This is a genomic window from Desulfuromonas sp. (assembly GCF_002868845.1).
In the GTDB taxonomy this organism is placed as follows: Bacteria; Desulfobacterota; Desulfuromonadia; order Desulfuromonadales; family BM501; genus BM501.
The window spans coordinates 57,672-115,342 of sequence record NZ_PKUB01000013.1 but is presented as its reverse complement, the minus strand read 5'-3'; the positions used below and the strand labels follow the sequence as shown (position 1 = coordinate 115,342).

Annotated in this window: 44 protein-coding genes and 2 pseudogenes (2 of these 46 cut by a window edge); 7 read left to right on the top strand and 39 right to left on the bottom strand. The window is 60.1% G+C overall.

The features are described 5' to 3' along the window. The 35 genes and pseudogenes from C0617_RS03430 to C0617_RS03260 form a co-directional block, all read right to left on the bottom strand. Positions 1-307, bottom strand: partial view of a PilN domain-containing protein gene (locus tag C0617_RS03430; RefSeq protein ID WP_291315619.1) — the 5' portion only. 257 nt of this gene lie to the left of the window's left edge; 307 of the gene's 564 nt are visible here — the first part of the coding sequence; its start codon is at positions 305-307; its stop codon lies beyond the left edge, outside the window. Further along, entirely contained in the window at positions 304-1,362 is a 1,059-nt protein-coding gene (gene pilM / locus C0617_RS03425) for a type IV pilus assembly protein PilM (protein ID WP_291315618.1), read from the bottom strand. The genes C0617_RS03430 and pilM overlap by 4 nt, the downstream gene beginning before the upstream one ends. Before the next feature lie 95 nt (positions 1,363-1,457). Further along, on the bottom strand, positions 1,458-1,664 hold the full coding sequence (locus C0617_RS03420) for a helix-turn-helix transcriptional regulator (RefSeq protein WP_291315617.1): 207 nt from the start codon (positions 1,662-1,664) through the stop codon (positions 1,458-1,460). A gap of 223 nt (positions 1,665-1,887) precedes the next feature. After that, positions 1,888-2,661 carry an A24 family peptidase gene (locus tag C0617_RS03415; protein ID WP_291315616.1) on the bottom strand — a complete coding sequence of 258 codons (774 nt, stop codon included), beginning with the start codon at positions 2,659-2,661 and terminating at the stop codon, positions 1,888-1,890. Positions 2,662-2,680: 19 nt separating this feature from the next. Then, positions 2,681-4,087 (bottom strand): undecaprenyl-phosphate galactose phosphotransferase WbaP, encoded by a 1,407-nt coding sequence (gene wbaP / locus C0617_RS03410; protein WP_291315615.1) that lies wholly within the window; start codon positions 4,085-4,087, stop codon positions 2,681-2,683. A gap of 12 nt (positions 4,088-4,099) precedes the next feature. After that, positions 4,100-5,098 carry a glycosyltransferase gene (locus C0617_RS03405; protein ID WP_291315614.1) on the bottom strand — a complete coding sequence of 333 codons (999 nt, stop codon included), beginning with the start codon at positions 5,096-5,098 and terminating at the stop codon, positions 4,100-4,102. A 15-nt stretch (positions 5,099-5,113) separates the two neighbouring features. After that, positions 5,114-6,382 carry a glycosyltransferase family 4 protein gene (locus C0617_RS03400; protein ID WP_291315613.1) on the bottom strand — a complete coding sequence of 423 codons (1,269 nt, stop codon included), beginning with the start codon at positions 6,380-6,382 and terminating at the stop codon, positions 5,114-5,116. A 30-nt stretch (positions 6,383-6,412) separates the two neighbouring features. Beyond that, complete coding sequence (locus tag C0617_RS03395; protein ID WP_291315612.1) at positions 6,413-7,462, bottom strand: glycosyltransferase; 1,050 nt, start codon at positions 7,460-7,462, stop codon at positions 6,413-6,415. After that, positions 7,459-8,613 (bottom strand): glycosyltransferase, encoded by a 1,155-nt coding sequence (locus C0617_RS03390; protein WP_291315635.1) that lies wholly within the window; start codon positions 8,611-8,613, stop codon positions 7,459-7,461. Before C0617_RS03390 ends, C0617_RS03395 begins: the two co-directional genes overlap by 4 nt. Positions 8,614-8,627: 14 nt before the next feature. Further along, entirely contained in the window at positions 8,628-8,981 is a 354-nt protein-coding gene (locus C0617_RS03385; protein ID WP_291315611.1) for a hypothetical protein, read from the bottom strand. Between the two features lie 42 nt (positions 8,982-9,023). Then, positions 9,024-9,329: a class I SAM-dependent methyltransferase gene (locus C0617_RS03380; RefSeq protein ID WP_291315610.1), complete on the bottom strand. Its 306-nt coding sequence runs from the start codon at positions 9,327-9,329 to the stop codon at positions 9,024-9,026. Further along, positions 9,319-10,044 carry a DUF268 domain-containing protein gene (locus C0617_RS03375; protein WP_291315609.1) on the bottom strand — a complete coding sequence of 242 codons (726 nt, stop codon included), beginning with the start codon at positions 10,042-10,044 and terminating at the stop codon, positions 9,319-9,321. The genes C0617_RS03380 and C0617_RS03375 overlap by 11 nt, the downstream gene beginning before the upstream one ends. Before the next feature lie 192 nt (positions 10,045-10,236). Next, a complete protein-coding gene (locus C0617_RS03370) occupies positions 10,237-11,538 on the bottom strand; it encodes an oligosaccharide flippase family protein (protein WP_291315608.1) in 1,302 nt (433 codons plus the stop codon). A 63-nt stretch (positions 11,539-11,601) separates the two neighbouring features. Continuing rightward, positions 11,602-12,447, bottom strand: a complete 846-nt coding sequence (locus C0617_RS03365; protein ID WP_291315607.1) for a hypothetical protein — start codon at positions 12,445-12,447, stop codon at positions 11,602-11,604. A gap of 164 nt (positions 12,448-12,611) precedes the next feature. Further along, positions 12,612-13,256, bottom strand: coding sequence for an ABC transporter permease subunit (locus C0617_RS03360; RefSeq protein ID WP_291315606.1), 645 nt, complete (start codon positions 13,254-13,256; stop codon positions 12,612-12,614). After that, on the bottom strand, positions 13,253-14,179 hold the full coding sequence (locus C0617_RS03355; RefSeq protein ID WP_291315605.1) for an ABC transporter ATP-binding protein: 927 nt from the start codon (positions 14,177-14,179) through the stop codon (positions 13,253-13,255). Before C0617_RS03355 ends, C0617_RS03360 begins: the two co-directional genes overlap by 4 nt. After that, on the bottom strand, positions 14,139-15,470 hold the full coding sequence (locus C0617_RS03350) for an O-antigen ligase family protein (protein WP_291315604.1): 1,332 nt from the start codon (positions 15,468-15,470) through the stop codon (positions 14,139-14,141). Before C0617_RS03350 ends, C0617_RS03355 begins: the two co-directional genes overlap by 41 nt. Positions 15,471-16,241: 771 nt before the next feature. After that, a partial coding sequence (locus tag C0617_RS03345) for a hypothetical protein (protein ID WP_291315603.1) occupies positions 16,242-16,478 on the bottom strand: 237 nt, incomplete at its 3' end. Between the two features lie 44 nt (positions 16,479-16,522). Next, positions 16,523-16,738, bottom strand: a complete 216-nt coding sequence (locus tag C0617_RS03340) for a prepilin-type N-terminal cleavage/methylation domain-containing protein (RefSeq protein WP_291315602.1) — start codon at positions 16,736-16,738, stop codon at positions 16,523-16,525. 329 nt (positions 16,739-17,067) lie between these two features. Then, on the bottom strand, positions 17,068-18,462 hold the full coding sequence (locus tag C0617_RS03335; protein WP_291315601.1) for a sigma-54 dependent transcriptional regulator: 1,395 nt from the start codon (positions 18,460-18,462) through the stop codon (positions 17,068-17,070). Between the two features lie 63 nt (positions 18,463-18,525). Further along, positions 18,526-20,163 carry an ATP-binding protein gene (locus C0617_RS03330; RefSeq protein ID WP_291315600.1) on the bottom strand — a complete coding sequence of 546 codons (1,638 nt, stop codon included), beginning with the start codon at positions 20,161-20,163 and terminating at the stop codon, positions 18,526-18,528. Between the two features lie 11 nt (positions 20,164-20,174). Beyond that, complete coding sequence (locus tag C0617_RS03325; protein ID WP_291315599.1) at positions 20,175-21,392, bottom strand: type II secretion system F family protein; 1,218 nt, start codon at positions 21,390-21,392, stop codon at positions 20,175-20,177. A gap of 75 nt (positions 21,393-21,467) precedes the next feature. Beyond that, positions 21,468-22,580: pseudogene (locus tag C0617_RS03320) on the bottom strand (type IV pilus twitching motility protein PilT). Between the two features lie 66 nt (positions 22,581-22,646). Next, complete coding sequence (pilB, locus tag C0617_RS03315) at positions 22,647-24,347, bottom strand: type IV-A pilus assembly ATPase PilB (RefSeq protein WP_291315598.1); 1,701 nt, start codon at positions 24,345-24,347, stop codon at positions 22,647-22,649. Between the two features lie 122 nt (positions 24,348-24,469). After that, complete coding sequence (locus C0617_RS03310; RefSeq protein ID WP_291315597.1) at positions 24,470-25,450, bottom strand: bifunctional riboflavin kinase/FAD synthetase; 981 nt, start codon at positions 25,448-25,450, stop codon at positions 24,470-24,472. 50 nt (positions 25,451-25,500) lie between these two features. Continuing rightward, positions 25,501-27,690, bottom strand: coding sequence for a ribonuclease R (rnr, locus tag C0617_RS03305; protein WP_291315596.1), 2,190 nt, complete (start codon positions 27,688-27,690; stop codon positions 25,501-25,503). Positions 27,691-27,802: 112 nt separating this feature from the next. Continuing rightward, positions 27,803-28,876 (bottom strand): ParM/StbA family protein, encoded by a 1,074-nt coding sequence (locus C0617_RS03300; RefSeq protein ID WP_291315595.1) that lies wholly within the window; start codon positions 28,874-28,876, stop codon positions 27,803-27,805. A 10-nt stretch (positions 28,877-28,886) separates the two neighbouring features. Then, a complete protein-coding gene (locus C0617_RS03295) occupies positions 28,887-30,236 on the bottom strand; it encodes a DUF1015 domain-containing protein (RefSeq protein ID WP_291315594.1) in 1,350 nt (449 codons plus the stop codon). 143 nt (positions 30,237-30,379) lie between these two features. Further along, on the bottom strand, positions 30,380-35,491 hold the full coding sequence (locus C0617_RS03290; RefSeq protein WP_291315593.1) for a putative Ig domain-containing protein: 5,112 nt from the start codon (positions 35,489-35,491) through the stop codon (positions 30,380-30,382). Between the two features lie 15 nt (positions 35,492-35,506). Then, a complete protein-coding gene (locus C0617_RS03285) occupies positions 35,507-36,052 on the bottom strand; it encodes a hypothetical protein (RefSeq protein WP_291315592.1) in 546 nt (181 codons plus the stop codon). Beyond that, complete coding sequence (locus C0617_RS03280) at positions 36,049-37,248, bottom strand: PilW family protein (RefSeq protein WP_291315591.1); 1,200 nt, start codon at positions 37,246-37,248, stop codon at positions 36,049-36,051. Before C0617_RS03280 ends, C0617_RS03285 begins: the two co-directional genes overlap by 4 nt. A gap of 12 nt (positions 37,249-37,260) precedes the next feature. Beyond that, complete coding sequence (locus C0617_RS03275) at positions 37,261-37,671, bottom strand: prepilin-type N-terminal cleavage/methylation domain-containing protein (RefSeq protein ID WP_291315590.1); 411 nt, start codon at positions 37,669-37,671, stop codon at positions 37,261-37,263. Between the two features lie 49 nt (positions 37,672-37,720). Next, complete coding sequence (locus C0617_RS03270) at positions 37,721-38,314, bottom strand: prepilin-type N-terminal cleavage/methylation domain-containing protein (protein WP_291315589.1); 594 nt, start codon at positions 38,312-38,314, stop codon at positions 37,721-37,723. A gap of 178 nt (positions 38,315-38,492) precedes the next feature. After that, positions 38,493-39,854, bottom strand: a complete 1,362-nt coding sequence (locus C0617_RS03265) for a sigma-54 dependent transcriptional regulator (RefSeq protein WP_291315588.1) — start codon at positions 39,852-39,854, stop codon at positions 38,493-38,495. Between the two features lie 8 nt (positions 39,855-39,862). Then, entirely contained in the window at positions 39,863-41,407 is a 1,545-nt protein-coding gene (locus C0617_RS03260) for a HAMP domain-containing sensor histidine kinase (RefSeq protein ID WP_291315587.1), read from the bottom strand. 348 nt (positions 41,408-41,755) lie between these two features. On the opposite strand from C0617_RS03260, the gene C0617_RS03255 reads away from it, so the two are divergent. Further along, on the top strand, positions 41,756-42,022 hold the full coding sequence (locus C0617_RS03255; protein WP_291315586.1) for a hypothetical protein: 267 nt from the start codon (positions 41,756-41,758) through the stop codon (positions 42,020-42,022). 188 nt (positions 42,023-42,210) lie between these two features. On the opposite strand, the gene C0617_RS03250 is transcribed toward C0617_RS03255, so the two are convergent. Genes C0617_RS03250 through C0617_RS03235 form a run of 4 tightly spaced genes read right to left on the bottom strand, consistent with a single transcriptional unit; the run spans position 42,211 to position 48,649 of the window. Next, positions 42,211-45,312: an efflux RND transporter permease subunit gene (locus C0617_RS03250; protein WP_291315585.1), complete on the bottom strand. Its 3,102-nt coding sequence runs from the start codon at positions 45,310-45,312 to the stop codon at positions 42,211-42,213. Between the two features lies 1 nt (position 45,313). Beyond that, positions 45,314-46,375 carry an efflux RND transporter periplasmic adaptor subunit gene (locus C0617_RS03245; RefSeq protein ID WP_291315584.1) on the bottom strand — a complete coding sequence of 354 codons (1,062 nt, stop codon included), beginning with the start codon at positions 46,373-46,375 and terminating at the stop codon, positions 45,314-45,316. Next, positions 46,368-47,930, bottom strand: a complete 1,563-nt coding sequence (locus C0617_RS03240; protein WP_291315583.1) for a TolC family protein — start codon at positions 47,928-47,930, stop codon at positions 46,368-46,370. Before C0617_RS03240 ends, C0617_RS03245 begins: the two co-directional genes overlap by 8 nt. A 50-nt stretch (positions 47,931-47,980) precedes the next feature. Continuing rightward, the gene (locus C0617_RS03235) at positions 47,981-48,649 is read right to left on the bottom strand and encodes a TetR/AcrR family transcriptional regulator (protein WP_291315582.1); all 669 of its coding nucleotides are present in this window, start codon (positions 48,647-48,649) and stop codon (positions 47,981-47,983) included. A gap of 173 nt (positions 48,650-48,822) precedes the next feature. Here C0617_RS03235 and C0617_RS03230 point away from each other — a divergent pair, with 173 nt between their 5' ends. From C0617_RS03230 to C0617_RS03205, 6 genes and pseudogenes are all read left to right on the top strand, one after another. Then, positions 48,823-49,371 carry an HD domain-containing protein gene (locus C0617_RS03230; protein ID WP_291315581.1) on the top strand — a complete coding sequence of 183 codons (549 nt, stop codon included), beginning with the start codon at positions 48,823-48,825 and terminating at the stop codon, positions 49,369-49,371. A gap of 88 nt (positions 49,372-49,459) precedes the next feature. After that, entirely contained in the window at positions 49,460-50,977 is a 1,518-nt protein-coding gene (locus tag C0617_RS03225) for a bifunctional DedA family/phosphatase PAP2 family protein (RefSeq protein ID WP_291315580.1), read from the top strand. 100 nt (positions 50,978-51,077) lie between these two features. Beyond that, entirely contained in the window at positions 51,078-52,103 is a 1,026-nt protein-coding gene (locus tag C0617_RS03220; protein WP_291315579.1) for an agmatine deiminase family protein, read from the top strand. Continuing rightward, a pseudogene (locus tag C0617_RS03215) lies at positions 52,100-52,981 on the top strand (carbon-nitrogen hydrolase). The gene C0617_RS03220 and the pseudogene C0617_RS03215 overlap by 4 nt, the downstream one beginning before the upstream one ends. Before the next feature lie 140 nt (positions 52,982-53,121). Beyond that, on the top strand, positions 53,122-53,568 hold the full coding sequence (locus C0617_RS03210) for a SprT-like domain-containing protein (protein WP_291315577.1): 447 nt from the start codon (positions 53,122-53,124) through the stop codon (positions 53,566-53,568). A gap of 190 nt (positions 53,569-53,758) precedes the next feature. Next, a protein-coding gene (locus C0617_RS03205; RefSeq protein WP_291315576.1) for a PKD domain-containing protein crosses the window boundary here: on the top strand, positions 53,759-57,671 show its 5' portion. 902 nt of this gene lie beyond the right edge of the window; 3,913 of the gene's 4,815 nt are visible here — the first part of the coding sequence; it begins with the start codon at positions 53,759-53,761; its stop codon lies off the right edge, out of view.

Genomic DNA, 57,671 nt, shown 5'->3' with positions numbered 1-57,671 from the left:
CCAGAAGGTGAACCGGGCCGGTCTTACCCTCCTTGAGCTTCTGCAGCACATCGAGCTTGCCCTGCAGTTCCGCCTGAAGCTTCTTGAACCGTCCGACCTCGCCGATGGTCTTTCGCAAACGCGAGATTTCCATCTCCTTGCGCGAAACCTCATCCTTCATATCCCCGACCTTGCCCAGCACGTTTACATAAGCCCCTGCGCATGCAGCGGCAGTCAAGACCACGCTAAGGGCGAGGACCACGAACTGCCCGCGAAAGCGGTCTTTTTTCTGGGAGGCCCTGACGGGCAGCAGATTGATCCGAATCACTTGTCCCCCACCTTCCTCATGGCCAGCCCGACCGCGACGGGAAAAAGAGGTCCGACAGCCCGGATATATTCGGGATCAAATTCTTTCTCGTTGACCTCCACCTGACGGAAAGGGTCGAGCAACTCGACAGGGAAACCGAGGCGCTTTTCAAGAACGTCCAGAACCTGCGGGGTCATGGACACCCCGCCTGCTATGTAGAGTTTTTGAAACTGTTCGTCCGAAGAGGTCGCGGCGAAGAAATCGAGGGAGCGCTGAACCTCCTGCGCAAGGTTCTCCGTGGCATCGGACAAAACGTCAGAGACCATGACCGGGTCGGCGTCCTCCACCTCTCCGCCCAGTTTGACGGTTTCCGCGTCCTCGTGGCTGAGGCCAAGCCGCTTCTGGATCTCTTCGTTTAACATGTTGCCGCCGACCTGGATGTCGCGGGTGAAGACCGCGACCCCGCCGCGCAGCACACTGACATTCATGGCACTGGCTCCCATGTTGATGAGAGCGACGACCCCTGTCTCCTGGACGCCGTAATTGGTCTCGAACGCGTTTTCGAGGGCAAAGCAGTAGATATCCATAACCTGGGGGTTCAGTCCGCATTCCCTGAAAACCGCCACATATTCGTTGACGAAATCCTTCTTCGCGGCCACGAGGATGACGTTCATCTGCGAAGGGTCGTTTTCATCGGGCCCCAGAATCTGAAAATCGAGGTTAACCTCGGAAATCTCAAAGGGGATGTACTGCTCGGCCTCCCACTGGATGGAGGATTCCATCTCCTCCTGGCTCATCATGGGCAGCTGAATTTTGCGAATAATAACCGAATGTCCGGAAATGGACGTGGCGACATTTTTTGTCTTGACCTTGTGGCTTTCCACCAGATTTCGGATGACATCGACCACGGAGCTGGAGTCCATGATGGCATTGTCCACGATGGCCTCGGGGGGCAAGGGCGCAATCCCCAGATCGACCAGGTGGTAACCGCCCTTGGCCTCGCGCAACTGCACCATCTTTACGGAACTCGATCCGATGTCGATGCCGACAATGTCTTTACTGGTCCGAAAAAGCATCAAACGATCCGTCCATAAGGGGAATGAACCCGAGACTGCGCTCGGCAGTCCTGAAACGCTGACTCTATCGTATGTCCGAGCAAAGAGCGTACCATCTAATCGTCGCCTCCGGGAAAAACCTTCTCCTTCTCCTCCAGAGGCAAGCCGAGAGCGAGAATAATCTTTCGCATGGTGGCCATACGGCAGGCGGCGCCGCGTTCGATGCGGTCCACGGTCAAGGGGGAAACCCCGGCCTTGCGAGCCAGTTCCGCCTTGCTCATAAGCAGGGCTTCACGTAATTGTTTAACACGATTCTGAGCCATCTATCCTGATCCCATATTGGTCACATTTATGGAAAATTAGGCCTAATTATATGGCAATTAAATAAAGTGTCAAGACCATAAAAGTGATCCCAGACGAGGTAAGGGGGTGTTTTTTAAGGACATTACCCCCCCAGCAACAAGATGGTGAGATCGGACAAACATCGCCCCACTACATATAGGGGCCCAAAGGTTTTAAAATTTTCTCAACCGAATGGGGATATTTTTAGAACAGAGAGAGGTACCAGCGGACGAGGGGAGGCCCCCAGAGCAGGAAAACAACGGCGCCCAGTGCCAAAAAAGGGCCGAAGGGGATAGCCAGCTTGCCATCGGACTTTTTGATCAGCATCAGCGGAACACCCACCAGGGAACCGACAAGGGAGCTGAGGAAGATGACGGGCAGGACCGCCTGCCAACCGAGAAAGGCGCCGAGCATGGCCAGGAGCTTGATGTCCCCTCCCCCCATGCCCTCCTTCTTGGCCAAAAACTCGTACCCGACGGCCACCAGGAAGAGGCTCCCCCCGCCAAGCAGTATTCCGAAAAGAGAGTCGCTCCACGAAATCCACGGGATGGCGAAAGAGCAGAGGAAGCCGACCCCGATCCCTGGCAGACTGATGACATCGGGAATGATCTGGTGGTCGAGGTCGATAAAGGTAATGGTCACCAGGGCGGCCGCCAGAACCCAGTAGACCGGGGTCGCCAGGTGGAAACCGAAGCGGTAGAGGACCAGGACGAAAAGGAGTCCCGTCAAAGCTTCCACCAAGGGGTATCTTGCAGAGATGGGAACCTGGCAGGAACCGCAGCGCCCTCGGAGCAGAAGGTAGCTGAGGATGGGTATGTTCTGGTACCAGCGAATCGGGGCCTGGCACCGGGGGCAGCGGGAACGGGGAGAGACGATCGACTCCCCGGCCGGAACCCGGTAGATGCAGACGTTCAAAAAGGACCCGACGACAGAACCCAGGACGAAAGCATAGACAAGGGGCAGATAATAGAAGATCAAACCGGCATTCCCTTCTTCATCAATACGCCCCTTCGCGCTTGAGTACGGCGGGAAGGGTCCGCAAAAGAATCATAAAATCGAGCCACAGTGACCAGTTGCGGACGTAAAAGGTGTCGAGCATCACCCGCTGCTGGTAGTCCACGTCATTGCGACCGCTCACCTGCCACAGGCCGGAAAGCCCCGGGCATACGGCCCGGTAGTATTGAAAGTATTCCCCGTATTTTTCGATCTCGTCCGCAACGATGGGCCGAGGACCGACCAGGCTCATCTGCCCCCCCAACACGTTCAGGACTTGAGGCAGCTCGTCAAGGCTCGTGCGCCGCAGAAAGTGCCCAACAGGGGTAACCCGCGGGTCGTTCTTGAGCTTGCGCTCGGCCTCCCATTCGGCACGGACTTCGGGGTGTTTTTGGAGATACTCGGCCAACCGCTCCTCGGCGTCGGCGACCATGGTGCGAAACTTCAAACACCCGAAGGAGGAACCGTCCCGGCCGATGCGGGCCTGCCGGAAGAGAACCGGCCCGGGCGAGGAAAACTTAACCGCCACGGCCAGCACCAGCAGCAGTGGCGCCCAGACCGGCAGGCTCACAAACAGGACCACGATCTCTGCGGCGCTTTTCAGATGCCGGTTTGAGCGCTTCATCAAATTGTTCTGAAATGAAAGGAGAAAGTAGCGCTCGACTTTTTCAACCTCCACGTTGAGCTTGTCGGCATCAAAAAGTTCGGGCAGGACGGACACCTTGGGCACCAGCGCTTCAGCTCGTCGAAGCAGGTCGAACTGTGTAAGGCGGGACTCCGCAGGGAGAGCGATAATGACCTCGTAAACAGACTGCCCCTCGAGAACCGCTTCCAGGGCATCCAAGCCACCGAGGTTTGCCCCGGTCCCGTTCGGGTCCTGTCCCTCACCGCAAAGAAACCCGGACAGGACATATCCGAGTTCCTGAAACTTCTGCATCTGGGCGGCAAGCTGGATTGCCTCTGGACCGCAACCGGCAAAAAGCACCGACCGAGGCCAGAAGGCGGTTTTTAACAACAGTATTTTAAACTTCAGGCGAATGGCGACCAAAAACCAGGGAGCCAAGACCCATGCAAGAAAGACCGCCGGTCGCGAAATGTCCGCACCTGCCTTGAGAAGGGTCATGACCGCGAGGAAAAGTACAAAGGCCACGGTCGCTCCGCGCAACAGATGCCGGAGCTCCTCCCATGCCGTGCGCCGGCGCGCATAAAGCCCCTCATAGGCGAAGACACCGATACTGATTGCGAACAGCCAGAAGTACTCGAGGCGCCAGGGTGCCTCGGTGGCAAACAAATCCGTAAACAGAGGCAGAATCGCTTGACGGAGAAATAAACCGGCGACAAGCGCAATTAAAAGGCCGCCCAAGTCGGCCGCCGCAAGACAGAGGAATGTCAGGAGTTGCTTTTTTAACATACCAACCGACTTTTACCAGAAGGTTGAAAACGAGGGCGATGTCCCGGCGACACCTTGCCATATTCCGAATAAAATGAGAAGCAACTGTTTCCAGTAGCCCTTGTTCATTGTTGATCGAAGCGTCAACCAGTCGGGGCCTTTTTCGTGGCGTCGGCCGAGGCGGTAGCCGAGTATTTTGGCTGCATTCCGCAAGAGGGAAAATGGTATCATCGCGGGATCCACGGCGGACAGGTGCTTGAGTTCTGACAACACGAAGCGCATCCCCTCCCCTTCGGCCTTCCCGAAATTTTCCAGAAGCCACTCTTCCTTGGCGTGAAAAACACCGATGTCGAAGCTTCTTCTAAACTCCTCCGCAAGCCGATAAGGATGGGAATGGTAAACTTGGGCCTCGGCGCAATAAGCGACGGTCCATCCGGCCATCAACATCCTGGCCGCCACGTACATGTCTTCACCGAAAATAACATTCGAGGGAAAGCCGCCGACCTCCGTCAGGGCACTGCGCCGATAGGCGGCGAAGGAATTCGAACAGAAGGCCGTCTTGAGACCGAGTTGCCCTGCATCCCGAAGGCTCCGAATTTGTGACTCCGCCCCATAATTGTACAGCCGGGAATGCGCTTCGATGGCCCCCGCTCCCCGGCGCGGCAGTTGCCGACCATAGGCGACGCCCACAGCGGGATTACGAAAACAGGCAAGCAGCTTTTCGAAGGACTCGGGATGGGCCGGGAGAGCGTCCTGTGTAAGAAAAACAATGATGTCAGCCCGTGGAACAAGTTCCAGGGCGTACTGCCGGGTCCCTCCGTGGTTGAAGTCGCCCCGCCCGATCTGGACGAGAGAGAATGGGCCCTTTCGGACCCGATCGCCAAAATCCCCGTCTGAAGAAGAATCGACAATGAGCACGTCCTCGGGGACCACGGTCTGTTCGCAGACAGCGCCCGCGAAACCATCCCACACCGGGCCGGGGTTCAGGGTCGGGACAACCACCGCGAATTTGCCGATTTTTTTCTGCGCCAAGGGCGAACTCCTCGTCTATCCCCGTCCGAACCACCCCCCGGGCGCAGAAACACCCCGGTGGCAGATTTGCTCGTAAATCTCTTGCAGACCGTCCAGATGCTTTTCCAGGGTCGGAGGGTTCGCCCAGTAGCGTGCGTAGGCGGCGGCCCCGAGATCCGCGGCGAACTCAGGGGACTCGCTTATCAGCCTGATTTTATCGGCCAGGTCTTCGCCGTCCCCGCTCTTGAAAACGAGCCCCGTCTCCCCGTCTTCAACCAACTCCATCGCGGCCGAACGATCGGGAACGATCGCCGGGATCCCCAGGGCAGCCGCCTCGAGGAGCGCAAGGGGCTGAACCTCGTAAAGAAGGGAGGGAAATACCAGGGCTCTCGCCCTGCGCAGGTTCTGCGCGACCCTGTCCGCTCCGACCCAACCGGTGATTTCCAGGGAGGGGTGCTTTGCCTCGATCTCATTGCGGCAGGGTCCTTCACCGACAAGGACTCCCTCCAGGCCGAGGGCATCGACCGCTGCAGCAAACAGCCCGCACCCTTTCTCTTTCGCCAAACGCCCGACCATGACCAGGGCTCTGTTTCGTTCGACAGCCACCCTCTCCTGCCGTACAACGTCGATCGGATTGCAAAGGGAGAAAATCGTGCTATTTTCCGGCAAGTAGGGACGTAGTATGGCTTTGCTGAATTCGGAGATCGCGAGTAAGTTCTGAGTTCGCCGGGGCAGCAGACCGGCCCTGTTTTGCACCACCTGCCGCGCTGCCCTCCACAGCTTGTGCGAATACGACCTGGAATCGCAGTTTTCAACGAGACACCTGACAGACAGGGGGGGGCAATCGCAGCTTTGGCCGCGCTGATAGTTATAGAAGCCACCGTTGGGGCAGGCGGAGAAGTAATCGTGAAGGGTGAGCAGGACCTGGAAACCATTCCGTATCGCCCTACGGACCACGCTCGAGGACAACGCCTTGGTCCAGGAATGGACGTGGATGACGGTCTTTTCTCTGTCGCAACCCCGTAAAACCTCGTCAAGGGCCCTGGCCGCGGAGAGATTCCACAGCCCGCGCAGAAAAGCCCGGCCACGGTTCGGATCGTTCAAAATATCCGGTTGCTCCAGGCAATGGACTTCAAGCCCTTCGGGCAGGGTCTCGGCGGAAGGAAGGGCAACGGGTCCGACCGCACTGAAGAGTATGACCCGATGCCCCCTCCGGGCAAGCCCCACCGCACTCTGCAGGGCGACCTTGGCGGCCCCTCCGTTCACGTGAGCCGCATCATTGAGAATAACGACAACCGGTTTCATCGCCTTCCGCCCCCGGTTCTTTGTCGCCTCTCAGCCGCGGGCATAAAAGCGTCCCTTTCTCACCAGGTAGCCCGCAAGGTATCCCGGCCCAAGTCCGGCCAACCTGAGAAATTCAGGGAATACCGCCCCCCGGAGCAATCCCTTCCCACGCCGCATGCCACTCAGCCAGAAACCGAGCCACCTCTCAAGCAGGATCTCCGTGAAGGCCTTCTGCGGGAAGACCGCAAGCTCCAAGTTTTTCCCCTGCAGCTTGCCGAGCCACAAAAGTACCCTCTCCGGGGCATTTCCCTCAGGATCTTCGATCAGTGCCTGCCCCATTTCGGAGAGGGGCCTACTCAGGAGCCTGTGCAACCGAAGTTCATCGGCCGATGGCACGATCCCGAGAGCCTCAAACATCGGCATGCGCACCGCCTCCACCCTCTTTTGCTGCTCCTTGCAGAACCGCGCGGAAATCTGTCCGCCATGCACCCTGTAGCGCAGCAGGACCTTGCCGACGTTGGCCATGTCAAAACATCCCAGGGCTCTCGCCCATAATTCATAGTCTTCGACGTGGACGAACCGGGAGTCGTACCGGAGTTTGTGTCTCTGGAGGAGTTCCCTGTTGAACATGACCGTGGGGTGACCGATTACAGACTTGAAGAGCATCCCGGCCCGGATGTCTTCCGGCTCGGTCGGTGTCCTGGTCACCCTTCCCCCGCCATCTCCGAACGAGCGATACCAGGTTCCGCAGACCCCCACCCGAGGGTGTGCCTCCAGGAAAGCCACCTGGGCGGCAAGTCTCTCGGGAAGACTAATGTCATCGCAGTCCATTCGGGCGACATAATCGCCCCTGGCAAACCTCAGTCCATCATTGAGGACATTGACCAACCCTGAGTTGTTTTTGTTTTTCCGCAACCTGATGCGGGAGTCTTTAAAGGATTCAACAACTTCGTTGCTAGCATCACTCGAACCATCATCAATGATCAAAAACTCAAAGTCTTCAAAAGTTTGCTGAAGGATGCTCTTTATCGAATCATGCAGGAACCTCTCTCCGTTATAAACGGGCATCAAAACAGTGACCTTTGGGCACAGGGTGCTCATTTAAGTCCCATTTCGAAAAAGACTTTTTCGAATCTTTTTTTCCAGGTATGTTCCCTCAGGCACCGCTCGTATCCAGCTAATCTGATTTTTTCGCGTTCAGAATCATTGCGCAGGTAATATTTTATTTTTTCCGTTAAATCATCAAGGCATGAATAACAGACTATTTCTTTTCCGACTTCGAAAAATTGTTCTAATTCTTCCATGTACTCAACGACATAGAATCCCCCACTCATTGGCACTTCAAAATCTCTCAGCCTCACCTGTAAAATCCTACTACCTGTGCTTTGGGGGTCACCGCAGGCAGATAAACCAAGATTTATTTTTGACCGGCTAAAGATCTTAACCAGTTCTTGATCTGAAAGAATGCCACCAACAACATTTTGTGGTATTTGCCTTATAACGGCCTTTTGCTGATGTTTCCTTTGAAATTTATTCAGAAGTCCTTTCCAATTCTTCGCCACCAAAACCTTACTTCCCAAATTGAAAAATCTGGAGAAAAAATCTTGTGACTCAGCAATTGAATCTCGCCCCCACCCGGGCCCCCACACCCTGACATCAAGGCCCTTTTGTAGCAAATGATGAACGTAGGAAGGTCGCTCACCATACGCTTGACCGACAAAAGTGACATCGAAGTCCCTGGTCAGTTCAAAGGGTTTGTAAATGTTAGGATTGGCAGCTTCTTGACAATATATGGGGTTTGCGCCCATTTTTTTATAATCTTCGATTCGGAATTTTTCTGGGACCAAGCACCAGTCATAATGGGGGGAAATCTCCTTTACGAGGTGAATTTGGTACGATCCGTTACAAAACCAGTTGACGGTTTTAATTCCCATGGACCTAATTTCATCTATGACTTCCGGCCAAATACAGGCGTCATAGAAATAACTGAAGAAAAGGTCTAAAGGCTTTTTGGCATGTTCGATTTTAATTTGCTTAAGAAGTTCTTCGGAAACTTTACCACGATTTTTTTTGATAAATGATGAGTGTCTCGGGTCAGAGGTGTTGATTCTCTGAAAAGTTTCTCTAAAGTCGAAATCGAACTCAACGACGTCATGACCTAGGTCGACGAGAGAAAGAAAAAGATTATCGCGCCAAAGATTCGAATGGAATGCGATGTTAGGAGATGTATCTGCTGCATAGAAAATTCGCATCACCTTTGCCAGCCTTATTGTTTAATCGCCCGGACAAAACAACCGAAGTGCAAGGCTTCCTTAGAGCCTTTGTCTTTTCTAGAAAATCTTTCAAGCATTTTCAAAACCATAAAAAGTAGACCTTTTTCCCATATCCTCGGTTCGGTGCCAGCAAAGCGCTTGGCAAAAACGGGAATCCTTCGAACCTCTTGTGCCAAATACTCAAAATAGTTCCCATTTTCTTCCAAATCGAGAATTTGAAAACCCAATTCATTCAAATGGGTTTCAAAAAAGTACCGACTGAACCCATTGGCATAATAATAGGGTGCAAAATGGGTGAGACTGCAAAAGGGGGCGGTTACAATAAGCTGCCCGCCACGGCGGAGCAAACGAGCCAACTCATGGAGAGCAAGGACGGGATTTGAAAGATGTTAAAGCACCTCAATACACATAATGGCATCAAAGGAGGAATCTGGCCTTGGGATCGAGGTAATGTCACTCACGATGTCAATACGGGATTGATCCCACCCTCCCACCTGCAACCCGGATCCATTTCCATTTCCGTCATATTTGGCAAAGTCCTGAGACACGTAGTTAAGGTGTGAGCAAAAGCGTTTATATTGAAGTTCTCCCGCACCGGCATCGAGTATTCGAGAACCCGCCGGGATCTGCTGAAGAGCCAATTCTAGCCATTTCTCTCTATTTGCCAGGTTGTGTGTTCCAATTTCAGGTATCATGTTTTTTCCGGAACCAAAAACAACCGCACCCATATTTTTGGGAAGCCACCAACTTCTGTGACGGTTGAATTACAAGGCCTCCATCTGAGGGATTTTCAGGGATAAGGGCAAATTCTAAAAGGTCGAACCCGGAAAAAAGACTTTCAATCTGCTCAGGGGAATATATCCTGTGGGCATTAAACATAATCCTAGGGACTCCAACAGGTACTACAAACAACAAATCCCCGTCCGCCGCAACGACCCTTTTCAGTTCAGCAACCGCCTTCAGATCACCTTCTGGGTCGAGCGGATCCCCATAACGCCCCAACCCAACATGTTCAACGACATGCATGCATGACAAAGACTGTATACTGCTTGTTTCAAAGGGAAGCGACAGCAGATCGGCCGATTTGGAACAAAAATTGGTCAAATTCAGATCGACAGGACGATAATCAAAAAACCGAACAGGAATAAATGAAGAAACCAGGGTGGAAAAATGCAAAGACGATGAAATGTCAATGTGAAACTGGGGTTTGGTACGGGCAAGAACTCGAGCAGCCCATGCCGGATGATAAACATAGTGCCTGTCGAAAGGTGTTTCCTCCGACTTATCTTTAAAGCATGGATATAGGTCACGCCAGTTAAAAATAAACCTATCTTCGTAGTTCCTTAAAAGACGTTTAAACCTAAAAAGATCAATCAGAAAAGATCCTAAATTTAACTTATCAAAAAACAACAAAAACTCCTTTCCAAACACATAAAGTAAAGTAAATATAAAAGTTGGCTTTTTTGTATACCCTGAGATTGAATTTAAAGTCATAGAAACCAATAACTATTCGTGTATTTTTAAATCATTTAATCATATTACTTTGCCATGGCCTCAAGTTTAGCCGGAGAAGCGTATGTTTATCGAATTATTTTGCGAACTTCAAACTGCCACTTTAAAGCCAATGTTTTTATTTACCAGCAAAACAGAAACTAAATAAACGATCGAAGATAAACACAACCCCCAAGACACCCCTGTCAATCCATAAAACATGGCACCGAAAAAAGAAAAACCGAAGAAGGAAATTGCATGCCAAAGCTTAGGATAAAAATAGACGATCGGCCTTTTCGAACAAAGTCCGCGCAGACAAAACAATTGGCCAAGGTTAAAAAGAGCCAAACCCAGAGATACTATCCATAATATTTGATGATAAGTTGAAAATTGAACATTTGTCAAAAAAGTAACCAATGGCTCACTAAATAAAAATAAAATAAGTATAAAGATGGTAGCAAAAAAGATGTAAACACCGACGGTACAAAGCAAAAGCTTTGAGCCTATTTCTTTCTTATTATCACCTACCATAGATCCTGTCTTTTCAAAAATAATAGGAACCATCATTTGATTGAGCATGGCCATCAACACCAAAATGGGTGCATTAGCTAATGAATATAAAGCAGAATAGACTCCAACCTCACTGGCCCCCAAGAACCCTTGTAGAATCCATCGGTCTGAATACAGACCTATCACATTAAATACAGCGAAATAGGTGAATGGCAAGGCATATTTAACTAGTTCGTTGAACATTTTTCTTTCAGAAAGTTCATTCGGAGGCTTAGCATACCATTGTTTCAAAATCGTAGTGTCTTTTAAGGCAAAAAACCTCTGGGAAAGTGTAATAAGAGTCATCCCAACAAGGTATCCAGTCAGTGCGAAATAACCAGTATTGCCAAGCAGAAACAGAAGACCGATGGCTAATAGAAAGCGCAACCAGACTTCTGCCCCCTGATGCAAAGCAACTAATTTCCGTTGCCTGGTAGCATTTTGTAACGATGAAAAGGAAAGTTCCACTCCTCGCACCACTCCAAAGAGTGACGAGACCAGAAACAATAACGCCCATTCTCTTCCGATCAGAAAATACACGAGCAGGCTGACCAATGCTGTAAAGCAGAGAACTATTAAAAAAAGCATTCTGTGCGTCTTTTTTAAAACGAAAAAATATAAATTAAGCTCTTCCCTTTCTTTACAAATCGAAAAATATCTAATGACAACATTACCGATAGGCCCATAAACAAACATGTTAAAAAACCCGGCAATGGTCATTCCCAAAGCCAACTTCCCATAGCCGACGGGTCCCATGATGTTGGTAAGCGTTTTAATACTGGCAAAACCTCCAGTAAAAATAAGAACCTGGCCCACAACTACCCAAAACAGCTCCCGTGTGACCAGATATTTTTTGTCAGTCATATTCCGAAAACATGTCGTGAGAAGGGAAGTGCATAAATAATAAAAACTTCAAAAAGCGAGAAATCAGTGCTTAACAAACTTACTCGTGCTAAAGACCCTGCCGGAGTCCATAATGACCCACCGCCCCCCATAGGGGTCTTCGGGAAGGTCCTTTATGTATCCCAAAACTATCAACTCTTCGATATCCACAGGCATCCGTCCCTTCTCCTCCCGAAACGTCTCCACGATTTTCTCCAGAAATGCGGACCGCTCAAGGACGAGCAGCCTTTTCTCCAGCCTCATCTTTACCTGCCGGTCATCCGTCTGAGCGAGAATCCCCTTGAGAAAAACCGCGGCGTCCTGCGACCTCCCCCCATAATATCCGATGCGTGAGGCGAGGTCGGGCAGAAAGGAGAGGCTGTCGGGCAGCCGTCCCGCCTCGAGGAGATATTCGGCCCCCTTCTCGTTGTCGCCGAGAAAGTAGAAGTGGTTGAACCCGAGGTAAAAAGGCATCTGCCAATCCCAAGTGCGGTACTTGCGACCCTTTTCCAGCAACCGGTTGGCCTCCTCGACCTTTTCCGACTCCCAGGTCAGCAACCCTTCTCCCAAAAGGTATGGATCAAGAAAATAGGGATCGAGGTCTGTGACCGCATCGAGGCTGCCGACGATAAATCGCCAATCCTCGTCACTCAGGGGCTGTTCGGCGATCACCCTCTCCCCGAAGAAGGTAATGGTTTTGAGGAGGAAAAAATCGGAGATCAGGCCTTTGTGCTCAAGAGCCAAAACCCGGCTGAACTTGGAAGGGATCACATACCCCGCGACAGCCGATCGGCGCACCTCTGCTCGCATCTCCCAGAGTTGTTTCTGAAACAAAAAGTAGCCAGAAAGAAGACAGACCAAGAGGAGCGGGACGACCCAACGCCTGGCCATCAGTTGAACTCCCGCCGCCGGAAGATGAGGGAAGCCGCCGCCAGAACGATGGCGATATATACCGCTCCGTAGCCCAAGGAAGTCCAGAAGCGGCCCGCCCCGACCGTCAGAGCGTGGGCAGCCTCTATTTGAAAATCGAAGGCCGCGAGGTTGGGAAAGACATGCTAGACGCCCTCGATGAAGACTCTAAGGGCTGGGGAAACCCCCTCTTCTCCGAGGCTTGATTGCAGGTAAAAGACCACTTCCTCGATGGTCTGTCCGACAATGTATGAGCAGATTGAAAAGACGAAGGTCACGAAAGAGCTTGTGGTAATGGCACTGAAAAAAACGACCAAGGCGCTGAGCAGGGCCAATTTGACATAGACGAAAAATGCCGCGAGGAAAAATGCCGCCCAGGAAAAGTGCTCGAAATAGTCCGGGTAAAGGAACCGCAGGCCAAAGACGGTCATGCTGGAGAAGGCGAGCAGGACAAGGAGGCAGACCCCGACAAAAAGGAGGATGCCCAGATATTTCCCCGAGATATATTCGACCCGGCTGATCGGCTTGGAGAGTACGAGATGAATGGTTTTCTTGTCGATATCCTTGGCCATCAGGTTGAGACCGACGAAAAAGACCAGCAAAAGCCCGGAAAAGGAAAGGGCGCTCAGGTTCATGTCAATGGTGACCTTTCCGATGTCACGCATTAAAAAGCCTGCCACAGCCACATTGAGCCCCAGGATGAAAAGGGCGAAGAGGACGATGCCGTAAACCGAACGGTTGCGAACCCCCTCTTTGTAAGTAATCAGGGCCAGCGCCCAGACCCGGCTCATGATTGCACCTCCGCTACGGCCTGCAAAAAGACGTTCTCGAGGGAAACCCGCTGGCTGAGCGTTCCGGAGACGGTCACGCCGGCCGCAGAAAGGCCACTGGTCACGGCCTCAAGGTCGCCGGGAGAAAGGGAGAGGATGGGGCCGGCCCCGTCTTCACGCAGCTCCCCGGGAAACCGCCGTATCGCTTCCCTCTCCCGGGCCCCGAGGGGGCCGAGTGCAAGATGGACCGGCAACTCATCCTTCTCCTCGAAATCCTCCCGGGACAGCTCTCTGACCAGGTGCCCCCCGACCAAAATCCCAATACGGTCGCAGAGACGCTCTACGTCGCTGAGGATATGGGAGCAGAAAAAGACGGTCTTCCCCTGCCCCTTCAACTCCAGCACAAGATCAAGGACCATTTTGCGCCCGATCGGGTCGAGCCCTGACATCGGCTCGTCGAGAATGACCACCGCCGGGTCGTGCAGCAAGGCAAAACAGATTCCGGCCCGCTGCAGCATCCCCTTGGAGAAGGTTCGCAATTGCCGGTCGGCGGCATCGGTCATGGCCAGTTTTTCCAACAATTCGGCAATGCGCCGGTCACGCTTTGCCGGGTCCATGCCCGAGGTGGACGCACAGAATCGAAGCAGTTCGCGCAGGGTCAGGTGGTCGTACAGGTAAGGATTCTCGGGGAGATAGCCGACTTCCCGCTGGATATCGGCTTGAGAAAGGCCGGTCCCGCGAAACAGGATGTCCCCGGAATCGGGTCGAATAAGGCCGAGCATGAGGCGGATGGTGGTGCTTTTCCCCGCACCGTTGGGCCCGATCAGGCCATAAACTTCCCCCGGACGCACCTCGAGCGTAAGGTCCCTTACGGCCAGAACCTTTTTTTTGAACAACCCGGGGTTATAGGTCTTGAATACTCCCCTGAACGCTATCTCCGGCATCGGGCAACTCCCAGCTCGGCGGCCCCTCGGGGAAAAAAGAGTCTAAGGGGCGGCCAGTTTCCCTGGCGACATGCAACACGTTTAGATAATGCAAAAGTTTCCAGGACGGTTCATAAACAGGATTCAGGTCCAGCGACGCCTCAACCGCACTGCGGGCCTGCTCCTCATCCATCAGCACAATATGAGTCCTGGCCAGATTATACCACTGCCAACTGGCACCCTCCAGAAAAATTGCCTTTTTCAGGTAGGGCACCAGTCCAGCGGCCATGGCTTGATCTCGATTTTTTTCCGCGTAATTGACAAAGGGCGTCAACCCTTTATTGAGAACCGTGAACGCCACAGCCGGGTTCTCCGCAAGGGTCTTGAAATTCTCGAAGTTTTCCTCGATAAGTTCCTCATTCGCTATTCGGTCTTTCAAAAAACCGACCTGGCAGGACCAGAAGAAAGCCCATCCCCCGCCAACCAGCGCCGCTGAACAAAAAAGAGCCAAAAAGAGTCTCTGGACCCTCCCGGGCGTCCACTTAAAAGCGTTGTCCCTGGGCAGCAGGACGGCGAGAAGCGTCAGGCACAAAGCAACGTGGGGGGGAAACCGCAAGGGCCAGCTAAAGACCCCCTGGACAAAAAACGGCAGGACGGCCAGGGAGAGAAATACCTGCTCGCTTTTTTGGGAAAGAATCGAGGGTTTGAAAATCCGACTGAACAGCGTGTAGAGCAACAGGCAATAGAGCGTAAAGGAGACCGCTCCGCCTTCGGCGAGGATTTGCAGGTATTCGTTGTGGGCCCAGCGCGTGTAGAGCATGTCCTCGTATTCAAACTGGAGAAAGTCCCGAGCTTGAATTTGGTAAGCGGGGAGCATTGCCTTAAAATTGTCCGGGCCGACGCCGAAGAAAGGATGATCCAGGGCCATCAAAAGACTGGCCATCCAGGTATTAAACCGGCTCGCAATGCTCCACGCCCGCCCCGCCTGGTAAGAAGCCATCGCTTCGTGGTCAATAAGGCCCGCGACCAAAAACTTTGCCAGCACAAGGGCCGACAGGGCGACCACGGCAAGGGCCAGGCATTTGCGCCACCGCCCCCTTCCCCAAAGACGCTCGCCGAATTTCCACAGGGACCAGCCGAAGGCCAAAAGGACCGCCATCAAGGCGACCTGCCCCCCGCGGGAACCGGTCAGGAACAGATTCAGCCAGAGGAGAAAACCGGGGAAAAGAATCCCCGTCTTGACCCAGAGGGACTTGTCCTGCCTGATGTCATGAAAGTAGAGGTGGGAGAAGGCACAGAGTCCGACGAGCATGAGGAGGGCATGGAGGTTGGGCTGGCCGAAGGGACCGCTGATCCGTATCCCCCAGGTGCCGGGGAGCAGGTAGGGAACCAGCATCCCGCCGCGCGGCCCGTTGAAAACATAGTCGAAGAACTGCCCGAGCCCGAGAAGGGCGCAGAACAGGGCGATCCCAAGGAGTGTGCCGACCAGGACCCTGGTCGGCTCGGAATGTTCCCAAGCGAACTCTCTTGCTACAAGGAAGAAGAGAAAACCCGCCCCGAACCCCCCGACCCAGAGGAAGGCCGACCCGGTGTCCCTGCTCAATGCGGCCGAGACCGCCAGGGCGAGGAGGAGAGAAAGCCAGGGGATGCAGGCCCTGTCGAGATGAAAGGCCCTCCCCCTCAGCACCTGAACCAGAAAGGCGCCGAAGGAAAAGAAAAAAAAGAAAAAAGCCTTGGCCCCGGTATTCACGTCGGGGAGCCATGGAAAGACGAAAAATACGAGAGAGAAAAGGACTATGGGCAAGACGTTCGTCATGGTCAGACAAGGGCCAGCAAGGGCCATTCTCCTGAAAAAAAAGCCCCTCGAAAGGAGGGGCTTTTAGAACCTAGACCATCATTTTCTTATCTGCCGACCTCACCCCAGCTGGCGGAGGCGAAGGTGGCATCGCTGGCCGGGGTGGGGAACTTGTCTTTATTGAGGGAGGCCAGCGCCGTGCCGGCGGCGACCTCGGTGCTTCCGATGTAGAGCTTGGAGCTGTTGGAAGCGGTCGCGTAGTACTTGGTCCCCTTGATATTGTTGGTNCTCCCCGGTGTAGATCACCCGGACGCCAACGGAAAACTTCAGATCCTTGCCGAAGATCCCGGGACCTGCGGGAACCGAAGTGGTGTCGTCGTCGGCGATGATAACCTCATCGTCATCTACCCCTGTCGGGTCGATCCAGGTGTTGTTGGCGGTAATCGCGGTAGCGAAGGCAGGTCCCGCGGTGAAGCCGAGAAGAACCAAAGCCATCAGGATTTTTTTAAGCATTTTGCTTTTCATAAAAATCTCCTTTTCTATCTGTTCAAACGAAAGAACGTTGCCTGTTAGCCGTGGGGATAATGATAGTTCTCGGCGTAGTACGATTCGATGATGATGCGGCTGTTGCGCAGGTCGGTCTGGGACGCCGAGTTAAAGGCCTTCTGGCGGTAGGACGCGAACTGGGGGATGGCGATGGCCGCCAGGATGCCGATGATCGCCACGACGATCAGCAGCTCGATCAGGGTGAAACCCTTTTGGTTCTTGCGGAACTTTCCGAGCATGTCTTGTTCTCCTTTCCTGGATGAAAGATGGTGCCGATTCTCGAAACAAAAACCGGAACCGCTCTAAACAATTCCCCTCTTGGGGGGATACCTCCTTGGGGTTTGACTTTATAAGTTAGCAATGGGCGTGCCAAAAAACACCACACTCCCCACCAATCAAATTAAGTCGAATTTCCAAGGACTTTGGCGACAAGCAAAGATGAAGGATCTCCTTCGGCCAACTAATTCCTTCAGGGGCGAACAAATCGCGTCAGGCGAAGGTGACAAATAAGGGCACTGCGCAAAAGGAACCCCCGCCCCCTTCGGCTCCCGGGAAAAAGACCCGTGACTCACTCCTCCTCGCCGTCGGGGTCGATGCCGAACTTGCTCAGGCGGTAACGGATGGAGCGGAAGGAGATCCCGAGCAGCTCGGCGGCCTTCTTGCGCACCCCGCCGCTCCGGTCGAGGGCCTTGAGCAGGAGGTCCTTTTCGATCTTCCCGAGGTAGTCGTCGAGATCGAGCCCGGTCTCCGGCAGGGCGTCGAGACCCTCGGGGCAGGGCGCGCCCTGGCCGCGAAGGTTGGGAGGCAGGGCGCCCTCGGTCAGCTCCCCGGACTGGCCGAGGACGACGCAGCGCTCGATCACGTTGACCAGTTCCCGGATGTTGCCGGGCCAGCGGTAGTCGAGGATCCGGCGCATCGCCCCCTCGCTGACGGCGACGCTCTCCTGCCCGCTCAGATCGCGGTAAAAGTGCTCCAGGAGAAGGGGAATATCCTCGCGGCGCTCCCGCAGGGGCGGCAGGTGAAGGCGGATGACGTTGAGGCGATAGAAGAGGTCCTCGCGAAAATCGCCGTTGCCGACCTCGACCTCGAGGTCCTTGTTGGTCGCGGCGATCAGGCGCACGTCGGCCTTGATGGTCTTGGTCCCGCCGACCCGGCGGAATTCCCGCTCCTGCAGAACCCGCAGAAGCTTCACCTGCATCATCGCCGGCAGTTCGCCGATCTCGTCGAGAAAGAGGGTGCCGCCGGCGGCGACCTCGAAAAGGCCGGCCTTCTGCTGATGGGCCCCGGTGAAGGCCCCCTTTTCGTGGCCGAAGAGCTCGCTCTCGAGAAGGTTTTCCGGGATCGCCCCGCAGTTGATGGGGACGAAGGGGCCGTCGGCCCGGTCGCTGTTGTAGTGCACCGCCTTGGCGACCAGCTCCTTGCCGGTGCCGCTTTCGCCGGTGACAAGGATGTTGACCTTGCTTCCGGCGACTTTCTGGATCAGGTCGTAGAGATCCTGCATCGCCTTGCTCTTGCCGACCAGGTTGCCGAAAGAGTAGCGGCGGCCGAGCTCTTTTTTGAGCTCGCGGTTCTCCTGGCGCAGGGTCTTGCGCTCAAGGGCGTTCTTGACGATGAGGCGGATCTCTTCGTTTTTGAAGGGCTTGGTGATGTAGTCGTAGGCCCCCTCCTTCATCGCCTCCACGGCCTGCTCGGTGCTGCCGTGGGCGGTGATCATGATCATCGCGGTTTCGGGGGAGCGCTCCTGAATGTGCTTGAGCAGTCCGAAACCGTCCAGGCGGGGCATCTTGATGTCGCTGATGATCAGGTCGTAGGCCTGTTCCTTGAGCCGCGCCACGGCCTGAACCCCGTCGGCGACGGCGTCGGTGCGGTACCCTTCCCGGTGAAGCATGATGGTGAGGAACTCCCTCATGCTCTCTTCGTCGTCCACCACAAGAATATCGTTGTTGCAGGATTCAGTCGTCATCGCTTCACTTAAGCTTTCAGGTTTCAGGTTTCAGATGCCAGTCTACAGCGTTCGCCCGGTTTTTCAGCTTTCACCCCGAGGAATCTGGAGGGTGAACCGGGCCCCGCCGGCTGAGCCTTCGCTCAACTCGACGCTTCCCCCCATGGCCTCGATGACGGCATAGACGGTGGCGAGCCCCAGACCGGTCCCCCGGTCCTTGGTGGTGAAGAAAGGGTCGAAGATCTTCTCCCGGATCTCCGCGGGGATGCCGGGACCGGTGTCCTCGACATAGACCGCTCCGGCGTCGGGGTCGAGGCCCAGAAGGACCTTCCCCCGCCCGCCCATGGCCTCGGCGGCGTTGATGAGCAGGTTCAGAAGGGCCTGACGGAAGAGCCTGCGGTCTACCGGCATCCGCCCCCCGGGGGCGTACTCCCTGCTGAAATCGACGAAAGTGAACCGGGCGTCGGCATTGACCATCTCGACCAGATCGTCCAGAAGGGCGGAAACGTCCTCCTCGACAAGCTCCGGCGGGTTGGGGCGTGCGTAGACCAGGAAGTCTGTCAGCAGGTTACCGAGCCGGTCGGCCTCCCGTACCACAATCTCCATGAGCCGGCGGTTCTCCTCGCTGACGTTCCGGTCCTCCATCAGGAGCTGAACCGAACCGCTGATGGAGGCCAGGGGGTTGCGGATCTCGTGGGCCATCCCCGAGGCGAGCTGGCCGACGGCGGCGAGGCGGTCAGCCCTTTTGAGCTGACCCTCCATCGCCTTCAGGTGGGTCAGATCCTGGAAGGTGACGAGGAGCCCGAGGTTTTGCTCCTGCGGGTCCTTGACCATCGAGGCGGCGTAGCCCAGGGTGCGCAGCCCCCCGTGCTTGTCCTTCACCCTCACCTCGGCCCGGCTGACCGGTAACAGTCCGCCGTCGTAGACGCCCATCCCGGGGAAAAGCTCCCGGACCTTCCGGTCGTAGACCTCCTGCAGGGTGTAGCCGGTGATCCGGCTCGCCGCTGCGTTGAAGGAGCGGACGCGCCCCCGGGGGTTGACGATCATCAGGCCGCTGCCGATGCTGGCCAGGATGGTCCGGTTGAGTTCCTCCAGTTCCCCGAAGTCGACGGTGCGCCTCTCCAGGGCCTGCTCGCTCCGACGCAGCCGATCGACCAGCATCCCGGTCAGCAGTGCGGTAAAGAAGAAGCCCAGGACGTTGACGAAAACGGCGTAAAAGACGTCGCTTTCACTGACTTGTTGAGGAAAAGCCAGGCCCCCGAGCTGGGGGAGGTAGCCGTAGTATTGAAGGTCCAGAAGGCTGCCGTAGAGGATGGACGAAGCGGATGCGGCGAAAAAAACCTCCCGCCGGGTCATGAATATGCCGCCGCTGATAATAATAATGAGGTAGAGCAGGGAGAAGAGGCTGTCGATGCCGCCGGTGACGTAGATGAGGCCCGTAGCGAAGAGAAGGTCCCAGGCGATCTGGGCCTGGGTGAAGACCCTCAGGCCGCGCACCGCGCGCAACATGATGGCCGACATCAGGGCGTGCAGGCAGGAGAGTCCGGCAAGCAGGTAGAGATAAGGCAGGGCCGGGTGCGGCCGGTCAAGACCGCTGTGAAGCTGGTAGATGATGGTCCCGGTGAGAAACAGGATGATGAAGAGAACCCGGAAGAAAAGGTACCAGGTCAGCTGTCTGCGGGAAGCTCCACCCTCCCTTCGGTTTTCCGTCTCGCCTGCCACGGCCCGGCGTATCATCCCCCGACGGTGCCGGCCAGCTTGAAGATCGGCAGGTACATGGCAATGACCAGGCCGCCGACGGTCGTCCCGAGAAAGAGCATGAGCAGAGGTTCCATCATCGCCGTGAGGTTGCCCACGGCGTCGTCGACCTCGTCATCGTAGAAGTCGGCGATCTTGTTGAGCATGGTGTCGATGGCCCCTGACTGTTCGCCAACGGCGATCATCTGGCACACCATGGACGGAAAGACCCCCGACTTCTCCAGCGGTTCGGCGATGGTCTTGCCCTCGCTGATGCTCTGCTTGACGTTGTAGATGGCCTTTTCCACGGTCTTGTTGCCGGCCGTTTTGGCGACGATGCCGAGGCCGTCGAGGATCGGCACCCCGCTGGAAATCATCGTTCCGAGGGTCCGGGTGAACTTGGCCACGGCGACTTTGCGGATCAGGACGCCGAAGATCGGAAGCTTCAGAGCCATGTTGTCGATTTTCGCCCGCCCCTTCTCGGTGCGGTAAATCCGCTTGAAGGTGTAGATGAAGAGCATGATGCTGCCGATAATGACCAGGATGTAGTCCTGAACGAAGTTGCTAATGTTGATCACGACCTGGGTCGGCGCCGGCAGGCTGCCTCCGAAGTCGGCGAACATCTTCTCGAAGGCGGGGATGACGAATATCAGAATGACCGAGACCACGACGAGGGCGATGCCGACGATGGTGCCCGGGTAGGTCATGGCGCTCTTGACCTGCTTTCTCAGTTTGAGCGCCTTTTCGATGTAGGCGGCAAGGCGGTTGAGAATGGTGTCGAGGATGCCGCCGACCTCGCCGGCCGCAACGAGGTTGACGTAAAGCTCGTCGAAGGGCTTGGGGTGCTTCTTCAGGGCATCGGCGAAGGTGGAGCCCGACTCGACGCTCTCCTTGACGTCGATCAGGATGTCCTTGAAGGTCTTGTTGTCCTGCTGGCGGCCGAGGATATCGAGGCACTGGACGAGGGGCAGACCGGCGTCGATCATGGTGGCGAACTGCCGGGTGAAGACCACCAGGTCCTTGGTGGAGACCTTGGGCTTGAAGCCGGGGATCTTGATTTCAACGTCCAGCCCCTTGCCCCGCTCCTTGATCTTGGAGGGCATGATGCCCTGCCGGCGCAGGGTGGCGGTGACAACCGCCTCGTTCGGCGCCTCAACCTCCCCCTTCTGCACTTCCCCGGAGCGGGTCTTGCCTTCCCACGAATACTTGGCCATGGTCGATCTTCCCTTCCCTTTGCGTCAATCGGCCCGGAGCGTCGCCGGCGGCGGCGCCTTCCCCTCCCGGTCCGCCTATCTTCTCCCCGGCGCTGCGGTCAGCACCTGGCGCCGCAGGACCGCATCGGGGTTGGCGATCATCTGCTTCAGCTCGTCAATGTCCGAGGAGCGGACGATGGCGTCCTCCAGAGTGATCATTTTCTTGTGGTAGAGCATGAAGAGGCTCTGGTTCATGGTCTGCATGCCGTGCTTTTCCTGCCCCATCTGCATCTGCGAGTACATCTGGTGAACCTTGTCGTCCCTGATCAGGGCCCGGATTGCCGTGGTGGGCACCATGACCTCAAGGGCCAGGACCCGTCCGCGACCGTGAAGGCGGGGGATGAGGGACTGGGAGAGGACCCCTTCGAGAACGAAGGAGAGCTGGGTGCGCACCTGGGTCTGCTGATTGGTGGGAAAGACGTCGACGATGCGGTTGATGGTCTGAACGCAGTTGTTCGTGTGCAGGGTGGCAAAGCAGAGGTGGCCCGTCTCGGCGATGGTCAGGGCCGCCTCGATGGTCTCCAGGTCCCGCAGCTCCCCCAGCAGGACGACGTCGGGGTCCTGGCGCAGGATATATTTGAGGGCTTTCTTGAAAGACGCGGTGTCGGCCCCCACTTCGCGCTGGTTGATAAGGCATTTCTTGTGGGGATGAAGGTATTCGATGGGGTCTTCGATGGTGATGATGTGCTAGTGGCGCTCGCTGTTGATGGTGTCGATGATCGAGGCCAGGGTGGTCGACTTTCCGCTGCCGGTGGGGCCGGTGACCAGAACCAGTCCGCGGGGCTTGCGGGCGAGGTTCCTCACGGTCATGGGCAGACCGAGCTCTTCGAAGGAGCGGAAGGAAAAGGGAATCAGCCGGAAGGCACCCGCCACCGCCCCACGCTGCATGTAGATGTTGCCTCGAAAACGGGCCATCCCCTTGACGCCGAAGGAGATATCGAGCTCGTTCTCCTCCTCGAATTTGCGCTTCTGGGCATCGGTGAGGATGCTGTAACACAGCCTCTTGGTGTCCGTCGGGCTGAACGGGGGCAGTTTCAGGGGGACCATCTGCCCATCGATGCGCACCTGGGGAGGGCTGCCGCTGGTAATGTGAAGGTCCGAAGCCCCCTGGTCGACCATCGCCTTGAGAAAGTCCTGCATTCCGGTCATGAGTGTCTATCCCCGTATGATAATAAACCGCTGGTTTTCGGATCGTGAAGGGTCGGAGGCTCTTTGCTATTCGTCGGCAATCGTGCTGCGGAGGACCTCTTCGAAGGAGACGACCCCCTCTCGAAGTTTGGACAGCGCCGACTGGCGCATGGTCTTCACCCCGAGGCGCATCGACTCCCGCTTGATTTCGGCGGTGTTGGCCCCGGCCAGGACCATCTCCCGGAGTTCCTCGAACATCGGCATGACCTGGTAGATGCCGACCCGGCCCTTGTGCCCGGTATTGCTGCAGATCGAACACCCCTCCCCTTTGTAACAGACGAGCTCGTCGACCTCGTCGGCGGGAACGCCTGCGTCGATAAGGGCCTGCTGGGGAATCTCATCCACCACCTTGCACTCGGAGCAGACGCGGCGGGCGAGCCGCTGGGCGGTGATCAGGTTGACCGCCGAAGCGACCAGGAAGGGCTCGACCCCCATATTGAGAAGACGGTTTATGGTGCTGGGGGCGTCGTTGGTATGCAGTGTGGAGAGGACCATGTGCCCGGTCAGGGCCGCCTTGACCCCGATCTCGGCGGTTTCGAAGTCGCGAATCTCGCCGATCATGATAATGTCCGGGTCCTGGCGGAGAAAAGCCCGCAGGGCGGCGGCGAAATTGAGGCCGATCTCCTCGTGCATCTGGACCTGGTTGATGCCGGCGAAGTTGAACTCGACGGGGTCCTCGGCCGTGGAGATGTTCTCGGAGACCTTGTTCAGCTCGGACAGGGCCGAGTAGAGGGAGACCGTCTTGCCCGACCCGGTGGGGCCGGTAACCAGGACCATGCCGAAGGGCTTGTGAATCTCCTTCTGGAACCACTGCAGGGCCTGCTCCTCGTAGCCCAGCTTGGTCATGTCGAGCTGCAGGTTGCCCTTGTCCAGAAGCCGCAGGCAGACCTTCTCCCCGAAAAGGGTCGGCAGGCAGTTGACCCGGTAATCCATGTCCTTGCCGCCGGGCAGCTTGATCTTGATGCGCCCGTCCTGGGGCAGGCGCCTCTCGGCGATGTCCATCTCGGACATGATCTTGATGCGGGAAGTGATGGCGTTCTTGAACTTGAAGGGAGGCTGCATCACCTCGTAGAGCATCCCGTCGATGCGGTAGCGGACCCGGAACGACTTCTCGTAGGGCTCGATGTGAATGTCGGATGCGCCCTTCTTGATGGCGTCGGTGAGGATCAGGTTGACCAGCTTGACGACCGGGGCGTCCTCGCTCGCCTTGGCGAGTTCGAGAACATCGACGTCATCCCCTTCCTCGACCACTTCGAGGTCGACGTCCTCCAGGTCGTGCATGACATCGGCCAGGCTGGCGCTCTGGTCGTAGTACTTGTCGATGGTCTGCTTGATGCCCGTTTCCGGGGCGACCACCACTTCGACGTTGTACCCCGTCATGAACTTGATGTCGTCGATGGCGAAGATGTTGGAGGGGTCGCTCATTGCGACGATGAGGGTCGAGCCGGCCCTGTTGATGGGGACGACCTGGTATTTCTGGGTCACCTCGGCGGGAACGAGGCGGATAACGGTGGGGTCGATCTCGAATTCGGCAAGATTTATGGACGGGACGCCATACTGCCGGGAGAGAAAGGTGGCAAGCTCCTCCTCGTCGATGAATCCCAGCTTGATCAGGCTCGCACCGAGCCGTCCGCCGGTGGCCTTCTGCTCGGCAAGGGCCTTGGAGAGGTGCTCCTCCTTGATCAGGTTGTTGCGAACGAGCAGTTCTCCGAGTCGGTCGGCGGTCATATAAGGGGCACACTCCGGTTGCTGTTTATATTTATGCGAGGCATCTTATATAAAGGATCATTAAACTGTCAAGCAAGGCGCATCGGTCCTCATCCTCCGGCCATCCCGCCGTGCGGGTCGCTTCACAGGGGCGGGCTCTCCACTCCGCAGTCGAGATACTCCCGGAATTCCACGATGCGCGCCCGGGCCAGGATGTTTCGGGCCCGCCGCACATCCTCCCCGATCGCCGCGACAAGGTCCTCCGGGGACAGGAAGCGCCTCTCGTCCCGCAAACGCTCCATGAAATAGATCCGCAGCTTCTCCCCGTAGATCTCCGCCCCGAAATCGAAGATATGCACCTCGATCGACATCTCGCCCGCCCCGAAGGTGGGGTTGTAGCCGATGTTGACCACCCCGTCGAGGACCTGCGTCCCCCTCTTGAGCTTGACGGCGTAGACACCGGGACAGGGCAGAAGCTCCTTGTCCGTGCGCAGGTTGGCAGTGGGGAAACCGAGCCCTTTGCCACGCCTGGCCCCATGGACCACCTCCCCCTCCAGGGTGAAGTGACGCCCGAGCGGGCCGACGACCCCGGCGACGTCGCCGGCGGCGATGATCTCCCGAATGCGGGTGGAGCTTAGGGCCTCGCCGCTCCTGGCGATGGGCGCCAGGGCTTCCACGGCAAACCCGTGGCGCTTTCCGGCGCGGCGCAGAAAATCGACGTCCCCCTCCCGCCCACGGCCGAAGGCGTAATCGGAGCCGACGATGAGGTGCCGGACGCCGAGCTTGCGCAAAAGGACATCCTCGACGAACTGGTCTGCGGTCAGGGCCGCCACCTCGCGGGTAAAAGGAGCGCAGACCAGCACATCGATACAGGAGGCGCCGATAAGCCGCTCCTTCTCCTCAAGGGTGTTGATCAGGCGCGGCGCACGTTCCGGAGCAAGGACCTTGAGAGGGTGCGGAACGAAGGTGTACACCACCGAAGCCCCGCCCATGGCCCTGGCCCGATCGACCACGAGGCGGAAAATCTCCCGGTGCCCGAGATGAACGCCGTCGAAATTGCCGATGGTCACCACTGCATTCGGCAGGGGGGTGGTCAACTGGTCAAGGTCCCTGAAAACTCTCATGGCGACTCAATTGGTGTCGAAGAATGCGTTGTCCGCTATGGCGGGGCTCATTATACCCGCTTTACGGCCTTCTTTGGGCGGTTTTTCATCTTTTTTCTTCGCCTGAGCGGATCCCCTTCTTCTTCGAGGGAGAAATCGATCTGTCGACGCTCCAAGTCGACCCTGGCCACCTGCACCCGCACAGCGCCGCCGATCTGAAACACCCGCCGCCGGTGTTCCCCGATCAGGCGGTGCAGCTCTTCCTCGTAGTGGTAGAAGTCGTCACCCAGGCTCGAGACATGCAACAACCCTTCCACGAAAACGTCATCGAGTTCGACAAAACAGCCGAAGGGCGTGACCCCCGAGATATGGCCGTCGAAAACCTCCCCGACCCGGGTCGCCATGTGCTGGCATTTCTTCAGATCGACGATCTCCCTCTCCGCCTCCATGGCCCTGCGCTCCCGCTGCGAGGTGACCTCCCCGGTTCCCGGCAGGCTCCTCTGGAGCTGTGCCCGCCGTCCCGGCTTCATACCCCCTTGCTGAAGGACCGCGCGCAGGACCCGATGCACCACAAGGTCCGGATAACGGCGAATCGGTGACGTGAAGTGGCAGTAGAGCTCCGCCGCCAGGCCGAAATGCCCCACGTTGTCGGGATCGTAACGGGCCTGTTTCATGCTGCGCAGCAAAACCTGGTTGAGCATCCGTTCCTCGGGGCGGCCCTCCGCCTCGTGGAGGAGCTTCTGCAACTGCCGCGAGGCCACCCCCTCCCTGCCAAGGACCATGCCGTAATTAAAGTGAGCGGCGAACTCCTGAAAGGCCTGCATCTTTTCTAGGTCGGGCGCTTCGTGAATCCGGTACAACAGGGGCACTCCCCGACCGAAGAGGAAAGTGGCGACGGCTTCGTTGGCCGCCAGCATGAACTCCTCGACCATGCGGTGGGCGAGGTTCCGCTCAGAGCGGATAATGTCCTCGAGACGGCCGCGCAGGTCGAGAACCACCTCGGCCGCAGGAAGGTCGAAATCGAGACTGCCTCGCCGTCGCCGCATCTCCATCAGCCTCCACGCCAGATCCTTCATCACCAGCAGGTGGGGGTAAATCCCCGAATAGGCTTCGATGACCCGGGCCTCCTCCGCGACCACCATGTCCCGTACCTCGGTATAAGTCAGGCGGGCATCGCTGCGGATCAGCGAGGGGTAGAAACGGCTCTCCAGACGGTTCCCCTCCTCGTCGAAGACAATTTCGGCGGTCATGGCGAGGCGCTCCACCCCGGGGTTCAAAGAGCAGATGCCGTTGCTGAGCTTCTCGGGTAGCATGGGAATGCAGCGGCCGGGAAAGTAGACGCTCGTCCCGCGTTCAAGGGCCTCCCGGTCGATAGCGCTCCCCTCCGGGACATAATGCCCCACGTCGGCGATGGAGACCCAGAGCCGGATCCGCCCGCCCGTCTCACGGCGGACGGCCACAGCGTCGTCAAAATCCCGGGCGCTCTCCCCGTCGATGGTCACCGTCACGAGGTCGCGCAGGTCCTCCCGCCCCGAGTAGTCCGAAGGGCTCACCTGGCTCGGAACGCCGGGCAGTTCCCCTTCGACTTCGGAGGGAAAGGTGTGGGGGAGGCTGAATTTGTGGACGATCGTCAGGATCTCGACCGCAGGGTCACCGGCATCACCGAGCACCTCGACCACAGTCCCCTCGGGGTTGCGGTTTTTCCCGGGGAAGCTGTCGAGGCGAACCACCACCACCTGGCCCGGACGAGCCTCTCCCGTGGAGGCCGGGGGGATGAAAATGTCCCGATGCAGGCGGGGGTCGGCAGGGACGACGTATCCGAAGCGGTCGCCGCTCTCGAAACGACCCACCACCGTCTGGTGGGCTCTCTCCAGGACCCGGATGATGCGCCCCTCGGACTTGCCCTTAAGGCGGCCGGGCTCGACCCTTGCCACCACCCGGTCGCCGTGCATGGCCTCGCCGAGAAAGCGGCCCGGGATAAAGACGTCCCCCTCGCGGGTGTCGCCGGGGGAGACGAATCCGTAACCCTCGGGGTGGACCGAAAGCGGACCGGTCACCAGGTTGACCTTTCGGGGCAGGGAAAAGCGCCCCCCCTTCAGGCTGACCAGGACCCCTTCGCGGGCCAGCTCATCCAAAAGGCGAACGGCTTCCTGCCGCTCGCCGCGGGGCAGTTCGAGGTGGCCGAGGATTTCCCGGGCGGTGAGGGGCCGTCGGGCACCCTTTTCGAGGATTTTGAGAATATCGGCGGGCGAGATGGGCATCGGTCAGTACCTTTCCGAAAGAGAAGGCATGCACTGAAACGAGGGGATCGGACCTTCTGCATGAAAAAGCCCCCGTCGGCGGGAACCGGCGGGGGCTTCAAATCTGCCGGAATCACTTCTCCGGGGCGGTAGGGGCGACCCCGCGGGCCCAGAGATGCTTGCCGAATCGCCAGTAGCCCTTGACGTTGTTGAACCGGGCGTCGCCACCGGAGTCGAGGGTCAGGATGTGACCGTTGAGCAGCGGTTCGAGGTACTTGGCGAGGACCGCCCCTCCGCCGCCGGTAATCGCCATGGCATCCATGTCCCAATCGTCGACCCAGAGGCGGTCGACCTCGTTGGCGACCGCGGCGGCCAGCTGACCGAAGACCTGTTCGGTCAGGCTCTTGAGCTCGTACTCCTTGCCGCGGATCTTGATGGAGCCCCGGTCCACCGCATCGTAAAGCCGGTAGAGCTCCACGTTGACCCCGCTCTTTTCCCGGAGCTTGGCGGCGATGACGCTGAATGCCCGTGCGATGCCCGAGTCGGTGGTGCGGCTGCCCCGTTCCGAGTAGCGCATCTTGTCGGAAACGGTGTAGTCGGAGGTGCGGAAGCCGACATCGATAACCCCGATCTTCTCCTTGACCAGCCGCTTGTCGCCCAGGTCGCCCAGGTCGTTGAGCATAAGCTGAAACAGAGAGCCGATAGGCTGGGGAATGACCCGCACCTTGTTGACGCTGACGACCTTTTCCTGGCTCTTTCCGTCGGCGCCGGTAAGGACCACCTTGTGTTCGCCCTGCAGGATGCTGGCGAGCTCGTCCTTGTACTTGCGGTAGTAGCCGATGGGCAGGCCGGTCACCAGGTTGACCGGGACGAAGCCCCCTACCAGGCGGGCCGCCGCCGCCAGGGCCAGGTTCTTGGCGAAGGTGCTGATGAACTGGGCCTGGTCCAGGGTGAAAAACCGGACGTTGCTCTGCCGCTCGGCCAGCTCCCCGAGAAAATAGGCCTTGCCGTCTACCTCGACCTGCAGATGCTCCTCCGCGGCGGTTTCGGCGATCAGGGGTTCCTTGAACTGGATGTCGGTAGCCTCGCCGAGGACCGACTTGAAGATCAGGGTATCCCTGCCGTTGGTCGCCTTGGTGAAACCGAAACCGATATCGATCCCGAGAATTTCCACTTTTACCTCCATGAAGGGCCGGGGTTCTTCCACCCTTCCCTCGTTACCCCTCCACCGTCTCCGATGCAGCGATCTTGTTGATGACCAGCCCGGTGAGGAGCTTGGGGTAGAAGTAAGTCGATTTCTGCGGCATCTTCTCCCCGGCGTTGGCCACGTCGCGAACTTCGCTCATGCGGGTGGAATTCATGAGGAAGGCCAGCTGAAACTCGCCGCACTGAACAAGATCGAAGGGGTCGTCGAAATTCTTCACGTACTTGAGATTGACCTGCTTCTCCTGGGCCTCCGGCGTAATGTCGAGGAGCCCCTCCAGGATCAGCTTGTGGAGAATCGAGACGTCGAGGGTCCTCAGAACTTTCGGAGAGCTGGGGTCGAAGAAGCTATCCATCACCGCCTCGTCCTTCAGGGTAAGGAAATAGAGGGTCTCGTCCCCGGCGAAAAGGCCCATGACGTGCTTGTCCCGGCCCCTCTCCTTCAGTTCCTCACGGGCCTGCGCCCGCGCAGCGGGATCGGTGGAGTCGATCTGCCGGCGGTCGATGAGGAAGTGCTCCCCAAGGGCCTCCAGAAGGCTCTTCAGGTGAAAGGCCTCCAGGTTGAAAATCATCCTGTGGGTCGGGAAGATCAGCATCCCCTGGTCCTCCATGTTGGCGAAGTACATGAGGACGTAGTTAAAGAGCTCCTTGCCGGTGTAGCCGGGATGCTTCTCCCGCATCAGGTTGCGGAAGTTGAGGGCCGTCTCGTAGCGATGGTGGCCGTCTGCGATGAAGAGAGGCTTGCTGGAGAGGAGTTCCTGAGCCTTCTCGATGCTCGCCGGGTCGGTCACCCTCCAGAGCCGGTGCTTGACACCGTCGTCGTCAGAGACTTCGAGGGCCGGGCTCTGCTCCCGATCCTTGCGGGTCAGGGACTCCAGGGCGCAGCAGGGGTCGGAGTAGAGGGAGAAGATGGGGCTGAAATTGGCGCCACAGGCCTTGGTGAGGTTGAGTCGGTCGGTCTTGGGACCGCTCAACGTCTTCTCGTGGGGCTTGACCACCCCGGAGGAGAAATCCTCGATGCGGGTCAGGGCCATGAACCCCTTGCGTACGACGACGGTGCCGTCCTCGATGGGGTATTCCTGGTCATAGAGGTAGACGGAGGGCTCGGCGTCGCGCATCAAAGCACCGTCCTCCTGCCACTTTTCAAAGTCGGCGGCGGCGCGGGTGTAGCGGTTGTCGGCCTCGCCGTCCTCTTCGGAAGTCTTGCCGAGGATGAGGCGGACCACGTTGGCCGGGTGGCGGGCGTAAAGGTCATCCTGAAGTTCGGGCGAGATCACGTCGTAGGGGGGAGCCATCACCTTAGACAGGTCTTTAACGCTGTCCGGGTTGTAGCGCACCCCGCGAAACGGAACAATTTTAGCCATAGCTGAAAAACCCCCTCTTTTCCGTGAATTGAGGCACTCACTATACGAAAAGCGGCGGGGCGGGCGCAAGGGAAAAAGCCCCGCCAACCGTTTCGGTTGGCGGGGCAGCAAACAGCGTTCGATCCATCATGGAGTTGGCGGCCCTATTTCTTCAGCCAGTGGATCACATTGGAGATAACCGACAGTACGGGAGTGTTCTCCGCCTCGACAATGACCCCGGTGGCGATCTGGATCTTTTTCTTCAACTGCTCCTGGCCTTCCTTGGGTGGCGGGATAATGATCGCCTCCCCCGTGGGGGGGGCGCCGGGGCCAAGCAGAATGCCGCGATTCACCGTCACCGTCCCTTCGGTGGCACCGTTGGTCGTATCCGGGGCGCGGATCGCCACGCTCGGAGGTGCGACGCCGCTCGTGTAGCCGACGGCGTACAGGTACGAATTCCCCCCGTAGGAGCAGGGATCGGAACTCGGCTTGTAGGTCAGGAAGTCGACCAGACCGCCGACCGCCAGGGGACGGGTGATCATCCGCTCCCCGCCGGAAAGGGTCAACCGCCAGCCGGTGTCGGAGGCGGCCGCCTCGGTGCCGCTTACCGAGGTCACAAGGTCCTGCATCGAAAAATCGTTATCGGCCGAGTCGTAGAGGCACACACTTGTGGTTCCGGTGACCGTCCCCGTCGTGGTCACCGCCGACTGGTCGTCGAGATCCGTGGCGACCAGGGGGTAAGTAATCGTGGAAAGATCCTTCAGACCAAAGAAGATCTGGTCAGACGTGTCACTCTCGTCGAGGTCGCTGAAATACTTGCCGGAGCCGGCATAGACCCAGGTCGTTCCTACGGAGTCACGGGTGGCGTCGGGAGATGCCGTAAAGGGATAGGCATCTTCGAACAGCGACACGACGTTGGGGGCCCAGGCCGCTGTGAGGTCCTGGTCGGGGATGTCGATGGCGAAGAGCTTTCCTTTCCAGGTCCCAGAGCCGTCATCGTAGGACGTGCCGAAATAGATCTTCTCCGAAACGTAGTCCTTGTCTTTGTCGATGGCGAGGATGTCCCCGACGATGTGGTTGTCGTCGACGTCGGCGTTGCCGTCGTGGAGACTGATCTTCTTCGCCAGGGCCCCGGTTTTGAGGTCGAGCAGAAAGACGTAGCCGGTACCGGAGCGACCGATGTCCTGGGTGAGGTCGATGCGGCTTTTGGGTTGGTCCGTAGACCCCGAGCCGATAGCCAGGTACCAGTTTCCGTTCGTCGTCTTGCCGCCGGTTCGGATGATGGAGGGAAAGGTGGTGGCAAAGCCCATGTCGGCATGGGAAAACTCCCACATCGGCACCGGGGACTCCGGATCGGTGATGTCGATGGCGTAATAGGACGAGTACCCGGTTCCGGCCAGCGGGGGTGTGGGACTGCCCCCGTCGCAGGCGCCTCCGAAGCGCATGCCGCCGATCAGGACCGTCTTCCAGCTCCCCGCTTTACGGGCTTCGCCAGGGTCGTCGCAGGAAGCATCGACTGCGGTGTCGCAGCCGAGGCTGGCATCGACCAGGCGCACCGAGAGATCGTTGTAGTAGATGTGGCAACTGCCGTAATCGGGGTCGGCGAGGTACTGCAGGTAGGGCAAGGCATTGTAGGGGATATAGCCCCAGACCTCCTCCCCGAGTTTGTCGGTGGCTGTGGCCGCGGCGGTGACGCCATAGGCATTCTGGAACTTGGCCTTGACCCCCTCAGCCAGACCACTGTCGACCAGATAACCGACCCGGAACGCGTGGAGCATGCCGTCGTTGGCGCCGACGAAAGCGATGGAGGAGCGATGTTTGTAGGTATCGCTGGAGACATACTGATAGTAAGTGTTGTCGCCGTAGTCGATGTGGTAGGTGTTGGCCGGCGTTCCGGAGAGGACCTTGGGGGTCGAACTGATGACGTCGCCGAGTTTCCAGACGTTGCCGTTGGTGTCGCCGCCGCTCACCCCGATCCGCCGGTCACGGAAGGTGCCGTTGGGAGTCGCCCCGCAGGCGCTGTCCCCCGACACCCCGGTTTCCAGACATTCGCCCCGGATATAGCCGATGATCTCGTTGGCGGTGAAGGCGCCGGCGCCGGCATTCAGCGCATTGACCAGATCAGAGTCCATGCCCGTCGTGAATAGCGTGGGGGAAAAGGTCGTTGCCGTCGTCGCATCGGAACTGTCGACCCGGAGGAGCTTCTTCGAGGTGAAAATGGTGCGGTCCGAAGGGTCCGTAAGGGCGAGGGCCTCCCCCCCCTCCCAGTTGTAGCTGATGTCCGAGAAGGTGACAAGATCATAGTCGGAGCAGGTTCCCAGGTCCCCGCCGGTGCCGTCGGCGTCGGTTTCGAACAGGGCGGCCTTCGATTCGTTGACGCTTTCGTCGAAGAAGAAGCGCACGACCTTGTCGTTGTCAAGTTCCAGTTCGTGGTCGACGGTGGGGGAGTCCTCGCGCAGGTTGTCCTGGGGGTCGATCCACAGGTTCTGCGTGTACCCGACCCAGGAGACCTCCCTCTCCCCCTCCTGCTTGACCGGCAGAAAGTAGGCCTGGATCATGGAGCCGATTCCCCGCGACGAGGTGGTGAGAACGGAGACCGCCGTCCCCGAGGCGGCCTGGGCGAGGATGTCCTCCAGGGCCTGGATCAGTGCCGTCTCCAGGTCGGAACCGCTCGCCGCCTGGTAATACCCCCCCCCTCCCGCGAGGGCCGCCGCCTCGAGTTCCGTGTTGTTGCTGGTCCCCATGGTGTTGACGATAAAAGTGTGCACGTTCTGCGTCCCGGCGGAATCGGGGTCTCTCAGGTCGGTGGTGTAGCCGTAGCAGGCGTTCTGCTCCAGGGGATCGCTGGCAGTGCAGTCGGCGGTGGCGGAAAAGTCAGTGCCGCTTACGTCGGTGCCGGAGCTGATGACCAGCACGTAGTTCTTCCTGCAGGGCACCTCGTCGATGGGGTCGCTGTTGGTGCAGCCGCTGTACCCCAACCCGTAGGGGTTGTCGAACCCGTAGTAGTTGATGACCCCGTAGAGTCCGTCGGCCAGGGGAGACGAATCGGAGGGGGTGGCGTTCTGAATCGCCGTATAGAACGAGGACGCAGTCGTCACCGGGATGCAAGAATTGGCCTCGACGATCGTCGAGACGCCCTGGTTCTTGAACTTGGTCATCCCCCAGCGGGCCCTGGGGTTGTTCGCATCCCAGAATTTGTGAAAAATCCCTACCTTGCCGTCCCACACGCCGTTGCCGTTATCATCCTCAAACCTGACCTCTCCATCCGCAGGTTCAAACAAACCATCGCTATCGTCATCTATGAATTCACCCTGATCCCAGATGTCGTTGCCGTTTGAATCCTGGAAAACCTCTTCTTCCAGTACGACCTTGACGGTATAGGAAGCAGAGCGATTGGTGGCGCCGGGCGCTTTTTTCAGCGACGTGATGGAAAAGGTCACCGTGTCGACCCACCCCCCGCACCCCTCGACCGAAATATCGAAGTCGGCATAGGTGATGTCGTTGTTGTTGTCCGGAGTGCCGCTGAGCACACCGGTGGCAGAGAGGCTCATCCAGGACGGCAGGCTTCCTGAGGAGACCGACCAGGTGTATGGCTCGCACCCTCCAGTGGCCACGATCTGGTAGCTGTAGAAAACCCCCTTGTAGGCGGTCGGCAATGGGGATGTGGAAAAGATCTCCACATGGCCGAGGGCCGTAACGACTTCGATGGTGAAATCGGCCGTCGTGACATCTCCGACCGAGTCCTGCAACTGGACGGTGATCGGGTAACTCCCAGCCGCCCCGGCGGCGATCGTTCCGCTGAAGACCCCGGAGGAATTCATGCTCACCCCGGAGGGGAGGGATCCGGCGACGATCGACCAGGTATAGGCAGGGGAGCCGCCTTGTGCCGACAGGGTGGTGGCATAGGGCTCTCCCTCCTGCCCGCCGGGCAGAGAGTTGGTCGTGACTGTCAGCCCTTCGACGATGGAGAGCTCGAAATCCTGGGTCAGGCTGTCGCCGCTGCTGTCCGAGAGGGTCAGGGTCACCGTGGAGGTCCCCGCGACTGTCGGGGTCCCGGAGATGTAGTAGTTCGTCACCGACCCGACGGTGGCCGTGCCGATCGAAAGGCCCGCCGGAAGCCCGGCGGCCATCCAGCTCAAGGCCCCGATCCCTCCCTGCCCGTGGAGTTCGAGGGTGTAAGGGTTGTCGAGGTTTCCGTCGGGGAGGGGGCTGACATGGTTGATCTTCAGGTCTTCGGGGGAGATGACGACGTTGCCGCTGATGGTGCTGGTTCCGGTGCAGGACGTGGAGGTCACCGAGACCTCAAAAGGGAAGCTCCCCGCGGCCGTCGGTGTTCCCGTCCAGGTGGCGACGCCGTTGGTGAGTTTGTTGTTGTACTTGCTGTAGGTCGGGCTTCCGAGCCAAGCCGGCATGGTGGTGGTCGTCCAGGTCGCCGTCTTGTTCGCCGCGTTCTCAGGAAGGGTCAGGGTCAGGGAAAAGGGGGATCCGACAGTTCCATTAAGAGAGCCGACCGTGATGGAGGAACAGGCCCCCGCCCAGGCCGACGGAACCAACTCCAGATTGTCCCAGAAGTCCGAAGCCGAAGCAAAGGCCCCCTTGGCCCCGTCCGAGACGGCTTGGGCATAGTCGGAAAGGAGCAGCTCCAGGCTTCGGGGGGCGACTTCGCCCACGTCCCCGGGCAGGACGTCTGACGACTCCATGGCAATGGGGACCGGGGGGCTGTCCAAAAGCGAACACGCATTGGGCACCGTCTCGGTAATGGTCAGGTTGCCGTTGTTGACCTGAAAAACACAGCCCGAGGTCGTATCGCTCCGGTCCGGCCAACTGGCGCCGCTGATGCTGACCAGGGTGTGGGCGTTTCCCTGTTTGGAGGCGGAATTGCCACCGATCAGAACCTTCTGCAGCACGTCGAACCGGGACATCGTCGCCCAGTTCATCAGTTTGCCGCGGAAAGGGGCGGCCGCGGGGCAGGTTTCCGTCGCAAGGTAGGAGCGGCTGGGGCTCCCCGAGGTGTTGAGCAGTTCCTCGAACTTGTTGCTCGAGTAACTGTAGCAGCCCGTCGGATGGAAATAGCCGATGTAGTCCTTGCTGGAGTCGTAGTCTTCCGGGTACGCCGAATCCATCATGTCGTTGGAATTATCCATCAAAATCATGATGTTCGGCGCCACGGTGCGGGTCACATACGGGGGCGCGCTGCAGTAGCTGTCCATGGCGGCGTGGAGGACGCCCGGGGCCGCAAAGAACAGGGTCAGCAACAGGGTCAGCAGGTATCTCATGCCTCTAGCCTCCTTTTACCCGGCGAAGCGGTACAGGGCGGAGTTCTCTGCCCGGGTTCTGTTAGGACCGGTCACCGTGGCGCTGATCCGGAAGAATATGGCCGTGCTCGACAGCCCCCCCGCCGAGCGGGCGAATTCGAGCCGCCCGCCTGGCAGGGCCTTGCTGAAGAGCCGCTCGATGGTCACCATGGCGCTGAAATTGCCGCCGAGAACCGTCGAGCCGAGATTCATGGTGGTGGTGCATTCGCTGTTCTGGTTGAGGATCGCCGTATCGAGCTTGTAGCCCAGGTCGTTGCCGGCGCTATCGACGCAATTGACATCGGGCAACACATCGGCCACCGGCTCTCCCCAGAGGGTCAGGTTGACGGCGTCCTTCATCACGTTGATCGCCCCGTCGGCCGCCTCTTCGGCAGTGGCGTACCCCTTGCCCGCGGTAGAGAGTTGGGTCGACTGGCTGACGACGTAAAGCACCCCGGTAACCATGGCCATGATCGCGAAGCTCATCAGCAAGGCAAGGATCAGGGCGATGCCCCGCTGGTTTCCGAGACGGCCTGGGCTCATTTGAGGTTTCTGGGGGCGATGTTCAGGGTGAGTAGTTTCCACCGGTACCTCCTCTGTTCTGCGGTCAAAGCGACGTCCCGACCCGAGTCGATTGTGGCCTCCCCCACCCGCACGCTGGCCAGGGGGTAGGTATAGTCCGGGTCGGGGCTGCCGGACTGCACCAGGATATAGACCCGAACCTGCTTGAGGCGCTTGCGCAGGTTGTCCGCACTATAGCCGTTGGCGTGATCGGCGCCGCCGTCATCCCAGTCATCGATGGTGCCGTCCTCGTCTTTGTCCAGGCCGAAGGTGACCTGAAAATCCCGAACGCAGGCCAGAAGCGGACTCGGCGTGCTCAGGGGATCATCGTTGTCATCGGCCTTTCTGCTCTCGGCCCGCAGCAGGCTCCTGGTTCCGGGAGCGCACACCCCGGGGTCGTTGCTCCCGGCGTCATCCGGCAGGTAATACTTGACGACGTAATAGGGTTTCAGGTCAGCGTGGTCATCATCGTCGCTACTTCCCTGGCCATAGAGGCCATATACCAGGGTTCCGATCTCCGCCCCCGAAAAGGTCGTCCCCCCGTCAACCGTGGTGATGCGCTCGTCGACTGCCACGGCGGCGGGATCGGCGTAATTGTAATTGAATTTGAACAGCCACTTTCCCCCCTCGGTCAAAAGGGCCTTGGTATCGGGCTGCATCATTATCACCCGATCCCCCGCCTCGATGTTCTCCCGGGAGTCCGACCACTGGGCGAAGGTGGGGTCGACAGCATCCATGTAGGTCCAGCCCATAGACTGTCGGGAGTTGACCCCCAGGGCGGTTCCCATGAGGGTCAAAGAATCCGACCCGCCGAAACGGTCGCCCTCCGATCCCTTCACCGCTCGGGGGTTGAGAACGTCGCCGTCGCCGTCGGTGGCCCCGCCGTAGTCGTTGGCAAGGCCGTAGCCCGTGGAGCTGATATCCCTTTCGAGCAGGGTTTTAACGATGCCCAACTCGATATCGGCTCCGGCCACGTTGTACTCGCGGGTCGAATGCTTCATCTGCGTAATGAAGGCGCCGTAGGCCCCGCCCATAATCACGGAAAAGATCCCCACCGTGATGAGCATCTCGGTGAGGCTGAACCCCCTCTGGTCGTTACGGCAAGTCAGGATAGCCAAAAGCCTGCGGAAACCGTGCATCCCTCGCGGTGCGCTCCGCTGAATCGATTCAGCCTTCATCACGACCTTCCTCTAAAGAGCCCGGTGCTTGTAGATGGCGGACTTGTTTTCGATGGTTTTGTCCCCGAGTTGGGAAGAAACGGTGATTTCCACTTCCTTGAGGTCGTTGGTCTTGGCATTGACCTCCCAGGAAAGGGAGAAGGATTTTTCCGCTCCGCGCAATCGGACCAGGCGGGTCGCGGAGTGCGGGGTCGTCACCGTTCCGCTTTCTGTCGTGGTGGTGGTTTCGGTCAAGGAGGATGCCTCGAAATCTGCGGCGAAAAGATCTTCGGCCAATTCCTTGGTCAGGCGCACGGCTGCGTTTCGGACATCGTTGTCGAGGTTCGTCCGCATGACCGTGAGGGTCGCCGCGGTCAGCCCGAGAATGGAGACCGAAAGGATGAACAGGGCGATCATCATCTCCACCAGAGTGAACCCCTTCATCTCATGCGAGAAGGGTTTTCGACCCGAACCGTTTCCTTTTCCCCACAACTTATCTGGCATCGCACGCTCCATCTATCCAGACCCCCTCCCTGATCCTGACCGCACTGATCACCACGCAGCGAGGAGGTGAAACCTCGTGAAGCCGCAGTACGAAGGTGGCGTCCGTAGTCGACCAGTTCCGGTCCCGGGCCATACCGTTTCGGCCATAGAGCAGGACCTCACCCGTCGGATTGGCAGCCGCCCCCTTGGTCACCGTTGCCCCCTGGGGCAGATCCTTGACCCTCGGGCCGCTCTCTTCGGCAGCGCCCTCGTACTTGAAAAATTCTTTGGCACCCGTTTGATCGTCGTTGAACTCAAAGAGGGTGTATTGCGATGCTGAATCGAAGCGAATGCCAAAACCGTGATTGGCATGATCGGGGTCCGAAGGGTCGTCCGGAGTCGAACGGGTCACCGCGTTCTGTCGAACCCACTGCAAATCGGCGAGTAATTCGCGCGATGCCGCGGTGAGCCTGTACTTATCCAGAAACCCGCTGCCCAGATAGGCGATGCTCGCGAGAATTCCGGCGACCGCGATGCCGATCAGCAGCTCCATCAGGGTGAAACCCTTCTGGCTTTTCAAATTGGTCTGATGGGTGACCCCCATAAAATTCTCCAAAAATTATCTTCAAAAACCAGAAGTGCAAAATGCATTCCGACGCCAACACCAGCCTTAAGCTACTGGTTTTTTTGATTGTTTTTGCCAACAGGACGGCCTCGCCCCCCCGGAGGTGCGCAACTTTTGCATACCTGCCGCGCAGACATTTCACAGCTCCCGCGGCCGGTCAGTCCTGATCGACATCGTACTCCTTCAATTTGTAGAGCAGGGCCCGCAGGCTGATCTCCAGGCGTTTGGCGGCGTGGGTGCGGTTGCCTTCGGTGGCCAAAAGGGCCTTGCGGATATATTCCCGCTCCATCCGCTCGATGGCCTTTTTCAGGGAGAGGTCCTCCGGTAAATCCCGCTCCTGCCGGCGCACCTCCCAGGGCAGGTCGGAGAGCCCGATCTGCTCGTCCCGACAAAAGATCAGGGTTTTTTCCACGAAATTGCGCAGCTCCCGGATGTTCCCGGGCCAGGGGTACTGCCGCAGCATCTCCATGGCCTCGGCGGTAAGGGTCGGTACGGGGCGCACCTCCCGGGCGGCGAGCTGGCGGCAGAAGTGATCGACCAGCGGAGGGATGTCCTCGGGACGCTCGCGCAGAGGGGGAATGCGGATCTCGACCACGTTGAGACGGTAGAAGAGGTCGATGCGGAACCGCCCCTCGTTGCATTCCTCGGTCAGGTTGCGGCCGGTGGCGGCCAGCACCCGCACGTTCACCTCGCGCGGACGGGTGTCCCCGACGCGGCGCAGCTCCCTTTCCTGAAGAACCCGGAGCAGCTTGGGCTGAAGCTCCAGGGGCATCTCCCCGATCTCGTCCAGGAAGAGGGTCCCCCCTTCGGCCGCGCCGAACAATCCCTGTCTCTCCCGGTCCGCCCCGGTGAAGGCCCCCTTGACGTGGCCGAACAGCTCGCTCTCGAGCAGTCCGGAGCTGATCGCGCTGCAGTTGACGGCCACGAAGGGGCGTTCCTTGTCCAGGCCCAGGTCGTGCACGGCCCGGGCCACCACCTCCTTGCCGGTCCCGGTCTCGCCGGTGATCAGTACCGGGGATGAGGCGCCGGCGACTTTTCTCACCAGCTCCATGATCCCTTCCATGGCCGCACTGGCGAAGACCGGTGCTCCTCCGTCCTTGCCCCCGGAGAGTTCCCTTTTCAGCAGGGCGTTCTCCCGCTTCAGGCGCAAGCGCTCTTCGGCCTTGCGCAAAGTCAGGATGACCTCGTCGGTCTTGAAGGGCTTGGAAATGAAGTCGTAAGCCCCCCGCTTCATACACTCGATGGCGGTGTCGATCGAACCGTAGGCGCTCATCATGATCAGAGTCGCGGTGCAATGCCGCTTTCCGGCCTCCTCCAGAAAAGCGAGCCCGTCCATCCCCGGCATGCGGATGTCGCACAGGGCCACGTCAAAGGATTCCTTTTCCAGCTGGGAAAGGGCCTCCTCCCCGGTGGCCGCCTCGGCGACCAGGTACCCCTCCTTTTCCAGCACCATGCTGAGCATGTGGCGCATGGCGGACTCGTCGTCGATGACCAGAATCTTTTTCCCCGTTTCCTGCATAACCGGCTCTACCCCTCCCCCTGCGCTTTGGATATCGGAAAATGCACGGTAAAAACGCAGCCGCTGCCCGGCTCGGATTGCACTTCGATGCGGCCGCCGGCCTCGTCCAGGACCCTGTGACAGACGAAAAGGCCCAGCCCCCGCCCCCGCCCGGGCTCCTTGGTCGTGAAGAAGGGGTCGAAGATGTGGGCCATGGTCTCGCCGTCCATCCCCTCCCCCTCATCTCTCACCGAAATCCATGCTCCCTCCTTCACCACCCCGGCGGCGAGGCTAACAGCCCCTCCCGGGGGTGAAACGTCCCTGGCGTTGAGAAGCAGGTTGACGAAAACCTGGAGCAGCTTGTGGCGAGCCATGGTCACCGCGGGAAGCATCGCGGGGAGCTCCCCGTCGACGCTGAGCCCCTCGAAAGCCCCCTGATGCTGCAGAAGGTCCCTCGCCTCGACGAGTGCGGCCAGGGGGTCGAAGGATTCCTCGTCCCCCCCGCCGGGGGCGGCATAGTCGAGCAGGTCCTTCACCAGCCGGTCGATGCGCCGGGCTTCGCCCAGGCTCCGATCCGCGATCTCTCTTTCCCGGCCTTCGGGCAGTTCCCCTCTGAGCAGATCGAGGTAGCCGACGACGGCCCCCAGGGGGTTGCCGATCTCGTGAGCCATGCCGGCCGCCAGGTGCCCGACGGAGGCCATTTTCTCGGAACGGACCAGGTCCTCCTGGGTCCGCCTCAGATCCTCGTTGGTCCGCTGAAGCGAGGAGATGTACGCCTCTGTCTCCCTGCGGCTGTCTGCGAGGGCCCCGGTCATGGCGTTGAACGAGCCGGCCAGTTGGGCGATCTCCCGTGGGCCCTCCACCGGGAGGACCTCCGCCAGGTTTCCCGCGGCGACCCGGCGGGTGCCCTCCATGAGGCGTCCTATCGGCCGCACAACCGTCCGGCTCAGAAGATAGAAACCGAAACCCACCATGACCGTCCCGAAAAGGAGGGCGTAGGCGAGTACCAGGGTCCTCCCTCCGAATATCCTGGCCCGAACGTCCCCGAGGGAAAAGCGAACCTGCAGAGCTCCAGCGAAGGAGCCTTCGGCCAGGACCGGGGCGGTGGCCACGACGAAACCGTCCCCCCCGGTGACGGAAAAAATTCCCGTGGGCGGATAGTGAACCTGGATCTCGACCCGGCGCGACTCCCTGACCTGGGCGAGGTCAGCCAGGTCCAGGGAAAAGGCTCCCAGGCTTGCCGCGGAGGAGACGGGGGACAGGTTGCGGTCGACAGCCCCCCAGCCCAGGTTGGGAGGGAGGGAGCCCGCAAAGTCCTGCAGCCGCCGGGTGCGACCCCTCAGGTCGGCCTCTGCCGGCCCCCCATCGGCCATGGTCGCGGCGAGAGTCCTGGAAAAAACCTCCATGGTCGCGACTGCGTGACTGACCCGCTGATCGAGCAGGGCGCTTTCTGTGAGACGCAGAAAAAGAAACCCCGCAAACAGAAGCGCGGCTCCTGCAAGGAGAAGGATATGAAGCAGTATCTGGGCGCGAAGCCCGAAGGTGTTGGCCACCGGATCCCCCCAAAAACGCATGCGTTCCCCGATGCTGCCCAGGGCCATGACAGGCGGCCCAAAGATACCACAGGGTTACCATGACAACAACCTTAGCAGGTCCTAAATCTAAACTTTAAAGGGGAATTATCCGAAACGAATAGAAACAAGAGCCTGACGAGAAAAAGAGGGCCAAGAGTCAACAGAACGGCTTTTCAAAAGCCCGGGCTTCCCGGCTTCGTATTTGGGCCCTCTCTCTTTCGCAAAAATCGACAAGAAAGGCTCCCAACGACTTGACAATCCCCGTTTGCGTTGGAGAATAATTTTCTCTTTACAACATTTCGGGTTTCACGTATACACTGTTTTGACGAATCATTCGGGGGTTTATCTATGGAACGAAAATACCAGATCCCTGCCAAGAACGCCGATCACGTAGACGTTGGCCAATGGGTGGAAATATTGGAGGCTTACGGCAAGGCCGAAAGCCAGGACGCCATTCAGGTCAAGAGCATGCGGGTCGGCGGCAAGACCATGGTCTTTGCCGGGATCCATGACAAGGGCGGGTCGTCGAAGTCCCTTCGGCCCCACGAGGTAGAGGTCATCTTCGTGGTCCGGGGACGGGACCAGACCCAGTTCAACATCCGCTTCCGTTCCTGAAGCACCATCCATCGATCTGAACCAAAAGGCCGGGCGCATGCCCGGCCTTTTTCTATTCGAGACACGCTATCAGGCGAATCTCCGAGACAAAGAAACGGTCCGATGCTACGGGCGCTCTCCGCCGCCCAGGGACGAGCAACGGAGACCCAACGGAGGGCCCCGCACCGAGGCCAGGAAGCGTCGGCGGGCTAGGCGGACTTCTTGAGGCGCCGCCGCAGGGTGAACGTTTCGGAGAGGGAGTACAACACCGGCACAACGACCAGGGTCAGCAAGGTGGCAACGGCCAGCCCGAAGATAACGGCGATCGCCATCGGCCCCCACCATGCCGCCGACTCGCCCCCGATCTCCCAGCTGAAGGAGCGGAAATCGAAGCTGACTCCTACCGCCATCGGCAAGAGGCCGAGAATGGTCGTCACCGCTGTCAACAGCACCGGCCGGAACCGGACGGTCCCCGCCCGGACCAGGGCGTCGCGCAGTTCCATCCCCTGCCCCCGCAGCTGGTTGACGTAGTCGATGAGCACGATGGCGTTGTTGACCACCACCCCGGCGAGGGAGATGACCCCGATGCCGGTCATGATGATGCCGAAGGGGGTCGCCGTCAGCATCAGGCCGAGAAAGACCCCGGTCAGGGATAAAATCACCGAGGTCATGACGATCCCCGCCTGCCGGACCGAGTTGAACTGGGTGAGGAGCACCAGGGCGATCATGAAGACCGCGGCGACGAAGGCCTTGCTCAGAAAGGCGGTCGCCTTCTGCTGCTCCTCCTGCTCGCCGGAGAAGTCGATGCGGTAGCCGCCGGGGATATCGAGACCGGTCAGGCGCCGCTGCACCTCGGCGAGCACCTCGTTGCTGTTCCGGCCGTAGGTGTTCGCAGAGAGGGTCACCACCCGCTTCTGGTTGATGTGACGGATGGCCCCGAAACCGGAGCCGATCTCGAGGCGGGCGACGGTGGAGAGGGGGACCGGGTCGCCGCCAGCGGTGGGAACCAGCAGGTTCTCGATATCGCCGAAGCCCTGGCGCCGATCTTCGGGGAGACGGGCGACGATGTCGTACTCGTCCTTTCCTTCCCGGTAAACCCCGAGTTTGCTGCCGCTGATGGCGGCCTTCACCGTCTGCGAGATGTCTGCGGTGGAGAGGCCAAGGAGGGTCGCCTTCTCCCGGTCGACCTGCACCCTGATCTCCGGCTTGGCCTTGGAGAGGTCATCCTTGAGGTCGACCAGCCCGGGGACGTCGCGGATCAGCATCCTCGCCTGCTGTACGAGGGCATCGAGGACCTCGACTTTCTCCCCGCTGATCTCGATGTTGACCGGCGGCCCGGTCGGCGGCCCCTCCTTCTGCTTCTCGGCCTTTATGTCGGCCCCCGCGACGCCGGAAAGGGCCTCCCGGATCCGGGCCAGGACCAAGTTCGAATCCTCGTGGCGGTCGTGCCGGTCGACGAAGTCGAGGGAGACCTTGCTCTGGTGTGACTGGCCGGCGGTACCGCCGCCCATTTCCGAGGAACTGCCGACCCCGACCTCGGCGATGGCGTAGCGCACGTCCCCCTCCTGTGCGGCCGCCTCTTCGGCGATGCGGGCGAGGGCGTCGGAGGAATCGAGGCTCGTCCCCTCGGGGGCCTTGATCTCGACGAAGGCGCGGTTCGGCTCGGTGTCGGGGAAGAGTTCGACGCCGTGGCCGAGAGCCCCGTAGGCGGCGACGATCGCCACCAGCAGGGCCAATGCGCCGCCGACGATCAGGCCTCTGTGATCGAGGGAGAATTCGAGAAGGCCCCGGTAAAGGCGGATCGCGAGGGTGGAGCGCTCCCGACTCGTCCCCTTCGGCTCTTTGACCCGCATAAAGACCGCGCAGAGAACCGGGTTGATGACCAGGGCGACGAACAGGGACGCGGAGAGGGTCACGATAAGGGTCAGGGGAAGGTACTTCATGAACTCCCCCATGATCCCCGGCCAGAACATCATCGGAGAAAAAGCGCAGAGGGTCGTCAGGGTCGAGCTGATGACCGGCCAGCCGACTTCGGCCGCGGCCGTTCTGGCCGCGGCGATGCGGTCCATCCCCTCCTGCATGTGCCGGTAGATGTTCTCCACCACGACGATGGCGTTGTCGACCAGCATCCCCAGGGCGAGGATAAGGCTGAAGAGGACGACCATGTTGAGGGTGATCCCCATCGCCTGAAGCACACTGAAAGAGATGAGCATCGAGAAAGGGATCGCCAGGGCGACGAAGAGAGCATTGTTGAGCCCGAGAAAGAGAAAGAGGACGACAACCACCAGGATCAACCCGGTGAGGATGTTGTTCTCCAGATCCGAAACCATGCGCCGGATGTCCTTCGACTCGTTGAGAGTCACCGACAGTTCCACCCCTGGCGGCAGCAGGTCCCGGGCCCCCTCGAGCAGGCCGAAGACCTGGTCGGAGATGGCGATGATGTTTTCCCCCGTGCGTTTTTTGATCGCCAGGGTGACGCTCTGCTTGCCATTGAGGCGGGCGTAGCTGGTGTGGTCCTCGAAGGTGTCGCGCACGACGGCCACGTCCTTGAGGTAGATGGGGCGCTCGTCCCGGGTGACCAGGATCAGGTTGTCGACCTGGTCCGGGTCGGTGAATTCGCCGGGGATGCGCAGCAGGTACTTGCCCTCGCCGATGTCGATGCTGCCGCCGGGGATGTTGACGTTCTCGCGCCTGATAGTGGAGAGGATCTCGGCGAAGGAGAGGCGATAGGCGGCCATCCGGTCGGGATCGAACTCGACCCGGATCTCCCGCTCGCGGGCGCCGGTGAGGTCGACCTCGAGGACCCCGGGGATCTCCTCGACCCGGTCCTCGAGTTCTTCGGCGACCCTCTTCAGGACCGGCTCGCCGACATCCCCGGAGACCGCCACCATGAGGATAGGGAACTCCGAGAGGTTGATCTCGATGATCGAGGGGTCGTTCTCGAGGTCGTCAGGGAGGTCGCCCTTGGCCTGATCGACCTTGTCCCGCACTTTCTGCAGGGCGTCGTCGATATCCACGTCCGGGGTGAACTCGACGGTGATCATCGAGGAGCCCTCGGCGCTCACCGAGCGGATCTCCTCGACCCCCTTTAGCCCCTTCAGCTTGCGTTCGATGGGGAGCGTTATGAGGGTCTCGATGTCGGCCGGCGCCACTCCCTCGTGGGAGGTCACGACCAGCACGTTGGGGATGGTGATGTCGGGGGTCGATTCGCGCGGCAGAGTCGCGTAGCTGAAAATGCCGACCACAATGAACATCAGCATCAGCACGAAAACGGTGCGACGGTTATGGATGGCGGCGTTGGAGATCAGCATTTCAGTGCCCCTCGCTGACCGCCGCGCCGTCGGTCACCAGTTGCTGCCCCTTGACGATCAGCTTCTCCCCGGAAGCCAGGCCTTCCACGATCACGACACGGTCGCCGACCACCGGCCCCGCCACCACCACGCGACGCACGGCTCTCCCCTCTTCGGCGACGTAGACCACCTTGACGCCGTCCTGGTCCACCAGGGCATAAAGAGGAACCGCGATCACGCCTTTCAGTTCGCGGCGGACAAAAGCGGCCTTGACGATCATGCCAGGCCGGAGCGAGCCGGCGCTGTTGTCGATGGCGATCTTGGCCCGGTAGGTCCGGGTGACCGGGTCGGCCTTGTAGGCCAGGTGAATCACCTTTCCGGAGAGCCGGGGCGGCGCCCCCCGGCCGATCGAGGCCGCCTCCACCTCGACCCCGTCTCCGACCGCGAGGTCGGCGACATCCTTCTCCGGAACGTCCACCAGGACCTTGAGGCGATCGACCTGCACCACCACGGCGACCGGGTCCCCCACCCCGACGTACTCCCCCAGGTCGATGAGCAACTCGTCGAGGACACCATCGACGGGGCTCCTGAGGGAACTCTTCTCCAGGGCGACCCGGGAGACCCGAAGGTTGGCTTCGGCCACCTTCAGGGCCTGAACTGCGTCCTCGTACTCCTGCTGGCTGACGAGCTTCTTCTCCACCAGTCCCTGGCGCCGCTGCAGGTGCTGTTTCAGCCGATCGTATTCGGCCTGGTCGCGGGCCACCTTCGCCTCCAGGGTATCGAGGTCGAGGCGCAGGATCGACTGCCCCTGCTTCAGGCGGTCCCCCTCTTCCGGCCCTATCCAGCGAACAGAACCTGGGATTTCCGCTGCCAGGGTCAGATCTTCCCAGGCCTCGAGGGTCCCCGGCAGGGTGAAATTCTCTCGGTGGTCCGCCGCGGTGACGGTCGCTAAGGTCACGTTGGTCACCTTTTCCCGGGGCGTCCCTTCCCCGTTCGTTCCGCTCTCGGCATCCTTGCCGCATCCCGAAAGAGCGGCCAAAGCCAGGCAGCCCAGGACCAGAGCCCGGGTCATCGTCCTATTCATGAAATTGCTCCTTGTCGAAAGTTTTGACCGTCACCCCGAGACGCTCCAGGTTGTTCCCCATGGCCCGGTGCAGGCTTGCAAGCCCGCGGTTGACATCGGCCTGGGCGGTGATGTTGCGGATTCGGGCGTCGATCACGTCGTCCTGAAAGTCGAGAATGCGAAAGGTATCGGAGAGTCCCTCGACGAGCCGCTCCATCTCCTGCTTCAGGGTCAGGTCGGCAAGAGCCTCGAAGCGGCCTGCGACCCGGACCCGCTCCAAGCCCCGCTTGACGCGGATCAGAGCGTTGATGATCTCGGTCTCGACCGTCGTCTCCAAACCCTTGACGTCATAAACGGCCTGACGCTTTTCGAGTCTGGAGCGGTCGTGAAGGGCCTTGGCGGCCCGGTTTTCAAGGGGGTAAGAGAAACCGACCCCGGCAAACCAGCCGTACCCGTCGGCACCGGCCATGCCATCGAGGGAGTCGATGTAGTCCCGCCGTGAGGAGGTTCCTGCCCCGTCCTCCCCGGAGAGGCCATTGACGGCAAGGGTCGCCTGCAGGTCGAGCCGGGGAAGGGTCTGGTTGCGATCGAACTCGAGGCGGATCTGCCGGTTTTCCACCTCGAGCCGGCGGCTCGCCAGGTCGGGCCGGTCGTCGAGCGCCTGTTCGAGAGCCTGCTCCACTTGGGGAAAGGGCTGATCCGGTCCGGGCATCGGCTCGGTCCGGTAGAAATTCCGGCTCAGAGGGTACTCCTGCTTGATCCCGAGCAGGCCCTTGAGCCGGTTCCCGGCGGTTTCCACCTCCTGCCGCGCCAGAAGCACCAATTCGTCTCGCGCGGCGACGGCGGTCTCCGCTTCCTGGACTTCGGAGACGGGGATGATCCCGGCCTCGAGCTTCTCCCGGTTGCCCTCCAGCAGTTCCTGCGCCAGATCTCTGGACTCGATGCGGTAGCGGTAGGTCTCGATCGCCTGGGCGAGATCGAAGTACCCGGACTCGATCGCCTCTGCAACCCTCTGGGCCTGATCGAGATAGCCCAGGGTCGCATGCCGGCGCCGCGTGTCGGCGATGCGCAGGTCGGCGGTGTTGACCGACGATCCAAAATCCCGCAGCAGGGGCTGGGTCAGGTCGAGCAACAGGGCGGTTGCATACTCGGGACTGCGGCCGCTCTGGGCAAGATTGTCGCTGCTGCGCGCGGTCTGCAGGGACAGGCGCCCGTCAAGGCCGGTTCGGAAAACCTTGCTCAAACCGGCCTCAGCAGCGAGGCTTCTACCCTCCTGATCGATGAGGGGAACCCTTTCTGGCTGCCGGTTGCCCTGGGCGGAAACGGCGGCGTCGACGCTGACATCGAAGCGCGCCTCTGCTGCCGTGTGGTCGCGATCGGCGATGGCAGGGTTCAGCGCCCCGGCCCGCAGGTCGAAGTTCTGTTCCAGGCCGAGTTGGACAGCGGTCCGCAAGGGCATCACGGGCCACTCGTCGAGTCCCTCAATATAGTCTTTCGCCAGCGACGGCGGCGCCGTCAGAGGGGACAGGGCCAGAATCAGCCCCAGGACCTTTATCCAAACACTAAATCGTTTCATATTGATCAAATAATCCTCCAGTGGGACCGGACCAGGAAGGGGATTGCCCCTCAGACATCATCAAACCGCATCCTGATCTGATCGAGAATATCCTGCTCGGGACGGGTTTCTTTCCCCTGTGGCCCGAGGCCGTTGAGAGCCTGGATCAAAAGGGTCCGCATTCCGGCCTCGACTTCCCGGCGATCCTGAAGATATCCCGCGTACCAACCGGAAAGAGAGACCAGGTAGAGAGCATAAAAATGGCCGGTCGCCCAGAAGGTTTCACTGCCCTCTTTCAATTCCCCGCGCCCTTTGGCCCGTTCCAGGACCTCGCCGATCCCCTGCAGGTAACGGTCTTCCAGTTGCTTCGATTTCCCCGGGGAGGGCTCCTTGGGAAAGGCGATCTCCCGCGCCATCAGGCGGCCGAACTCGTGGTTTCGGGTGACGAAATCGAACTGGCTCATGAACAGCGTCATCAACTGCTCCAGGAGGGGAGCCTCCGGATCGAGAGTTTCAGCGAGGGTTTGGAAAGCGTATTCGACCTCTTCCTCGCAGTAGGCCAAAAATATATCGTCTTTCGCCTTGAAATAGCCGTAAATGGTCCCTTTTCCCACACCGGCCGCCCGGGCCAGCTCCTCCATGCTCGTCCCTTCGAACCCCTTTTCGGAAAAGAGCCGGAGGGCCGCCTCAAGGATGGCCTTGCGGGTTTCGCGTTTCTTTGCTGCTCGGATGCCGCTCATATGTCTCCCCAAAAAGTCGACTACGGTCGGATATTACGTTCCAGGAGGACCGGGGGTCAAGAATTATCGACCGCGGTCGACTTTTAAAACCGCTCCCGTTTCCACCGGCATCTCCCCGCCTGCGCTAAAAAAGACGTTTTCCCCCGCGCTCCGTTTGCCTATAATGGGTAGCCATGAACCCTCTCCAGCTGATCGCCAAATACCACCCTCCGGGGTCTGCGCGGTATCGCATCCTGGTCGACCACAGTACCCGGGTGGCCCGCAAGGCGGTGACCGTCGCCAAGCACATCGGCCTCGCCGATGCAGAGGTCCGCTTCGTCGAGGAAGCCGCCCTGCTCCACGATATCGGCATCCATTTCACCGATGCACCCGAGCTGGGATGCCGGGGCGACCTGCCGTACCTGGCCCACGGCTACATGGGCCGCGAACTCCTCGAAAGTGAGGGTCTGCCCCGTCACGCCCTCGTCTGCGACCGCCATATCGGAGTCGGACTCTCCCCCGAGGACATCTACCGGCAGGGCCTGCCCCTTCCGCACCGGGACCTGCGCCCGGTCTCCCGGGAAGAGCAGATCGTGGCTTATGCCGACCTCTTCTTTTCCAAGCACCCCGACCGCTCCCATCGCGAGCGATCCCCGGATCAGGTCCGCTCCTCCCTCGCTCGCTTCGGCCCCGACAAGGTGGCCGTCTTCGAGCTCTGGCACGCCGGCTTCCGCCCCGGTTAGTCGATCTTTTTTTGCTACAATTCACATGAGACGTCCCCCGCGCCGCCCCTTCGCCCCCGGCAGATGCGCATTCAGTCGCGAGGACTGCATGGACCCGTGGTTGCAACAGCTCACCGCCTGGCTCCCCTCCGGGGGACCCTACTACGTTCTAGTGGGCCTGATCTCCTTTTTCGAATCGCTGGCCGTGGCCGGGATCTTCGTCCCAGGCAGCGTTCTGGTCGTCTTCGCCGGGTTCCTCGCAGCCCACGGCAAGGGGGCGTACGCCCCCCTGGTAGCCGTTGCCGCCTTCGGGGCGATCATAGGAGACCTCCTCAGTTATTGGCTGGGGGCGCGTTTCGGGGGGGTGCTGCGAAACTGGCCGGTGATCCAGAAGCGCCAGGAAACCCTTCACAAAGCGGAAGTTTTTTTTCTTGAGCACGGCGGTAAAAGCGTCTTTCTCGGCCGTTTCGTCGGTTTTCTGCGCCCCTTCATCCCCTTCGTCGCCGGGGGGGCCCAGATGCGGCCCCCGGTCTTTGCCCTGTTCGCCCTGATCAGCGGGATCCTCTGGGGCCTTGCCTATCCCGGCCTCGGCTACTTCTTCGGCACAAGCTGGGACCTCGTCAAGCTCTGGACCGGGCGCTTCGGCCTGTTCGTGGCCGTGCTGACCCTGCTCCTCGTCATCTACATCTGGTTTTGGAAAAGCGCCGTCCCCCGACTCTACCGCCTCTGGACCCGGTCCCGGCGGCGCGCCGGGCTGAGATGGGCCCGCCTTCAAAGGCGCAGGCCCCTGGCGACCCTGCGGGACGATTACCCGGCCATTTACGCCTTCCTCGCCGATCGCTTCACCCTGCGCAGCGGCTCCGGGCTCTACCTGACCGTCGGCTTCGGCTTCAGCACCCTCTTCGCGATCCTATTTTTCTGGCTCGTCGGAGCCATCAACCTGCAACGAACGCTGGCGGCCTTCGACCTGCCGATCTACAGGATGATGCTTGACCTGCACCATCCTGCAACCGATCGCCTGATAACGGCCGTCACCTGCCTCGGCGACTGGCCGGTGTTGCTCATGACCACGGTCCTTCTGGTGGTCTGGCTGGTCCTTTTCAACCGTGATTTTTCAGCGGTCATCGTGGCGGTCGGAATGTCGGGGGGCTACCTGCTGGTGGTCCTGCTCAAGAGACTTTTCGACCGGCCCCGCCCGACCCCCTTCTTTGAAGCGATAGACCCGCTGTCGGCCAGTTTTCCCAGCGCCCACGCTTTCCTGGTCCTGATTCTCTACGGCTTGCTGGTCTATTTCCTGCTCGATGCCACGCGCGAAGGACAGAGCCGCTTTCACCTGGTCCTCGGCGCCACCTTCGTGGTTCTGCTGGTCGGATTCTCACGCCTTTACCTGGGAATCCACTGGTTCAGCGACGTCCTCGGGGGCTTCGCCCTGGCCGCCCTGTGGTTGACCTTCCTGGTCACCGCCGCTGAAATGCGCCGCCGCTACGGCGGCGAGTTCCCCTGGCGCCCGGGCGTGCAACTGCTCCACCTTCGTCGGCCGTGGCGAACCCTGGTGCTGGGCATGGCCACCCTCGCAACCCTTGGAGGGACCGCCGCCTACATCCTCTTCCGCCTGGCCGGGCTGTGATCCGAAGGCGCGAAGAAGAGCCGGAAGGGATTGCAAAAGGATCGGTTTTTCTCTAGGATTTGGCGACGCTCAATTCACGTCTCGGGAGAGCATTGAACAGATGATCAAAAGACTTCCGGCCGAATGGGAAGAACAGGACGGCATCCTGCTCGCCTGGCCTCATCCGGGGAGCGACTGGACCCCGATCCTTCACCTTGTGGAACCGGTCTTTACCGAGATTGCACGGCAGGCCGCCCGCTTCGGGAAGGTCCTGATCGTCGCCCACGACGCCTCCGCCGTCCGTGCCGGACTCGGCAGCGTCGGCGCCGATCACGAGCGGGTCCGTATTCTCGAGATTCCGAACAACGACACCTGGTCGCGGGACTTCGGGCCGATCACGATCCTGGAAAACGGCAGTCCCGTCCTGCTCGACTTCGGCTTCAACGGCTGGGGCCTGAAGTTCCCCGCCGACCTCGACAACCTGATCAGCCGGCGCCTCCACGCGGCAGGGGCCTTCGGCGCAGCCCCCCTGCGCACGACCGGGCTCGTCCTCGAGGGCGGAAGCATCGACAGCGACGGGAAAGGAACGATCCTGACCACCTCCGAATGTCTGCTCGGGCCCAACCGCAACCCCCACCTCGACCGCGGCATGATCGAGACGCGCCTGCGGGAGCACTTCGGGGCCGACCGCGTCCTGTGGCTCGAGAACGGATACCTGGCCGGCGACGACACCGACGCCCACGTCGACACCCTCGCCCGCTTCGCCCCCGGCGACGCCATTCTCCACATGGCCTGCGACGACCCGGAGGACGAACACTTCGAACCCCTCCGCCGGATGGCCGCGGAGTTGGAGCGTTTCCGAACCCCGGCCGGGGCCCCCTACCGCCTCCTCCCCCTGCCCTGGCCGAAGCCCCGGTTCGACGACGAGGGGCAGCGCCTGCCGGCCACCTACGCCAACTTTTTGGCGCTCAACGGCGCGGTGCTCGTCCCGACCTACGGCGATCCCGCCGACGAGGCCGCCCTGAAGACGATCGGACTGGCCTTTGCCGGCCGCGAAATCGTCGGCATCGACTGCTCGCCCCTGATTCTGCAGCACGGTTCGCTGCACTGCGTCACCATGCAGCTGCCCCGAGGAGTTCTGCCATGAACCGACTGACCATCGGACTGGTCCAGCAAAGCTGCCACGCCGACCGCCAGGAGAGCATCGCCCGCAGCCATGACGCCATCCGCAAGGCCGCCGCCGGAGGCGCCCGGCTGATCGTCCTTCCGGAACTGCACACCGGCCCCTACTTCTGCCAGAGCGAAGACACCGCCCAGTTCGACCGGGCCGAGACGATCCCGGGTCCCACCACCGAGGCCTTTGCGAGCCTGGCCCGGGAACTCGAGGTGGTCCTGGTCCTTTCACTCTTCGAAAAACGCGCCGCCGGCCTGTACCACAACACCGCCGTCGTCATCGAGAAGGACGGTTCCCTCGCCGGCCGATACCGCAAGATGCACATCCCCGACGATCCCGGCTATTACGAGAAGTTCTACTTCACCCCCGGCGATCTCGGCTTCGAACCGGTGGAGACCTCCGTCGGCAAGCTCGGCCTCTTGGTCTGCTGGGACCAGTGGTACCCCGAGGCGGCCCGGCTCATGGCACTGGCCGGGGCGGACCTCCTCCTCTATCCCACCGCCATCGGCTGGGACCCCCTGGACGAGCCGGAGGAGCAGGGGCGCCAGCTCGAGGCCTGGCAGACCGTGCAGCGAGGCCACGCCGTGGCCAACGGCCTGCCCCTGATCGCGGTCAACCGGGTCGGCTCCGAGGACGACCCGAGCGGACAGACAGCGGGGGCCCGGTTCTGGGGGCACAGCTTCGCCGTCGGCCCCCAAGGGGAGTGGCTGGCCCGGGCCGGCACCGAGGAGGGCGTCCTGATGACAGAGGTGGACCTGTAGCGATGCGAACAGGTGCGCCGCATCTGGCCCTTCCTCCGCGACCGGCGCATCGACGCCTACGGCGACCTGCAAAAGCGCTACCGGGATTGAAGGTGATCCCCGGATATCCGGGGATCACAGACAGGCCTGCCCCACTCCAAGGATCAACGAACGTGCCAGACCACTCCACAGTCCGACTCCTCGCCGAAAAACTCCGCCTCTGGCCCCAGCTAACGATAGGGGTTCGCTCGATGCTGCCCACCGGAGAGGCCGCGGTCCTGCTCGAACGCCTCGCCGGCATCCCGGTACGGCGCAGCCGCGCAACCCGCACCCTCGGGGCCTACGTCTCCCGGGGGGCCGAGGCGGTCTGCATCCGCCTCCAGTTCACCCAGGAGCCGGACATCCTGCTCAACACCTTTCTCCACGAATTGGCCCACGCCTGCGACCACCTCGCCGACCCGGCCGGCCGGCGCCACCGCAGGCCCCACGGACCGCGGTGGCGGGCCTGGGCCACGGCTCTCGGAGTCGACTTCTCCTGCCGTGGGCGCAGCGAGGCACTGGCCGCCCTGCATCGAAAGCGACTCAAAGTCGTTGCCGTCTGCCGCCGCTGCGGCACGGAGATCCGCCGGACCCGGCGCCTTCCCCGCGGCCGGAGCTACCTGCACCCCGCCTGCGGGGGCCAACTCCTTCCTGTTTAAACGCAGCCCCCGGATTCCCCTTTCCAGCCTCCCGCGACACGCCCCCGTACATTAAAATCATCTTTCAATATTTATCACATTGAAATTCGTTTTATATTTCCCTATAATCCTCCCGGAAATAGCGTGGACCTATTTGTCTGAATTGTTAATTAATTAATTCGGGCGCACTGCACATGCCAAGGAGGGAATCATGAAAGGCAAACTCTACCTGCTGGTATCCATTTTCGTTTTCCTTGTCTGCCTGTCGCCACCTGCCGGTGCGAATGATGCCAAGTCCCATTCTGCAGGGGCCGATCACATTCTCATTGTTCTCAAAAGCGAATCTCCCGGGCAGATGGCAGTAGCCCGGAAAGCCCTCCAGAAGGCGGGAGTACGCATCCGCAGCACCTATCCGCCGAGTGTCCTTATCGGCAGCACATCGTCCCAGATCATACCAGGGCTTGCAGAGCTGCCTTTTGTAGAAGTGGTCTCCATTGGCCCCCTGGAACCCGGGTCGTTTCTCCACCGTGACGACTCGGTCAGGGACGCGGTCCGCTCCTGGAATCAACGCAAGGCCCAACCGGGCCGCAAACCATGGACCGGCCCCTTTGATGAGCTTCCCCCCTTCCGTGACACCGTTCATCCCCCCTCTCGAGAGGGTCTTTCCAAGGCCCAAAGAAAGCAACTCGACCACGACTACCTGGAAAATCGCCGCAGTAAAAGTCAGAAACCTGCCGGGGATGCTGCGGAGGGCAGCCCAACAGACGCCGTAATCGAAACCCTATCTCCGGATTCGAGCCTCAGCATGGCGCCGGGCGATGAACCGGCCCTCGACTTCGGCACCGCCCTGGGGGCCGGTTACGCGGACACAAGCCTCTTCATGGCAGGGGACGTGGCCGTCGGCTTCTTCTTCGTTCCCGGCGACGACGGGGACTGGGACAAGGCCGCCATCGATCCCGCATTCGACCTGAACACCGCGGCCCTCGAGCAATTCATAGAAGACCAGCCGAACGCAGGCCTCTCCTTCACCTTCGTCAAAGAAGTCAGCAAATCCGGCAAGCCCAACGCCGCGCCTGCCGACCTCAATGCCTACGTCAACGACCTGCGCAACCTTTACCAAACCGACTGGGCCTATGCGGTCCTCGTCAGAAACGGTCCGGGGAGAGCGTATGCGACTCTGGGCGGCCCTTCGACCACGATCTTCAACGCGGATTTCAGGGGCGGCGCCGCCCTGCGCCATGAAACCATGCACATTTTCAACGCCCTCGACCAGTACTGCCCCGACGCATGCCGAAGCCCTATCGAACGCGAAGGGTACCTGAACGTGATCAATGCCAACGCCCAGACCAATGATGGCAACGGTTATTTCTGGGGAGCCGGCGAAGGGCTTCCGGACATCATGATCTCCACTTACGAAACGATCGGTCCCTACAGTGGCGGTCAGATCGGCTGGCGGGACAGCGACGGGGACGGGATTCTCGACCCCCTCGACACCGTTCCGGAGACGGCCGTTCTTGGGTACACCGGGACGGAGACCTTCACCTTTACCGGCGTGGCCACCGACCGGGCCCTGGCCAGCAGAAATCTCTTCATATCGGACGTCACCCTCAACACCATCACCGCAGTGGAATACCGCATCAACGGCGGCCCCTGGATCCCTGCCCAACCGGTCGACGGGATTTTCGACTGGGGGGAGGAAGAGTTCACCTTCACCACCCCTCCCCTGCCGAACGGCCTCTACGCCATCGAGACCCGGGGGACCAACTCGGTCGGCAACCGGGAAGAGGCGCTGAATCCCACCGATCTCGTCGTAACGGACAGCACGGTGCCCGACGCTCCGCCCTTGCCGGGACTGACCGTGTCCCCAACGGAAGGAAGTTCCGAAAGCCTTTTCACCTTCGACGCCTCCTCCAGCCTCGACATCGAGGACGGCGCCTCTTCACTCGAGGCCCGCTGGGATTTCGAAGACGACGGAACCTGGGACACCCCTTTCGCCCCCTCGCTGGAAACCACCCGCTCAGGTCTCGCCCCGGGCAGCTACACCGTCCGGGTCGAACTGCGCGACAGGCTGGGCGCCATTCAAAGCACTGCAAGAGACTATTCTGTTTCAGCATCGAATCTGCCGCCGCAGGCCCGTTTCACCGTCACCCCGGAAAACCAGCACGGCCCCTCGGAAACCCTCGTCATCCAACTCGACGCAGGCACCGTCTCCGATGCCGAAGACCTGGCGGGCGAGTTGCAGGTCCGCTGGGACTTCGACGACGACGGAACCTGGGACACCCCTTATGCCGCCGAAAAGGCCCTGGCCCATGCCTATGCCCTGCCCAAAGGGCTCGCCCTGCCGGACAGCATTGTCGACACCCCGGGGGAGGCGCGAAAGATCGAGGTGGTCGGCAGCTATGCCTACGTGGCCGGCGGTTCCGGAGGCCTTCAGGTCCTCCACATCGAAGATCGAGCCAACCCGTCCGTGGTGGGCAGCCTGGCCCTGACAGGATCCGCCTATGACCTCCAGGCAGTCGGCAATCATCTTTTCGTTGCCAGCTCCGGAGGAGGGTTTCAGATCATTGACATCACCTTCCCCGCGACGCCGACCCTGGTGAACGTCCTCTCCCCGCCAAGCTCGCCCCTCTCCCTTAACGTGGCTGGCAACTATGCCTACCTGGCAGCAGGCAGCTCCGGCCTCCAGGTGGTGGACGTCAGCACCCCCTCCAGCCCGGTTCTGATCGGCGCCGCCGCCACCCCCGGTTATGCCAGCGGGGTTGCCGTCTCCGGCAATTTCGCCTATGTCGCCGACAACTTCGGTGGAGTGCAGGTTTTCAATGTCACCAACCCTGCCCAACCCCTCCTCGTCGCCTCCTACGCCACCGGCGGGACCGCCCTAGAGGTAAAGGTCGTCAACAACCTTCTCTATGTGAGCGCCTACGATGCCGGCCTCCAGATTCTCGACATCACCGACCCGGCCAACCCGGCCCCCTTCGGAGCACTCGACACGACAGAAACGATTCGCAGTCTGGCAATTTCCGGGGATTACGGCTACCTCGCCGCGTCCGATTGGGGCGTCCTCGCGGTCGATCTGAGCGACCCCGCCCAGCCGACTACGATCGGCACCTACCAAAATTCGGGCCTGGCCATACATGTCGCCGTGGACGGCAGCACCCTTTTCTTAGCCGACTATCAGGACGGCGTCCGCCTCGCCGACCTGACACTTCCTCTCCCCCTGACATCCCTGGACCGGACCTTTTCCCACACGGTTCGCATGGAGGTGCGCGACAGCGCCGGGCAGACGGCCCAGGCGACCCGAGACATCTGGGCCGTTTCCTACAACAACCCGCCACAAAACGACCTGCTGGACGTCTCCGAGAAAGAGGTCATGTTCACCGAACTGGCGGGCACTTACAATACCCCCGGGACAGCCTACGGGGTCGACCTGTCGGGGAACCTCGCTTACGTGGCCGACGGCACCGGCGGTCTGCAGATTCTGGACACCTCCAATCCCTCCCAACTTGCCCTGGTGGGCCAGATTCCGACCTCGACCCCCGCCCACGACGTCCAGGTCTCCGGATCCCTGGCCTATCTCGCCGCCGATGCCGGCGGCCTCCTCGTCATGGACGTATCTGATCCGACCCAACCCGCCCAGGTCGCCTTCGCAGACACCCCCGGTTCCGCCGAAGGGATTCACGTTGTCGGCAACTTCGCCTACGTGGCAGATGCCATGGAGGGACTGCAGATCATCGACATCTCCGACCCCTTCTCCCCGGTTCTGGTCGGCGGCGTCGACACCCCGGCCTATACCCTGAGCGTCTTCGTCTCGGGCACTTATGCCTATGTCTCCGATTTCGGCGGCGGCATTCAGATCGTCGACGTGACGGATCCGGCAGCCCCGTTCATAGCCGCCAACTACGCCACCCCAAGCTACGCCGACGAACTGGTTATTTCCGATGGGCTCGCCTACGTGGCCGAGCGTTACGACGGTCTTGAAATTCTGGACCTCTCCGACCCCCTTCAACCTGTTTCGCTCGGCAGCTTCGACACCCTCGGTGCGGCCATAGGGGTCGATGTCGCTGATGGCTTCGCTTATGTGGCGGACTACGGTCAGGGCCTGCAGATCATCGATGTAACCGATC

Excerpts from the sequence above, each read along its gene's own strand:
- C0617_RS03220 (WP_291315579.1), top strand. The coding sequence starts at position 51,078 with ATGATCAAAAGACTTCCGGCCGAATGGGAAGAACAGGACGGCATCCTG.
- rnr (WP_291315596.1), bottom strand. The coding sequence starts at position 27,690 with ATGCCCATCTCGCCCGCCGATATTCTCAAAATCCTCGAAAAGGGTGCC.
- C0617_RS03245 (WP_291315584.1), bottom strand. The coding sequence starts at position 46,375 with ATGAATAGGACGATGACCCGGGCTCTGGTCCTGGGCTGCCTGGCTTTG.
- C0617_RS03350 (WP_291315604.1), bottom strand. The coding sequence starts at position 15,470 with ATGCTCGTCGGACTCTGTGCCTTCTCCCACCTCTACTTTCATGACATC.
- C0617_RS03270 (WP_291315589.1), bottom strand. The coding sequence starts at position 38,314 with ATGGGGGTCACCCATCAGACCAATTTGAAAAGCCAGAAGGGTTTCACC.
- C0617_RS03260 (WP_291315587.1), bottom strand. The coding sequence starts at position 41,407 with ATGCGTTTTTGGGGGGATCCGGTGGCCAACACCTTCGGGCTTCGCGCC.
- C0617_RS03250 (WP_291315585.1), bottom strand. The coding sequence starts at position 45,312 with ATGCTGATCTCCAACGCCGCCATCCATAACCGTCGCACCGTTTTCGTG.
- C0617_RS03280 (WP_291315591.1), bottom strand. The coding sequence starts at position 37,248 with ATGAAGGCTGAATCGATTCAGCGGAGCGCACCGCGAGGGATGCACGGT.
- C0617_RS03370 (WP_291315608.1), bottom strand. The coding sequence starts at position 11,538 with ATGACTGACAAAAAATATCTGGTCACACGGGAGCTGTTTTGGGTAGTT.
- C0617_RS03360 (WP_291315606.1), bottom strand. The coding sequence starts at position 13,256 with ATGAGCCGGGTCTGGGCGCTGGCCCTGATTACTTACAAAGAGGGGGTT.
- C0617_RS03380 (WP_291315610.1), bottom strand. The coding sequence starts at position 9,329 with ATGATACCTGAAATTGGAACACACAACCTGGCAAATAGAGAGAAATGG.
- pilB (WP_291315598.1), bottom strand. The coding sequence starts at position 24,347 with ATGACCGCCGACCGACTCGGAGAACTGCTCGTTCGCAACAACCTGATC.
- C0617_RS03230 (WP_291315581.1), top strand. The coding sequence starts at position 48,823 with ATGAACCCTCTCCAGCTGATCGCCAAATACCACCCTCCGGGGTCTGCG.
- C0617_RS03265 (WP_291315588.1), bottom strand. The coding sequence starts at position 39,854 with ATGCAGGAAACGGGGAAAAAGATTCTGGTCATCGACGACGAGTCCGCC.
- C0617_RS03275 (WP_291315590.1), bottom strand. The coding sequence starts at position 37,671 with ATGAAGGGGTTCACTCTGGTGGAGATGATGATCGCCCTGTTCATCCTT.
- C0617_RS03335 (WP_291315601.1), bottom strand. The coding sequence starts at position 18,462 with ATGACGACTGAATCCTGCAACAACGATATTCTTGTGGTGGACGACGAA.
- C0617_RS03325 (WP_291315599.1), bottom strand. The coding sequence starts at position 21,392 with ATGGCCAAGTATTCGTGGGAAGGCAAGACCCGCTCCGGGGAAGTGCAG.
- C0617_RS03235 (WP_291315582.1), bottom strand. The coding sequence starts at position 48,649 with ATGAGCGGCATCCGAGCAGCAAAGAAACGCGAAACCCGCAAGGCCATC.
- C0617_RS03310 (WP_291315597.1), bottom strand. The coding sequence starts at position 25,450 with ATGAGAGTTTTCAGGGACCTTGACCAGTTGACCACCCCCCTGCCGAAT.
- C0617_RS03365 (WP_291315607.1), bottom strand. The coding sequence starts at position 12,447 with ATGGCCAGGCGTTGGGTCGTCCCGCTCCTCTTGGTCTGTCTTCTTTCT.
- C0617_RS03285 (WP_291315592.1), bottom strand. The coding sequence starts at position 36,052 with ATGAGCCCAGGCCGTCTCGGAAACCAGCGGGGCATCGCCCTGATCCTT.
- C0617_RS03355 (WP_291315605.1), bottom strand. The coding sequence starts at position 14,179 with ATGCCGGAGATAGCGTTCAGGGGAGTATTCAAGACCTATAACCCCGGG.
- C0617_RS03210 (WP_291315577.1), top strand. The coding sequence starts at position 53,122 with ATGCTGCCCACCGGAGAGGCCGCGGTCCTGCTCGAACGCCTCGCCGGC.
- C0617_RS03390 (WP_291315635.1), bottom strand. The coding sequence starts at position 8,613 with ATGCGAATTTTCTATGCAGCAGATACATCTCCTAACATCGCATTCCAT.
- C0617_RS03290 (WP_291315593.1), bottom strand. The coding sequence starts at position 35,491 with ATGAGATACCTGCTGACCCTGTTGCTGACCCTGTTCTTTGCGGCCCCG.
- C0617_RS03295 (WP_291315594.1), bottom strand. The coding sequence starts at position 30,236 with ATGGCTAAAATTGTTCCGTTTCGCGGGGTGCGCTACAACCCGGACAGC.
- C0617_RS03395 (WP_291315612.1), bottom strand. The coding sequence starts at position 7,462 with ATGAGCACCCTGTGCCCAAAGGTCACTGTTTTGATGCCCGTTTATAAC.
- C0617_RS03240 (WP_291315583.1), bottom strand. The coding sequence starts at position 47,930 with ATGAAACGATTTAGTGTTTGGATAAAGGTCCTGGGGCTGATTCTGGCC.
- C0617_RS03340 (WP_291315602.1), bottom strand. The coding sequence starts at position 16,738 with ATGCTCGGAAAGTTCCGCAAGAACCAAAAGGGTTTCACCCTGATCGAG.
- C0617_RS03255 (WP_291315586.1), top strand. The coding sequence starts at position 41,756 with ATGGAACGAAAATACCAGATCCCTGCCAAGAACGCCGATCACGTAGAC.
- C0617_RS03420 (WP_291315617.1), bottom strand. The coding sequence starts at position 1,664 with ATGGCTCAGAATCGTGTTAAACAATTACGTGAAGCCCTGCTTATGAGC.
- C0617_RS03225 (WP_291315580.1), top strand. The coding sequence starts at position 49,460 with ATGGACCCGTGGTTGCAACAGCTCACCGCCTGGCTCCCCTCCGGGGGA.
- wbaP (WP_291315615.1), bottom strand. The coding sequence starts at position 4,087 with ATGTTAAAAAAGCAACTCCTGACATTCCTCTGTCTTGCGGCGGCCGAC.
- C0617_RS03400 (WP_291315613.1), bottom strand. The coding sequence starts at position 6,382 with ATGAAACCGGTTGTCGTTATTCTCAATGATGCGGCTCACGTGAACGGA.
- pilM (WP_291315618.1), bottom strand. The coding sequence starts at position 1,362 with ATGCTTTTTCGGACCAGTAAAGACATTGTCGGCATCGACATCGGATCG.